We start from the raw sequence: 57,010 nt of genomic DNA on the forward strand, positions 1-57,010 counted from the left end.
CATATTTTCAAAATCAAGGACTTTGAATACTTGATTCCACTGCTTGCTACCCTTTATTTATTGATTGGTAATATGCCAAACAATCCAATTGAGGTGGCACAGGAACTAAAACCGTTGATTGGTACGATATCCGGTCCCGTGTTTTCTGCCATTGCCCTGCTATTATGGCTGTCTGCCTTGTTAAAAGGAGAATTTAAACATGCAAAAAACAAGAACAGTATGTAAATTTTTGTTGATAGTCGTGATTGCTTTTTCTTTAACAGGCTGCTGGGATCGTGAGGAAATGGAGGATAAATCCTATGTGATTGGACTTGGCATTGATCGTTCCTACCATAAAGGGAAAATCAAAGTGACCATGCTGCTTGCTAACCCGGAAGTAGGGAGTCAGCAAGGCGGCGGCGGTTCAACGGAAAAGCCTAGAGAGATTGTTTCCTTTGATGCCAACGATATCATTGCCGCAAAAGTGACGGCAAATTCGGTTGTCTCGCGAATTATTAGTTATGATTTATTAAAGATTATCGTGGTTTCCGAGGAATTTGCGAAGGATCCAAAATTTTATAATATCCTTAATGACGTAGTCTTTGATAAAGAAATTCGCATGAACGCCTATTTGGCAGTATCAAAAGAAAAGGCCGCTAAGTATTTTTTGAAAAATAAACCAAGAATGGAGACCCGGCCGCATAAGTACTTTCAATACATGATTGACCATGGTATAGAAAATGGTCTGATCCCCGATTCTACTCTTTTCCGCTTTTTTAAGACAACAGATGGAGGAGCCGACCTTTTTTTAGCGATGAACACATCAGCTGTTAGGGAAAAGCATCCTAAATTTAAAGGGGAAGATGAATATTTTGCCGGGCAGCTGAATGCATCCGGGGAGTTCGATGATACTCAATTTATCGGTTCGGCAGTGTTTAGAAACGGAGTAATGATTGGAAAGTTAACCGGTCAGGAAACAAGTATGGTCAATATTCTTGATGATACAACAAACATGAGTGATTTTTTTCTTGATATACCTAATCCCTTTCCAGGCAAACGAAAATCATTTGCCGTTAGAGTGATAAAAAAAGAAAACAATCAAGTCAAAATGGACCTAAAGGGGTCTCGTCCAAAGATTTTTATCAGCATACCCTTAAAATTTGAAATTATGTCAAATCCCTCGAGGATTGACTTTGCTAAAAGGAAAAATCAAGAAGTCTTAAAAAAGCAAATCGCCAGCCATTTTAAAACGGAACTTGAGAAGTTTTTGAAAAAAACACAAAAAGAATTAAAAGGTGCCCCATATCCGTTGTCTTTTTACGCTCGGAAATATTTTGGAACCAATCAGGAATTTGAAAAATTCAATTGGACGAAATCGTATTTAAAAGCAGAAATATCCGTATACCCCGAAGTTGAAATAATAGATTTCGGTAAAAGTCCAAAGAAAAACTTAAAGGTGGAGAAATAACGTGAGAATACTATCATTCGCTGTGTTGTTAGTCATTATCCTTTATTCCTTTGGTTTTGGCATAACATTGTGGAAGGAAAAACAAAAATTGGGGGCACTGGCCGTTTTTTTTCTTTGCCTGACCATTGTTGTCCTTCCGTTTTTTTCGATATTTTAATCATTTTCAGTCTCCAGCCCTAGTTTCTTTCCGTCTTCAGCCGTTTAATTCACTCCCAAAATTAAGTTAAGATCATTAGTGAATTAGTAGGAAAATTTTAGCTGTTAGGTTAAAATGTAAGGGCACTCGAAGAGAGGGGAGAAAATCTTTGGAATCAATCGTAGAATTAAAAAACGTAACCAAAGTGATTAAAGGGAGAACGATTATTGACGATATCAGCTTTCAGGTGAATAAAGGCGAAGTTTTTGGATTTTTAGGTCCAAACGGCGCAGGAAAGACAACGACCATCCGCATGATTGTTGGTTTAATGGCGATTACCTCTGGGGACATCGCCATTGGCGGTTCCAGCATTAAAACACAATTTGAAGACGCCGTCCGCCATGTTGGGGCCATCGTCGAAAATCCAGAAATGTACAAGTTTTTGTCTGGCTATCAAAATCTGATTCATTATGCAAGAATGTCAAAGGGAATTACGAAAGAGAAAATTGCTGAAGTAGTGGAATTGGTTGGACTGTCGGACCGAATCCATGACAAGGTGAAGACCTATTCTCTTGGGATGCGCCAAAGATTGGGCCTTGCACAATGTCTATTACATGACCCAGAGGTATTGATTCTTGATGAACCGACAAACGGCCTTGATCCGGCAGGAATAAGAGAAATCCGTGATTATGTCCGGCTGTTGGCCCGTGAGAAAAACATGGCGGTCATCGTTTCCAGCCACCTCTTGTCCGAGATGGAAATGATGTGTGACCGAATCGGCATTATTCAAAATGGGCAATTGATAGATGTCCAGCAGGTGAAGGAATTCATTCAAGGTAATGAAACGTTTCATGAATTGGAAGTAATTCCGAGCGAAACGGCGCTATCAATCGTACACGCTAACTTCCCAGATGCAGAGGCAAATCTGTCACGAAACGGAATATCTGTCAGTCTTTCAAAAGAAGATATCCCAAATCTGGTTAAAATCCTCGTCCAAGAAGAAATTAAAATTTTTGGCATAAAGGAAACAGCGAAAACTTTAGAGGACCGCTTCCTTGAAGTAACGAAAGAAAAGGAGGCGGAAGCCCATGTTTAATTTAATAAAAAATGAATGGATGAAAATTTTTCGGCGCCCCGGCACCTATGTCATGATTGCGCTGCTGATTGTCATAACCTGCATCGTCGGTGCCTTTTTTAAATATCAAGAAACTGGCTCTAATGCTGGTCCGGATAAGAATTGGCAGCAAACATTGCAGGAAGAAAACGATGCCTTAAAGAAGCAGATGGAACAGAGCAGGACCAAAATAGAGCAGGATTTTTTCAAAGAGGAAATCGCCATCAATGACTATCGAATTAAACATAATCTTCCGGAAAAGGAAAAATTTAATGTTTGGTCGTTTGTCAAACAAGCATCTGAACTCATCACGCTGGCTGGCTTGTTTACGATTATCATTTCCGCCGGAATTGTAGCAAGTGAATTTAATTGGGGTACCATTAAACTGCTGTTGATTCGGCCAATCAATCGCAGCAAAATATTAATATCAAAATATCTGACTGTTCTATTGTTTGCGCTGACCATGCTGGCAATTTTATTTGTGTTTTCGACGGCCCTTGGCGCACTGTTATTCGGAATGCCCGAGCATGCCGCTCCGTATTTAAACTACCATAACGGTACGGTTACCGAGCAAAATATCGTGGTCCATTTATTAATCTATTATGGTTTAAGCTCCATTGATATGATTATGCTTGCGACGATGGCGTTCATGATTTCTTCTGTTTTCCGAAACAGTTCACTTGCCATCGGTTTATCTATTTTCTTATTATTTACTGGAGCACAATTTACCGCGCTCCTGTCGCTTAAGTTTGCCTGGGCGAAATATATTCTATTTGCTAATACAAATTTAATGCAGTACTTTGAAGGAACCCCGATGGTTGAGGGGATGACGATGAATTTTTCAATCTCTATTCTGGTTATTTATTTTATTATTTTTCAATTCTTGGCATTCTTTGTGTTCAAAAAACGGGATGTTGCTGCATAATCAGGTGAAATAGGGCTGTCTCATCCTAGCTGTTGAGACAGCTTCTTTTTTCCAATTATAGTGAAATGCTCTGGGCAAACTATTTAATAAAAAATTATCTGGAGGACTTATTTATGGAAATTAAAATCAGCAATCAGGCATTAAAATGGTTTAAAGAAGATATTGGCCTTCAGGCAGGAGATAAACTGCGATTTTATACGCAAGTTTATGGAAATAGTCCTATTCAAAAGGGGTATTCTTTGGCGTTTACTCAAGAGGAGCCTTTAAAAATAGCAGCCAGTACTGATCTGGATGGGATCCTTTTCTTTGTCGAAGACGGTGATATCTGGTATTTCGATGGGCATGATTTACATGTTGATTATGATGCAAAAGAAGATGAATTGAAATATGGGTATGTTAAACCCTGACTTACTCCACGGGGCAAGCCGGCCTGGTTTTACGGGCTATTTCTATAACCTAAAAGGGTAATTCGGGCGGGAACAAGGATATCCATCGCTGGTAATTTTCTTGTTGTTAAGAGATAATTGTTTGGTACTCGTTCTAAAAGGAGAAATATAGAGTGGAAAAAATCGAGCATATCTCCAGCGAATTTAAAGATTGGATCATACAGACATTAAATAGTGGTGCAAGCCCGGAGAAAATCGTCGATGCGATGATTAAAAAGGGATTCGATGAAACATTTGCCTTAAGGACTTTATTGCGTATTAGTGGAAACCAATCGATTGTAACAGCTGATAAGCAAAGCCCTTATTATTATGAAATTCCTGAAATCGGCCAAAAGGGCATTAAACTATATGCAGGGGACCGGGAAATTAAGGTGCTTTCTAGAGTCGAGTATCCATTTATTCTGCATTTAGATAATGTATTAAGCGACGAAGAATGTGACAAACTGATCAGCCTTTCAAGGGAAAGACTACAGCCTTCTCATGTTATTGATAAAAACACTGGGGAGAACCGTGCAGCTTCTGGCAGAACGAGCAAAGGAATGTATTTTACAATCAATGAAAATGGACACGTCTCCACAATTGAGAAAAGAATTGCAGAATTAACCGGCTATCCGATTGAAAATGGTGAAGGGCTGCAGGTTTTGAACTATAAAATAGGCGAGGAATATAAACCCCACTTCGATTATTTCCCGGCCAACCAGGTTATAGAAGATAAAGGGGGACAGCGGATCGGCACCTTTTTAATCTATTTAAATGATGTCGCTTCAGGAGGAGAAACCGTATTCTCAAAGCTAGGGGTATCGATTGTTCCGAAGAAAGGAACAGCTGTTTACTTTCATTATGGGAATAGTAAGGGACAAGTCGATCGACTATCCTTACACACCAGTGTGCCGGTATCCGAAGGTGAAAAATGGGTTGCCACCAAGTGGATCAGGCAAGGGAGAATTTACTAACATAGATAGGGGCAGTACCAAATGACAGAAAATAAACCATATAGAGTATTACTATATTATATGTATGTACCAATCGAGAATCCGGAGGAATTTGCCGCTCTGCATTTGCAGTTCTGTAAGGAACTAGGACTTAAAGGACGAATTTTAGTGGCTGCCGAAGGGATTAATGGTACGGTATCGGGAACGGTCGAGCAGACTGAAAAGTATATGGAAATCATGCATCAAGACGAACGTTTCGCTGATATGGTTTTTAAAATTGATGAAGAGGATGAACATGCCTTCAAAAAGATGCATGTCCGCCATCGGCCGGAGCTTGTCACCCTTCGCTTAGAAGACGATATCAATCCTAATGAAACGACCGGTAAACATTTGAGTCCGAAAGAATTCTATGAGGCAATGCAGGATCCGGAGACAGTTGTCATTGATGCCAGAAATGACTATGAATTTGAATTAGGTCATTTTAGAGGAGCAGTTCGGCCCGACATAACAGCCTTTCGCGAGCTTCCGGACTGGATTCGGGAAAATAAACAGCAGTTTGAAGGGAAAAAAATCTTGACCTATTGTACAGGCGGAATTCGCTGCGAGAAGTTTTCAGGCTGGCTTGTAAAAGAAGGCTTTCAAGATGTTGGGCAACTACATGGCGGTATCGTGACCTACGGGAAGGACCCTGAAGTGCAAGGACAGCTGTGGGACGGACAATGCTATGTATTTGACGGAAGGATCAGTGTACCAGTTAACCGTGTTGAACATGTTATCGTCGGAAAAGATTATTTCACGGGTGAACCTTGTGAACGATATGTAAATTGTGCAAACCCGGAATGCAATAAACAAATTATTTGCTCAGAGGAAAGTGAGTACAAATACCTAAGGGGCTGCACACATGAATGCCGAGTGCACCCAAGGAACTTGTATGTGAAGGAACATGAGTTAACGGAAGAAGACGTTGAATTGAGATTAAAGCAGATTGGCGAAGAATTTTCGGTTAAAAACAGCTGATTATAATTTTATAAAAAAATGACGTGTGAATGGGTACACGTCATTTTTTTATACATATTTAACTTTTTCGTGTAAGCTTTTCATAGACAGATGCAAGTGCCTGTTCGAATTTTCCTGTCTTTTTCGGCTGATAGTATTGTTTGTTCTTGATCCGGTCCGGCAGATATTGCTGCGGTACCCACCCGTTCTCATAGTCATGCGGATACTTGTAGCCAATGCCTCTGCCAAGCTCTTTTGCTCCTCTGTAATGGGCGTCCTTTAAATGGTCCGGGACATCGCCGGATATTCCTTTTTGTATATCGGAAAGGGCCGCATCAATCGCCAGAATAGCAGAATTGGATTTGGGCGACAGGCATAATTCAATCACCGCATTAGCAAGTGGAATTCTGGCTTCAGGAAAGCCGAGTCTTTCGGCCGTTTCAATAGCCGCCAATGTCCGTGCTCCCGCCTGCGGGTTGGCGAGTCCAATATCCTCATACGCAATCACAATTAATCGGCGGCTGATGCTTACTAAGTCCCCGGCTTCAATTAATCGGCCAAGATAATGCAGGGCGGCGTTTACGTCACTGCCGCGGATTGATTTTTGGAAGCCTGACAATACATCGTAATGGGCGTCCCCGTCTTTATCCGCGGCAATGCTTTTCTTCTGCAGGCATTCTTCAGCTGTTTGCACATCGATATGGATAATGTCATTTTCATCTGGATCTGACGAAAGTATGGCTAATTCCAAGGCGTTTAAAGAGCTCCGGACATCTCCTCCTGAGCCTTGGGCAAAATGCTGAAGTGCCTCCTCGGTTATATCAACTTTTAATCTGCCGTAACCTCGTTCCTCATCCTCTAATGCCCGAACTAAGGTTTGCGTAACTTCATCGGGTGTTAATGGCTTTAGTTCAAAAATTTGACAGCGGCTGCGAATGGCCGGGTTAATGGCATGATAAGGGTTGCTGGTTGTTGCTCCAATCAATACAATCATTCCGTTTTCCAAATAGGGCAATAGAAAATCCTGCTTGGCCTTATCTAACCGGTGGACCTCGTCCAGCAGCAGGATTACTTTTCCGGACATTTTCGCCTCGGCAGCGACAATTTCCATATCTTTTTTATTATTTGTAACGGCGTTTAACGTTCGAAAGGCATATTTGGTACTGCCGGCAATGGCGCTCGCGATCGAGGTTTTGCCTATCCCGGGAGGACCATACAGAATCATTGAGGTCAGCTGCTTGGCTTTTACCATTCTAGCAATGATCTTGCCCTCACCGACAAGATGCTGCTGGCCGGCAACTTCTTCAATTGTTCGCGGCCGCATTCGAAATGCCAACGGTTTTTGCTGCATAGTAATCTCTCCAATAAATATTTTGCTATATCTTAACAATACCATTTCCTCGTGGAAAAGCATATTAAAGAAGAATATGTTATAATTCTAATGCCTACCAAAATACTACGGATTTTTTTGAATATAGATTCTAAAAAAAATAGAGGTGTTATTTTATGAAAATATCTACAAAGGGCCGCTACGGCCTTACAATTATGATTGAATTAGCAAAAAATTATGGAGAAGGGCCAACTTCTTTAAAAACAATAGCCCAAGCGAATGACCTATCTGAGCATTATTTGGAGCAATTGATTGCACCGTTACGTAATGCCGGGCTGGTGAAAAGTATCAGAGGTGCCTACGGCGGTTACATTTTAACAGATGTGCCTTCCAAAATTACTGCCGGGGATGTGATTCGTGTGCTTGAGGGCCCGATTACACCGGTTGAAGGAATAGAAGACGAAGAGCCGGCCAAACGAGAGTTGTGGATTCGGATCCGCGACGCGATTAAGGGTGTATTGGACAACACGACCCTTGAAGACCTAGCAAGCCACAGTGAAGATGGCGAAATGGAAGGTTATATGTTTTATATTTAATGACGAAGCTAATAATAGAGAAATATGTTGATTTGAGGTGTCAGAATGGAACGAATTTATCTCGACCATGCCGCGACCTCTCCTATGCATCCAAAAGTGATTGAAAAAATGCATGAGACGATGAAATCTGTTTTTGGAAATCCATCTAGCATCCATGCTTTTGGCAGGGAAGCGCGACACTATATTGATGTGGCGCGGGCAGCACTCGCGGGGAGCATTGGGGCAAAGGAAAACGAGATTATTTTTACTAGCGGCGGTACTGAAGCGGACAATATGGCATTATTTGGCGTTGCGGAAAGCTATCAGCATCTAGGAAAGCATATTATCACTACCCAGGTAGAACATCATGCGGTGCTTCATGCCTGTCAGAAGCTTGAAAAAATGGGCTTTGTGGTCACCTATTTGCCAGTTGATGAAACAGGCAGGATTTCCATTTCCGATCTTCAGGAGGCCTTAAGGGACGATACCATATTAGTTTCCGTCATGTATGGAAACAACGAGGTTGGCACGATCCAGCCGATTGCGGAAATTGGCCGGCTTTTGAAGGATCATCAGGCAAAATTTCATACAGATGCTGTCCAGGCCTATGGGATGGAAAAAATAAATGTCGACGAAAGCTATATTGATTTGCTATCGGTTTCTGCTCATAAAATAAATGGACCAAAAGGGATTGGTTTTCTTTATGTAAGGTCAAATGTGAAAATTTCACCACGTTTATTTGGCGGCGAGCAGGAGAGAAAACGGCGCGCTGGAACAGAAAATGTCGCATCAATTGCCGGGTTCCATGAAGCGGTTCTGATTGCAATGGAGGAACGGTCTGCGAAAAGAGAACAGTTTACAAAGTATAAGCAGCTTTTACTGAACAAGCTTCAAGAATCAGGGATTGAGTTCACTGTAAACGGATTGCTTGAAAATTCCTTGCCGCATGTATTAAACTTAAGCTTTCCGGGAACTAACGTGGAAGCCATGCTAGTCAATTTAGACTTGGCGGGAATTGCTGTTTCAAGTGGTTCTGCCTGCACGGCCGGATCAATTGAACCATCGCATGTCCTTGTGGCGATGTTCGGCAAAGGCTCAGAGCGGTTAACGAATGCAATCCGTTTTAGTTTTGGCTTTACCACGACGACCGAAGAAATCCTAAAAGCGGCGGAAGAAACAGCGAAGGTTGTATCGCGGCTTAGAAAATAAATGCAAGATTATTTTGTGTGTAAAGAGAGGTGAATTTTTAGATGGAAAGAAAAGACCCAAAAGATACCCGAGTTGTTGTCGGTATGTCCGGAGGTGTTGATTCGTCTGTTGCGGCACTGTTGTTAAAGCAGCAGGGCTATGATGTGATTGGCATTTTTATGAAAAACTGGGATGACACCGACGAAAACGGTGTTTGTACGGCAACGGAGGATTATAACGATGTGATTCGTGTCTGCAACCAAATCGGCATCCCGTATTATGCGGTTAATTTTGAAAAGCAGTATTGGGACAAGGTATTCACCTATTTCCTTGCTGAGTATCGAGCGGGCCGCACACCAAACCCCGATGTCATGTGCAATAAGGAAATTAAGTTTAAAGCCTTTTTAGAGCATGCGATGAATTTAGGTGCAGACTATCTCGCGACCGGTCACTATGCCCGCGTTGAATATCGCGACGGTGAATATAAAATGCTGCGAGGCCTTGATGAAAATAAGGATCAAACCTATTTCCTAAATCAATTGTCGCAAGAGCAAATCAGCAAAGTCATGTTCCCAATCGGCAATCTTGAAAAAGCGAAGGTGCGGGAAATTGCGATGGAAGCCGGTCTTGCTACGGCGGCGAAAAAGGACTCGACCGGAATTTGTTTTATCGGAGAACGGAATTTTAAGGAGTTTTTAGGTCAATACCTGCCTGCTCAGCCCGGCAGCATGGAAACGTTTGACGGCGAAGTCAAAGGCAAACACGAAGGCCTGATGTATCATACGATTGGTCAGCGTCATGGGCTCGGCATTGGTGGATCGGGCGAACCTTGGTTTGCCATTGGCAAGGACTTAAAACGAAATGTTTTATATGTTGGGCAAGGTTTCCATAATGAAAAGCTCTATTCGGATTCGATTATTGCAACGGATGTTAGCTGGGTTTCTGACCGGGAAAAGCCTGTAGAATTTGATTGTACTGCGAAATTCCGTTACCGCCAGGAAGACCATAAGGTTAAAGTTCGTCTATTAGATGGTGGTAAGGTTGAAGTTATTTTTGCAGAACCGATTCGTGCTGTCACACCTGGACAAGCCGCTGTTTTTTATGACGGTGACGAGTGTCTTGGCGGTGGAACGATAGATGAAGTTTATAAAAATGGTGAACGTTTGACATATGTTGGCTAAGTTTAAGGACCCTGATTCCAGTTTTGGAGTCGGGGTTTTTTGTGATGAAATTTGGTTTGGCGAATAACATTGTGAATTCGGCGAATAACAGCCCCGTTTCGGCGAATAACTCAAAGATTTCAGCGAATAATTGGAACAAACCGGCGAATATCTACCAACATTCGGCGAATAACCCTAAACCACGCAGCAGCACCCTATTCCACTCTCAACATTCAATCGAAATATGGTATACTTCCATGTAGAACGGAGTTGAAAAACATGGACAAAAACCAAATAGGTGTTCAATATATGCAGGAAGGCAACTGGGAAATGGCTGTGAAGGTTTTCAATGAGGCTATACAGGAAAATCCGTCTGACCCAGTTGGCTATATTAATTTTGGCAACGTCCTCAGCGTTGTAGGTGAAGCCGAAAAAGCGCTAAAATTTTTCCAAAAGGCAATTGAACTTGACGAAAATGCAGGTGCAGCCTATTACAGCGCAGGCAATCTATATTTCAGCAATGACCGTTTCCAAGAGGCCAAAAACATGTTTGAAATGGCGATGAGAAAAGGACTGGAAACAAGCGACAACTATTTTATGCTGGGGCTTTCATTAGTCAATCTTGACCAGAGCAAATTTGCATTGCCCTACTTCCAAAGAAGTGTCGAATTAAATGAAAATGATGCAGAGGCCCGTTTTCAATACGGGTTAGCTTTGGCGAACCTGGAACTGATTAACGAAGCCATCTGCCAATTTAAAAAATGCGTTGAACTCGATCCAAACCATTCGGATGCCTATTATAACCTGGGCGTTTCTTATGCATTCCAAGAGCAACGCCAGCAAGCGCTGGAGATGTTCGAAAAAGCCTTAGAAATCCAGCCGGACCATTTATTGTCCGGAAATGCCAAAAAGATATTAGAAATGAACCAGTAATCCATTAATTTTCACGAGGAAGGAGGGAGCAGCTATGGTGGAAAAGCAGGAATCGCTTGATTTGTTCAGCGGGCAGGGGAAGTTTATTAAAGGCCGGCCAATTGTGACGATTTTTCACAATGAACAAAACCTCTATACTGTAATTCGAATCCGGGTAGATGAGACCAATCAACAGTATGAAGACAAAGAAGCTGTCATTACTGGCTATTTTCCCAAAGTGCACGAACAGGAAACGTATATTTTTTACGGAGAATTTAAGGACCATCCCCGCTTTGGCACTCAATTTCATGCGAACCATTTTCGTAAGGAAATGCCTCAATCCAAGCAGGGTGTCATAGCTTATTTATCCGGCGAAATGTTCAAAGGAATCGGCAAGAAAACGGCGGAAAATATTGTGGAAACCTTGGGTGAGGATGCGATTTCGAAAATTCTCAATCAGCCCTCCCTCCTTGATACCATACCGAAACTCCCTCCTGATAAAGCAAAGCAGCTTTATGACACGTTAATGGAACATCAAGGTCTCGAACAGGTGATGGTCGCGTTAAACCAGTATGGTTTCGGCCCGCAGCTGTCGATGCGGATTTACCAAACTTATAAAGAAAAGACACTTGAGATTATCCAAGAGAACCCTTACCAACTGGTTGAGGATGTCGAGGGAATTGGTTTTGGCCGGGCTGATGAGCTGGGTTACCAGCTTGGCATATCAGGCAGCCATCCTGACCGAATTAAGGCAGGATGTCTCTATACATTGGAAAACGAATGCATGCAGACAGGGCATGTCTATATGCAAACTGAAGCACTACTTGAACAGGTGAAAGCTCTTCTAGAAGAGAACCAGCGCGACGTAATTGATTTTCTGGCTATCTCAAACGAAATTATCGGTCTTGAAAAGGAAGGTAAAATCATTGGCGAAGAGAAACGAGTTTACCTGCCTTCCTTATACTTTGCGGAAAAAGGACTTGTCACCAGTATTAAACGAATCCTGCAGCAAACAGAATATCAGGACCAATTCCCGGAATCGGAATTTTTGCTGGCATTAGGAGATTTGGAGGAACGGCTTGGGGTCCAGTATGCCCCAACGCAAAGGGAAGCCATCCAAACAGCGTTAATGTCACCGATGCTAATCTTAACAGGCGGGCCCGGAACAGGGAAAACGACCGTTATCAAGGGGATTGTCGAGCTTTACGGAGAACTCCATGGCTGCTCCTTGGATATAAAGGATTATCAAAAAAAGGACGAACCATTTCCGTTTCTGCTCGCGGCGCCTACCGGAAGGGCAGCGAAACGGATGAGTGAATCGACTGGACTGCCCGCGGTCACGATTCACCGTCTGCTTGGTTTCAACGGAACGGAAGGCTTTGACCGTGATGAGGGGAGCCCGCTAGAAGGAAAAATTCTCATTGTCGATGAAACTTCAATGCTCGATATTTGGCTCGCGAATCAGCTCTTCAAAGCGTTGCCGGAAAACATTCAAGTTATCATGGTAGGTGACGAAGACCAGTTGCCTTCTGTCGGCCCAGGCCAGGTTTTAAAGGATTTACTAAGATCGGAGCGAATCCCGACAGTCCGGTTAACGGATATCTACCGCCAGGCGGAGGGCTCCTCTATTATTGAACTGGCGCATGAAATCAAAAAGGGACATTTGCCGGCTGACATAACCCAAAAACAGGCCGACCGTTCCTTTATCAGATGTACTGCCGCACAAATCTCAGAAGTAGTCGAAAAGGTCGCATTAAATGCGAAAAATAAGGGTTATACGGCAAAGGATATTCAGGTATTAGCCCCAATGTACCGGGGGCCAGCCGGCATTGACCGATTAAATTTGCTCCTGCAGGAAATCTTTAACCCAAACCCGGATGGCAAAAGAAAAGAAATCCAATTTGGGGATGTTAAGTACCGGATTGGCGACAAAGTTCTTCAGCTAGTCAACCAGCCTGAGAATAATGTGTTTAATGGAGATATCGGGGAAATCATCTCCATCATCTATGCAAAGGAAAATACCGAAAAGCAGGATATGATTTATATTTCCTTTGAAGGCAATGAAGTGGAGTATACAAAGCAGGATTTAACGCAAATCACCCATGCTTATTGCTGTTCGGTCCATAAATCGCAGGGAAGTGAATTTCCGATAGTCATTCTTCCTGTAACTAGAAGTTATTACAGAATGCTGCAAAGGAATTTAATTTATACGGCGATAACAAGAAGCAAACAATCCTTGATATTATGCGGAGAGGTCGATGCACTGCAAATGGGGGTTGCGCGGGCGGATGAAATGTCAAGATTGACCACACTTTGTGAAAAACTTCAGGAAAACATTGCGGGGAAAACAGCCGAGATCCAAAAGGACCAAGAACAGAGCAAATTGTCTCTTGAGGAAGAATTAATGACCGTCAATCCGATGATTGGGATGGAAAATATTTCGCCGTATGACTTTATGGAGAAAACTGGCAGCTAAATGAAAAAGGACCCCTGATGGGGCCTTTTTCCATTCATTTACTTGATAGTTCCTGCATTTTCCGAGACACAAGCGGGTAAAAATTATTGACGGCGTCGGTAGTCGAATTACCCCCGAAAAAACCTGTTCCCGGGCAGGTTTTTACATTGTAATCCGGACCTCTGTCTAGCACTCGTTCACCCGTTTTTACATTCCACCAATGATGATAGGTAATACTGTCAATAGAGGGAGTCAGTCCGAATCTTAAGGAAAGTGCAGCCGTGATATAAACAATCGTTTCTTTTTGCTCCGCTGTCATCACATCATGGCCGATATCGAAATTTCCGACATTTTCAATCATGATTCCGGTTGTGTTAGCGATAGGGCCAATCGAGCCTTCCGGGGCAATGTCAAACGGCCTGGACACTGCAACCTTTCCATCGGGAAACGTTGTTAAGTTTTGCGCAATATTCTTCCAGCCTCTTTGCTTGACATGGAAATTTTCCATGCTCTCGAGCATTTTAAAATGATTATTCCCATAAAACTGCTTGTAGGACGGAAGCCATGTATGATGCTGCTGGATGATGTTTATATTTCTGGTAAATTTATTTTGAAATAACCAATCCTTAAATTCCTCTCTAGTCATCAAAAGATATTGTCCATGTGTTGCCGCCCCAAGTGCACGGGAAGGGAAAATATTAATAACCATAATAAAAATGAAACTGAAAAAGATTAGATTTTTTCTCATTTCTTCGACCTCTTCCTAACCTCTTTTCTACATTGTTTGTTAAACAACATTTCTTATTCCAAACAGCTCACAATGGAAAACGTTTCACCTTATGATTTGACGAAAATAACGGAAACTAAGAATGTTCGAAGGAGGTGGGATACTCTTTGCGAACATTTTCCTTATTGAAGGGGCAGCCGGTTTTTGAAACGAAAAGAGGAACGAAAATCGGCGAGGTTTGTGATCTTTGCATTTCAAAAAACGGAACCGTCAATGGCCTATTGATTAAAAAAGGCGTTTTCTTCAAACAATCCTGTTTTTTGGACATTCAGAAGGTTTCTTCCTTTGGCTGGGATGGGGTCATGATCGAAGATGCTACTAGCTTGGAAAAGCTGAAAGAAACTCCTGAGTTTACATTGAACCATCAGCATTCACTTGAAGGGATGATGATGCTTTCCAATAGCGGACAATCGCTCGGAATGTTAAAAGATGTATACTTTCAGGAAGAAGTGGGAACAATCGTAGGGTACGAAATCACGGATGGCTTCTTTTCAGATATCACTGATGGGAAACAGGTAATCCAGTCCGAGAAACCCTTAACGGTTGGAAAAGATGCCATTATCGTTGACGTTAATCAAACGTGAGGTGTCTTTTCATGCTTAAATGTCCCAATTGTGCGAGCAAGGATATCGGAAAAATCGGTATCAATCAATACTATTGCTGGAACTGTTTTATTGAATTGTCTGTTGGCAAAGGAATTATCAATACCCATCAAGTCGAGGAAGACGGAACCTTGAGTTCATTAGACGATTTGTTTGAAGAAGAATTGCGTCGTTACACACTCTAAATCCAAATAAGAGGTGAAACGTATGAACAAATTGATGACGACAATGGTTGCTTTTGGTGCCGGGATGGCTGCTTATAATTTGGCGCAAAGAAATAATTTGATGTCAGGCCGGCAAATGAAAAGAATGCAGAGAAAAGTGAAACGAGCGATATTTTAAATGGTTAGATCCCCCTCACAAAGAGGGGGATTTTTAATGAATATTTATTTACCGAGTCTCCAAAAATAACCACTAAAGGAGGGCGCGGGCGTTGGATATTCGTATGAAATGGTATTACCGAATCGGTTTTTCTCTCCTTTTATTAATTGTCATTTACGTATTTTTAAAAATACGTTTTGTCTGGTTGCCGGTTGTAAAAGTGGCCATCATTATTGCACTTCCGTTTGTCATTTCAGGATTTATCACCTATTTGCTGCATCCGATAGTTGAAAAACTGTATGAAAAGGGACTTCATCGTGGCATTGCTATCCTGCTCATTTATGTCATATTTTTTGGTGGACTTGGGTTTACCCTTTATAAGGGGATTCCTGCAGTCATAGATCAAATAAAAGACCTTTCGGAAAGTGCACCTGTTTTCGCTGAACAGTATCGAGATTGGATTCGTACTCTCCAATCCCATACAAGAGAATGGCCTGACGGACTGCAAACGAGAATTAATCACGGCATTGATGCCTTTGAGAAAAGACTTGATTCTCTTTTATCAATTATTGTTGGTTATTTAGGTCAATTGTTAAATTCAGCAGCACTTTTGCTGATTATCCCTTTTATCACCTTCTATATGCTGAAGGATTTTGCCCTAATTAAACGAAGTGTTTGGTATATGACGCCGAAAAAATGGCGGAAAAGAGGAACCCTTTTTCTAAAGGATGTCGACGATTCACTTGGCAGATACATTAGAGGCCAGCTGCTTGTTTGTGTCATTATCGGAACAGTCTCGTCTCTTCTTTTCTGGGTATTTGATTTAAAGTATCCCTTATTGTTAGGAATGATTGTAGGAGCGACAAATGTCATCCCCTATTTTGGCCCCATCATCGGTGCTGTTCCAGCGGTGATTGTGGCAGCAACGACCTCGGTGAAATTGGTCATTATCACGCTGATTATTGTATTTGGATTGCAGTTTCTCGAAGGTAATATCCTGTCGCCCTACATTGTGGGCAAAAGCCTTCATATGCATCCCTTAGTCATCATGGCAGCACTGACAGCAGGGGGTGAGATCGGCGGGATCTTAGGGTTGATTTTAGCGGTTCCGGTGGTAGCGATTCTGAAGGTTGGCATCATTCATGCAAAAAATCACATTATCGCTGCCCGAAATAATGAAACATCTCCATAGGTATTTGACAAACTAAGTCAGTACTAGCTATAATTCGTCATAGATAATATTGGTTAAAATGAAGAAGGAACAAGTATGTTATAGACCATCTGTAACGCATCATGCGCTGAAGAGAGGGGCCCCCATGGCTGAAAGGGGTTCTGGATGAAGGATAACAGAACGCTAATCCGGAGTGCTGCTAACCACTGCCGTAAGACCTGCGTTAAAGGCTTTTGAGAGATGGGTGCAGTTATTGTATCCATAATCAGGGTGGTACCGCGAGATATGCTCTCGTCCCTGTTTTGGGATGAGGGCTTTTTTGTGTGCTTTTTTTAAAATAAAGGAGGTATAAGATATGAAACAATTAACCGGCTCGCAAATTCGCTCGATGTTTTTACAGTTTTTTAATGAGGAAAAAGGTCACCATGTTGAGCCAAGCGCATCGTTAATTCCCCATGATGACCCGTCATTGTTGTGGATTAACAGCGGTGTCGCAACCTTGAAAAAATATTTTGATGGCCGTGTCGTGCCTGAAAATCCAAGAATCACAAATGCTCAAAAATCGATTCGGACTAATGATATTGAAAACGTCGGCAAAACTGCCCGCCACCATACTTTCTTTGAAATGCTCGGGAACTTCTCAATCGGCGAGTATTTCAAAAAGGAAGCTATCGAGTGGGCATGGGAGTTTTTAACGGACGAGAAATGGATTGGATTTGAAAAGGAACGCCTTTCTGTTACCATACATCCTGAAGATAATGAAGCCTATGAAATTTGGCATAACACGATCGGCATTCCGGAGGAGCGGATTATCCGTCTTGAAGGGAACTTCTGGGATATCGGCGAAGGTCCAAGTGGTCCAAATACGGAAATCTTCTATGACCGCGGACCTGAGTATGGCAATGATATTAACGATCCAGAATTGTATCCTGGCGGGGAAAACGAACGCTACTTAGAGGTTTGGAACCTTGTGTTCTCTCAATTTAACCATAATCCTGACGGTACATATACGCCGCTGCCAAAGAAAAACATTGATACCGGTATGGGCCTTGAGCGGATGGCTTCTGTCGTGCAAAATGTACCGACCAACTTTGACACAGACCTGTTTATGCCGATTATTCGGGCGACAGAAGAAATCTCCGGCGTAAAATACGGGGTCGAGAAGGGGCAAGATGAAGCTTTCAAAGTGATTGCTGACCATATCCGAACCGTAGCCTTTGCAATTGGTGACGGAGCGCTGCCATCAAATGAAGGCCGCGGCTATGTCCTAAGACGCTTGCTCCGCCGTGCTGTCCGGTACGCTAAGCAAATCAACATCAATCGCCCATTTATGTATGAGCTTGTTTCGGTTGTAGGCGAAATCATGCATGATTTCTATCCGGAAGTAAAGGATAAAGCTGAATTCATTCAGAAAGTCATCAAAACGGAAGAAGAACGTTTCCATGAAACCCTTCATGAAGGTTTAGCGATTTTAGCAAGCGTTATTAAGAAGGAAAAGGAAAAAGGCAGCGACATCATCTCTGGTGAAGATGTTTTCCGTCTTTATGATACGTATGGTTTCCCGGTTGAATTGACTGAAGAATATGCCGAAGAAGAAGGCATGAAGGTTGACCACGATGGCTTTGAGGCAGAAATGGAAGTCCAGCGGGAACGTGCCCGTGCGGCCCGTCACGATGAAAATTCGATGCAGGTTCAAGGTGGCGTATTAAGGGATATTACTTTAGAAAGTAAGTTTGTTGGGTATAATGAACTGACCACGAACTCTACAATTTTAGCGATTATTAAAAATGGCGAACTGATGGATGAGGCTTCAAGCGGTGAAGAAGTTCAGCTTATTCTTGATATTACTCCGTTTTATGCGGAAAGCGGCGGACAAATTGCCGACCGCGGTGTCATTCAAGGCGATGGGACAAGCGTTTCAGTTAAAGATGTCCAAAAAGCGCCAAACGGCCAGAACCTTCATAAAGTAGCAGTGCAAAGAGGAACATTAAAGACAAACCAGCAGGTAACTGCCCAGGTGGATCCGGAAAACCGTGTGAAAATCATTAAGAACCATACAGCTACCCACTTATTGCATCGTGCGTTAAAGGATGTATTAGGGGAGCATGTCAATCAGGCAGGGTCGCTTGTTGAACCGGACCGTCTTCGCTTTGACTTCTCGCATTTTGGTCAAATTAAACCAGAAGAACTGGAGCAAATCGAAAAGATTGTCAACGAAAAAATCTGGAGCAGTATCGAAGTGGATATCAGCCAGAAGCCAATTGCTGAAGCAAAAGCAATGGGAGCAATGGCCCTGTTCGGTGAAAAATACGGCGACATCGTTCGCGTCGTTAAGGTTGGCGACTACAGTCTGGAGCTGTGCGGTGGCTGCCACGTTCCAAACACCTCTGTTATCGGCGTGTTTAAAATCGTCTCTGAGGGTGGAATTGGTGCCGGGACAAGGCGCATTGAGGCTGTTACCGGCGAATCAGCATACAAAGCTTTAAATGAGCAGGTGGGCATGTTAAAGGATGCTGCGGAGAAATTGAAGGTTAATCCAAAAGAAGTGGGACATCGAATTGATGGTTTACTGGCTGAAATCAAACACCTTCAAAAAGAAAATGAATCGCTCTCTGCCAAACTTGGCAATATTGAGGCAGGAAACCTGGTCAACAAAGCAAAAGAAATCAATGGAGTTACTGTCTTAGCCGCAAAAGTTCAGGCTCAGGATATGAACAACTTGCGAAACATGGCTGACGATCTGAAACAAAAGCTCGGTTCTGCAGTGATTGTATTGGGAAGTGCTCAAGATGGCAAGGTGAATTTAATTGCAGCCGTTACAAAGGATTTAATTGAACAAGGTTACCATGCCGGCAAGTTAATTAAAGAAGTGTCTGCCAAGTGCGGCGGCGGCGGCGGCGGCCGTCCGGATATGGCTCAGGCAGGCGGCAAGGACCCAGAAAAACTGGATTCAGCGCTTTCCTTTGTCGAAGAATGGGTAAAATCTGTTTTGTAATAAGGACAAAGTAGTGTAAAATGTAGGTAACAATTCCAATTCGAGGTGCACGTTCATGAGCTCATTTGATAAAACAATGAGATTTAATTTTCCTGAAGAGCCTTTTGAACATGATGTCAATGATGTTCTTTTTCAAGTGTATGAGGCATTAAAGGAAAAAGGGTATAACCCTATTAATCAAATTGTCGGTTACCTATTATCTGGAGACCCAGCCTACATTCCGCGTCATCGCGATGCCCGCAATATCATCCGCAAGCTGGAACGGGATGAAATCATTGAAGAACTGGTAAAATCGTATTTAAAACAGCAGCGAGAGGGTTAATCAATGCGTTTAATGGGTTTAGATGTAGGTTCAAAGACTGTTGGAATCGCCCTAAGTGATGAACTTGGGTGGACAGCGCAAGGCCTGAAAACACTCAAAATTGATGAAGAAAAAAAGCAGTTCGGTTTTGAGGAAATAGGCCAATTAATCAACGAAAATCAAATTAATACTGTAGTAGTAGGCTTTCCAAAGAATATGAACGGTACAATCGGACCGCGCGGGGAGGCAAGTCAGTATTATGCGGAAGAACTGGAACGCCGGTTTGCCGTTCAAACCGTTTTATGGGACGAGCGGCTGACCACTATGGCAGCAGAACGCATCCTGCTTGAAGCAGATGTCAGCAGGAAAAAGCGGAAGAAAGTCATAGATAAAATGGCGGCCGCCTTGATTCTTCAAGGCTATTTGGATAGTAAAAAATAATGAGGTGAAAAAATGGCGCACGAACACCATTATGATGATGAACAATATATTACCCTGATCAATGAAAACGGTGACGAGGAGTTATTTGAAATTCTGTTTACCTTTGAATCTGATGAATTCGAAAAGTCATACGTTTTATGCTACCCGGTTGGAGAGGCAGAGGATGATGAGGAGGTCGTTGTCCACGCCTATTCCTACATCCCTACTGAAGAAGGTGAAATTGGAGAATTATCACCTGTCACAACCGATGAAGAATGGGACATCATCGAAGAAGTATACAATACCTTCATCCAAGATGAAGAAGAAGAAGAATAACACTCAGGAGGAATCAGCTGACAAAGCTGGTTCCTTTTATTTTTTTATCGTCAAATTTCCGTCGACAAATTAAATGTAAAATTGACATTTTTCCTACCTTATGCTGAAATTATTACGACATGGTTCAAGTTTATAAAAGAATAAATAAAGCACCCGAGCTAACAGGGAGGGGGAAATTAGATGACAGAAGACAAGAAACATGTAATTCGGCAAAAAATGCTCGAACATCAAAGTGAAGCGCGAATCGTCAGAAGAATTGTTTTAATTATTACGATTATATTGGCGGTCACCATCGTCCTCATTGGCGGCGGGGGATACCTCTATATACAATCAGCACTAAAACCTGTAGATTCTAATAGCAAGGTGCAGAAAAATGTGGAAATTCCGATTGGCTCCTCAGTAACTGGGATAGGTGAAAGGCTTGAGCAAAACGGGATCATTAAGGATGCCAAGGTGTTCAAATATTATGTAAAGCTCAAAAATGAAGGCGGCTTTATGGCGGGGGACTATCAATTAAGTCCTTCCATGGATGTTCCTGAAATTGTCAGCCGCTTGAAAACAGGCAAGGTCCTTGCCAAGGCATCGTTTAAAATTGCGATACCGGAAGGAAAGCAGCTGAAGGAAATTGCCGCCATTATGGCGAAGGCAACAAATCAGGATGAAGCACAGGTACTTGCCAAATTGAATGATAAAGAATTTATAAAAACATTAATGGCAAAATACCCGGATATTTTAACGAATGAAATCTTGAACCCTTCAATCATGTACCCGCTAGAGGGGTATTTATATCCAGCCACCTATCCATTCTTTAAACCGAATCCATCTGTTGAGGAAATGGTTACAGCCATGCTTGATAAAACGAGAGAAGTTCTAGCTGATTACACAGATGAGGCGAAAGATAAAAAGCTGTCCGTTCATCAGCTCCTTACAATGGCATCCTTGGTCGAGGAAGAGGCGACGGAGAAAGCTGACCGAAAAAAGATTTCCAGCGTCTTTTATAATCGGATGGAAAAGGGGATGCCGCTACAGACGGATCCAACCGTTCTATATGCCCAAGGCAAACATAAAGACAGAGTAGTCTATAAGGATTTGGAAGTGAATTCTCCTTACAATACCTATAAAAATCCCGGACTTCCACCAGGCCCGATTGCTAATGCTGGAAAATCTTCCATCGAAGCTTCGTTAGAACCGGAACAAACGGATTATTATTATTTCCTGGCAACAGCGGACGGCACGATTATTTTCACCAAAACGCTAGAAGAACATAATAAGGAAAAAGCCAAGCATATTTCCAGTAAAAAATAGTACGTCACCTGAGGGAATTGTTCGCATTCCCTCTTTTTTTATGGTAGAATACTAAAGTGTTTCATAAGGTATCTATAGCGTCACTCACAGGTTATTTTTGGCGGTTAACTGCCAGTGTCAATGAGCCGAATGAATATCGCGCGGTTCGTTGTTTTTCTGTGAACGCTATTTTTTATGTCTAAAGAGCCATATTTTGGCAACAATGCAGTTAAAGAAAACTCGCCGATTGGTGAGCCCCTAAGGCGGTTCATGAGGCGTAGTTCACCCAAAAGCACAGCTTTTGGGCTGCGATGCGAATGCTCACGAAGCACTCCTTAGTGCACTTATACATTCTTATTAGCGAAAAAGGATTGAGGTGAAGCAGCTTGTTAAATGAAAAGCTGCATTCTTATATAGAAGGTCTAATTCCGGAGCGTCATTCTTTGTTAATGGAAATGGAGAGTTATGCTAACGAGCATCATGTTCCAATTATGGAGCTGGCCGGAATCGAAACGATGCTTCAGATACTAAGAATCCGTGGTGCCAAAAATATTCTTGAAGTTGGCACCGCCATTGGGTACTCTGCATTGAGAATAGCTTTTGCATTACCAGATTCGAATATTATCACGATTGAGCGGGATGAAGAGCGCATTCAATTGGCAAAAGAATTTATTGCTAGGTCCGATTACCATGAAAATATTTTTCTCATCGAAGGGGATGCACTTGATGTTGAAGAGCGTGTTAGTGGCCATGCTCCTTACGATGTTATTTTTATTGATGCTGCTAAGGGGCAATATCAAAAATTTTTTGAAATTTATTCTAAATATTTAAAAGCTGACGGCTTGATTATTACAGACAATGTCCTGTTTAAAGGACTTGTTGCAGAATCGGAAATAGATTCTAAAAGAACGCGGAACCTCGTTAAAAAAATTGACCAATTTAACCGCTGGCTAATGAATCATAAGGATTTTGATACGGTTATTCTCCCAGTCGGTGATGGGGTCGCGATCAGTAAACGAAGAGGTGAATGAAAATGAAAAAGACAGAACTATTGGTAACTCCCATTTCTGTTGATGACATATTGCCATTGGCAGAGGCAGGGGCTGATGCCTTTGTTGTTGGGGAGCAGCGCTACGGCTTGAGACTTGCAGGGGAATTTACTCGAAGTGACGTGCAAAAGGCTATTGAACTGGCTCACTCAAAAGGAAAAAAAGTATATGTGGCTATGAATGCCATTTTTCATAATGATAAACTTCCTGAGCTGAACGATTATATTCGCTTTGTATCTGATGCAAAGGCTGATGCTATTATATTTGGCGATCCGGCTGTATTAATGGCTGCAAAAGAAACAGCTCCGGAAATGAAGCTGCATTGGAGCACCGAGACAACTGGTACCAACTGGTATACTTGTAACTATTGGGGCAGAAAAGGAGCGAAAAGAGCTGTCCTTGCCCGCGAAATTAACATGGATTCAATCGTGGAAATAAAGGAACAAGCAGAGGTTGAAATTGAAGTTCTCGTTCATGGAATGAGCTGCATGTTTCAATCGAAGCGTTCGCTTTTAGGCAACTATTTTGAGTACCAAGGCAAAGTCATGGAAATCGAAAACCGCAAACAGCAAAAGAATATGTTCCTCCATGACAAGGAGCGCGAGAACAAATACCCGATTTTTGAAGATGAAAATGGAACTCATATTATGAGTCCGAACGATATCTGCATTATCGATGAGCTGCAGGATATGCTTGAGGCCGGAGTGGATTCGTTTAAAATTGATGGAATCCTAAAGAGCCCGGAATATATTCTAGCTGTTACAAAATTATACCGCGAAGCGATTGACCTATATTTTGAAGACCCGGACAATTATGAGGACAAAAAGGACGAGCTATTAGAAGCGGTAGAGGAAATTCAGCCGGCCAATCGTCCGTTAGATACAGGATTCTATTTCAAAGAAACAGTTTATTAAACGAAATGCGGAAGCGCCTTGATCTGGGGCGACAGGCATAAGACGAGCCTTCTTGACGGATTGGCTGTAGACCTTCGAGCCCCTAGGCGCTGCAGCTGGACACTGTTCAAAGTAAATAGCTTAATAATTATAGAAAGGGAGGAGTTCGAATCATGAGTATTGTGAAAGATAAGATTTCAGAGATTATTGATGGGAAACGCGTCATTGTCAAAAAGCCGGAACTCCTAGCTCCTGCAGGCAATCTCGAAAAGTTAAAAATTGCTGTCCAGTACGGTGCTGATGCCGTGTTTATCGGAGGCCAGGAATATGGACTGCGCTCCAATGCCGATAATTTCTCGATGGAAGAAATCAAAGAAGGCGTAGAGTTTGCAAAAAAGTACGGGGCTAAAATTTATGTAACCACTAATATTTATGCCCATAATGAAAATATTCCCGGACTGGAAGAATATATACTTGGACTAAAAGAGGCGGGAATTGCCGGAATCATCGTGGCAGACCCGCTGATTATTGAAACCTGCCGCAGGCTGGCACCGGAAATTGAAGTACATTTAAGCACACAGCAATCTCTTTCAAACTGGAAGGCCATTCAATTTTGGAAGGAAGAGGGACTTGAGCGTGTCGTATTGGCGCGGGAAACAAGTGCGGAAGAAATCCGTGAAATGAAAGAGAAGGTGGATATTGAAATTGAAACCTTCATTCATGGAGCGATGTGTATCGCTTATTCCGGCCGATGTACGCTCTCCAATCACATGACAGCCCGCGATTCCAACCGCGGCGGCTGCTGCCAATCATGCCGCTGGGATTATGACCTGTATCAGTTAGAGGGCGTGGATGAAAATGCGCTTTTTGCCGAGGGGGATTCTCCGTTTGCAATGAGCCCAAAGGATTTAAACCTAATTCAGTCCATTCCGAAAATGATTGAGATTGGCATCGACAGCTTGAAAATTGAAGGACGGATGAAGTCCATTCACTACATTGCAACAGTGGTAAGTGTTTATCGTAAAGTAATTGATGCTTATTGTGCAGACCCTGATCATTTTGTAATTAAAAAGGAATGGCTTGACGAGTTGGATAAATGTGCCAACCGCGAAACAGCTACGGCCTTTTTCGAGGGTGTTCCTGGGTATAAAGAGCAAATGTTTGGTAATCATAGCAAAAAGACTAGTTTTGAATTTGTCGGTCTTGTCTTGGATTATGACAATGAAACGCAAATGGTTACCCTGCAGCAGCGTAATCACTTCAAACCTGGTGATGAAGTTGAATTCTTCGGACCGGAACTTGAGAACTTTACCCATGTAATCGATAAGATTTGGGATGAAAAAGGAAATGAACTGGATGCGGCAAGACATCCGCTTCAAATTGTACGATTTAAAATGGACAAACCGGTTTATCCTAACAACATGATGCGAAAGGAGAACTAGCATGATGCATAGGCCGGTTGTGATCGGTGTTGCCGGAGGGTCAGGCTCCGGTAAAACGAGTGTGTCAAAAGCGATATATGAAAGCTTTAAGGGTCACTCGATTTTAATGCTTGAACAGGATTATTATTATAAAGACCAAAGCCATCTGCCGTTTGAGGAGCGGTTAAAAACGAATTATGATCATCCACTTGCCTTCGATACGGATTTACTTATCGAGCATATCGAACAGCTCTTGAGGTATGAGCCGATTGAAAAGCCGGTATATGATTATTCCATTCATACACGCTCTGACCAGGTGATTGATGTAGCGCCGAAGGATGTTATCATTTTAGAGGGAATTTTGGTTCTTGAGGACGAGCGTCTCCGCGATTTAATGGATATTAAATTATTCGTCGATACCGATGCGGATCTTCGCATTATCCGCCGCCTCCAGCGCGATATTCAAGAACGCGGGCGTACACTTGATTCGGTTATAGACCAATATGTCAATGTTGTCCGCCCGATGCATAACCAATTTATTGAGCCGACCAAGCGCTATGCAGATATCATTATTCCTGAAGGCGGGCATAATCATGTGGCGATTGATTTAATGGTCACAAAAATTCAAACAATTCTTGAACAAAAGTCATTTTTATGAAACAATAGCAAGTGATAATCCTAAAAATGTCCACAAAATGGATGAATAATTGCTGCGCGCCCTGTAATAGGACGCGCTGCTATCAATTTTTTGCCAATCGGCATAATGTTTACATACCATACATACACAATCTATGGGGGTTGTGAGACTAGAAGGAGTGAGGGTTTTGGCTGCAGAAAAAGTTTTTCCAATGACACAGGCAGGAAAAGAAAAATTAGAACAGGAACTTGAATATTTAAAAACGGTTAAGCGTAAAGAGGTAGTAGAAAGAATTAAAATCGCCAGAAGTTTTGGTGATTTATCTGAAAACTCCGAGTACGATTCTGCCAAGGAAGAACAAGCATTCGTTGAAGGCAGAATCACTACATTAGAAAATATGGTCCGTAATGCTAAAATTATTAGCGAAGGCGAATTAGCTGGCGATACTGTGTCACTTGGCAGCTCAGTAACATTTGTCGAGCTTCCGGATGGAGAGGAAGAAACCTATACCATCGTCGGTAGTGCAGAGGCAGATCCGTTTGAAGGGAAAATTTCTAACGATTCTCCAATTGCCAAAAGCTTAATGGGCAAAAAGGTAGGGGACCAAGTATCTGTCCAAACCCCTGGCGGCGAGATGAGTGTCCGCATTGTTAGTATAAAATAAGGAAAAATCAGCCTGAATAGTTTGAAAACGCTAAACCTCGTCAAAACTTTTGACGAGGTGTTTTTTATGTGGAGAAGAAGAGCAAAAGGCTGGCTTATAATTTGTATCGTTTGCTTTATGCTTTTAATGGGGCGTCTTATGCAGATTCAATTGTTTGAGACGGAAACCTTTTCCAAGCATAATGTGAATTTGCTTGAAGACAGCGTCCAGCAGAGGACGCAGGAACTGGTGATTGATAATGGCAGGGGGAACTTTCTGGACCGAAACGGCACCATGCTGACACATAAAAAAGTTAGTGTACTTGTGTTATTTCCATTCTTAAAAAAGCTAGACTGGGATATCAAAAAGGTGTCCGACATCTCAGGTATATCGGAATTTGCTCTGAAAAATGCGGTGGACTCAGCGAAAAAACCATTTGCCTATGGTGACCCGGCCCCAATAGAATTGACACCTTCACAGATGGAAAGAATCAACGCGTTAAACATACCTGGTGTATTTGCGATAGAGAAGAAATTTGAACGGGCCAATGTGCCGGCAGAACAATTGCTTGGACTGACAGGAGAAAATGCAGCCGAATTGAAAAAGCGCTATCCTAATAAAGAACTGTCCGAGAAAACCTTAATAGGTGTTTCCGGGCTTGAGGAAAGCTTTGATGAATTCCTACTTCCTGAAGGGAAATCGAAGCTTGTCTACCACGTAGACGGGGGCGGGGCGCCTTTATTTGGCATAAACGTTAAGTATGTTGACCCGGCTAATCCTTTTTACCCTGTCAATGTTCGGACAACCATTGATAAAACAATGCAGCAAAAAGCCGAGGATTTGGTTGATAAGTATCAAATCAAAAAAGGTGGACTGGTCCTCCTGAATATCGAGGATAACAGTGTGCTCGCCATGGTTTCAAGGCCGGAAGTCAATAAGAAGGATCCTTACAATGGGACCGGCATTGCTAACAGGATGCTGAAGCAGCAAATCATGGGTTCTGTTTTTAAAACAGTTGTTGCAGCGGCCGCAATCGACCATAATCTTGATGATCCAAACAGACTGTTTGACTGCAGTAAAAAAATCAATGGCAAGCCAGAATTAAAATACGATTATGGCATGTTAAATTTTACGGACAGTTTTGCCAGAAGTTGTAATCGCACCTTTGGTGAACTGGCGAAGGAGCTGCAAAAGATCGACCCGAATCTTTTGGAACAATACGCAGAGAAATTGTCTTTAACGGGTTCTGTCGGCTGGCAGGGAGACGTTTATCATACAAGTGATTTCAAACAGTTTGATAATGAAGACAAGGGCAGGGTCTTTTTGTCCGATGAGGCAAGAAAGGATCCGAACTTTGCAGCGATGTCTGGAATTGGCCAGAATGAGGTCAGGGCAACTCCGCTGGCTGTTGCCAATATGATGGCGAGCATCGCCAGGGGCGGCAAAAAAGAATCAGTCCGCACCGTTTCAAAAATAGAGTACAAGAACGGAACTACGATGGTTAATTTCCCTGAACAGCCGCTTAAAGGGGATTCCATTTCCCCATATACGGCGATGAAACTACAAAAATTGCTGAGAGAGGTCGTATTGAACCCGAATGGGACAGGTCGCTGGTTTAAGGAACTTCCATATGAGGTGGCCGGAAAATCTGGTACAGCTGAAACGGGTAAATATGAGGATGGCAAGCAGCTTCATAATAAGTGGTTTGCAGGCTATTTTCCCTATCAGAATCCAAAATATGCACTAGTAACGGTTAATTTGGATGTGACAGAAAATGAAGGCGGGGTTAATTTATTATTTGCCGACATGGTGAAAATGCTATCCGAGCAGGATTAAAGGCTTAATTCACTGCTAAATTGAGGAAATTCCTTCAAGTTCTTTTGAAATCATGTTAAAATATTCAGAGCCTAATTTTTTTAGGAGGGATTATTTTTGAATAGTGATTTCAAGCAAAATTCACGTTCTACTTACCGTGCCAAAAGAAAAAAAACGAATATTGTCTTAAATAGTTTAATTATCATTGTCCTGGCCTTAATTATTTTGGTAGCTTATAATATATTTGCTTCCGGAAGCGATGAGAATGCTGTGACTAAACAGGAAACGCCGAAACAAGAACAAAAACAGGCGGCACCTAAAGAAAAAAAAGCTGAAGAGACCAAGAAAAAGGAAAAGTTTTCAGAAGATAAAGCAGCAAAAGAGGAAGATGAAAAACAAAGCGAGGAAGCCACAGCATCAGAAAAAGCTGATGATTCACAGGCGGTTGTTTCTGATGGAGGGACTTCTCCTAATGTGGTAAAAACTATTGAAAATCCAACATGGAAGCCAGTAGGAACAACACAGACAGGGGAACATACAGCTGTCTACGATCAATCTTCAGTTGATTGGCAAGAAATGTTGAAAGCCGTCTCCTATGCAACTGGGCTGGATTCTGGCAATATGACGGTTTACTGGCTCGGCCGGGATAAAACCACTACTAATGCATCCATTGCTACAGTTGCATCCAAGGATAAACTGCTGAAATACAATGTATATATCAAGTGGGTTGATGGCGAAGGCTGGATGCCGACAAGGGTTGAAGAATTAGCTGAGATCCAGCAATAGTGAGTAGGATGGGCCTAACCGGTTCCATCCTATTTCTTTTTAAAATGGACCACTGCCGAAAAGTAAGTTTGTCCTTTTTCATTCACATGTACTTGATGGGAAACGGAGTGGACCCCCAGCAGGATTCCTTTGTTGACCTCGATTTGGTTCGCGATTTTCTTTTCCAGCGTTTTTAAATCTCCGGCTTCAAAAAACTCCACTTTATCTTCAATAAAATCAAGTTGAAAATTCATCTATACAACCTCCTTCCATGCATAATTCTAATGAAATATTTATTCTAAATCAATAATATGATAGCAAGCTGTCAGCAAAAAAGGTACAATGATGTTTGATACGATGTACCAATTTGAAGAAAAATAATAAAACAATCGTTTAAGCGAAAAATAAAGCAAAAGCTTTTAGGAGAGAGGTTTGTACATATGAAGATTGCTATCATTGGTGCAATGGAAGAGGAAGTAACCTTACTAAGAGACCATATTGAAGGACAAACAACAGAAGAAGTAGCTGGCTGTGAATTTACCTTTGGGAAAATGCACGGCAAGGATGTCATCCTGTTACGTTCAGGAATTGGTAAGGTAAATGCCGCCATGTCTACAACCATTCTATTGGATAAATATAAGCCAGATTGCATAATCAACACTGGTTCTGCCGGCGGTTTAAATCCAGACCTGAATGTGGGAGATGCAGTCATTTCAACAGAGGTGCGCCACCACGACGTTGATGTAACGGCTTTTGATTATGAATATGGCCAGGTACCCCAGCTGCCGGCAGCTTTCTTGGCAGATGAAAAGTTAATGTCGATTGCCGAAGCAGCAGCAGAGGAGTTGGAAAATTTTCAGATTGTTAGAGGCTTAATTGCAACAGGTGATTCCTTTATGGAGGACCCTAAAAAAGTGGAATTTATCCGCGGGAAATTTAAAAATCTACAGGCAGTGGAAATGGAAGCAGCGGCGATCGCACAGGTGGCCTTTCGGTTTGGTGTTCCATTTGTGATTATTCGTTCCCTTTCGGATATTGCCGGGAAAGAGTCAGAAATTTCCTTTGATCAGTTTATTGATAAAGCAGCCACGAATTCGGCAACCTTAGTTATGAAAATGGTAAAGGCTTTATAAGTACAGTCCTTGATTAACAAAAAAGCGCCTCATTCACAGCAGAGGCGCTTATTTCTTCGAGTAATAATCCTGTCCTTCCTCTATCTCTTGCAATTTCATTTCGCATTGTTTGGAAAAAGTAAAGAAAAGTACCGATCCAGCTAGGAAGGACATAGAGGAAAGAATGAAAATATTTAGGTCCATATCCGATTTTGTATCGGACGGAATAATGACACCAATAAAGAAAAAGATTCCCACAGCCAATAAAACAGTTCCGAACCGCTTAAAATCAACCATCTTCTCATAAAGACTCCGCGTTTTCTGTTTCACAGCTGATTCACCCCTTCTTTAATAAAGCTACTAAACCACTTTACCATACAAATTTCCGATAAACAGTAAGTAAATTCTTGAAAAGATGCCTAACACTTAATATCTTGGGGTATTTGACTATTTTTGAAATAAATTTCTAAAAAGTGGTTTACAAAATACCTGTAAGTGGATATAATTACCGTAGCAAGTAAAAAATTCCAAAAAGGAGGTCGAAGGTAATGTTATTAACGATTAATGTAACGAGTTGTGTCCTGAAAGCAATGGCTAAAACTGAATATTTGAATATCATGCATTCGACCAGATTGGAATGGATTGCTTAGTGTGTTAATTTGCATCTACATATCCATGCCGCAGGGAGAATGACGCCTTGCGGTATTTTTGTGCCCTTTTTTTCAGGAATGGCCGCAAGGAACTATCTTCTTGCGGCCTTTTTGTGCCCTTTTTACGAGCCGATTGGAAATGTATTGCATAAATTAAAAATGTTGTTGGACTAACAGAAATAACTTTATAAGGAGGTGATCATGTATGACACTGAATATTTTATTCTTTACGATCACTATTCGAAAAAGAAAAGTAACATTGCAGGAAGCCGCTCAGCAGGAAATGGTTGAAAAACTATACGAGCAAAACAGAGACCGCCAAATTTCCATGCATCATTTCATGTAATGAAGAATTTAGGCTGCAGAAAGGAAGGTGAATGAAAATGACTTTAAATCTATTTTTTGTAACTGTTACATTCAAAAAAAGAGAATTTAGTCTAGAAGAGGCTGTCCAGCAGGAGATGGTTGAACGGTTATTTGAGCAGAACAAGGACCGTCAGATTTCTATGCACCAGCTAATGTAAGAGAAATTTAAAGGGTTTAAACTAAAGGAAGTGATAAATCATGACCCTGAATATATTGTTTTTAACGATTACGATTTCAAAAAGAAAAGAAAGCTTTGATGAAGCTCTTAACCAAGAAAGGATTAACAAGCTTTACGAAGAAAACAAAGACCGGCAAATATCTATGTACCGTATGTAAGTGGGAACAAAATTAAAATAATGAAAGGTGGTTTTTATAATGATTTATTTAATGCAAGGAAGAGGAGCTTATTTCTGGGATTTGAAAGATACCACTTAGCCAAAGAAATTCGGATAGGGAGGTAGTCGGTATGCCGCTGCATATTTTGCTTTTGTCGCTTATTTTTAAGTCTAATAAAAAGGAATCATAATTTCAGTTTAGGATTGAAGTTTTTAACATAATGTTCACATTTCCCGAAGTTAGATACTGTGAAAATATGATAAATTGAAGGTAAGAAAGCAGTATCCATTAAGGGGTGGGGAAGATGTTCATGGTGGCAATAGCCTTCGTTATTACGGGCGCAATTGGCTGTGTAATCTCTGCTGAGATCAGTGCTGTTGAATAACAAAGAAGCATCGGCCAATTGGCCGATGCTTTTATAGTGCTAATTATTTTCCTTCAGTCAGCTCTAAGAATTCATCGATGTCTTCCAAACAAATACCTACAGCTTTTTCCCAGAAATCCTTTTCTGTCAGGTTTACCTGAAGATGTTTCGCTGCAAGGTCTTCCACTGTCATGGATGCAGTATCACGCAGCAAGGCAATGTATTTTTCTTCGTAGTCTTTCCCTTCTGCAAGTGCCTGTGCATAGATCCCCAATGAGAAAAGATACCCAAATGTATAAGGGAAGTTATAGAACGGAACACCTGTAATAAAAAAGTGCAGTTTGGAAGCCCAGAATAACGGATGATACTCCTCAAGGGCATCACAGTACGCTTCCCTTTGTGCCTCTAACATTACCTCATTTAACCGTTCAACGGAAATAGGTCCCTGCTTTCTTTCTTCGTAAAAACGGGTTTCAAACAGGAAGCGGGCATGGATGTTCATCAACAGGGCAACGGTTCTTTGAATCTTATCATCAAGGAGAACCAGCTTTTCTTCCTCATTTTTCGCGCTCTTAACAGAAGCGTCGGCCACAATCATCTCAGCAAACGTGGAGGCAGTTTCCGCCACGTTCATCGCATATAAGCGGTTGATGTGCGGGACGCCTCTCATTGCGTACGTATGGAAGCCGTGTCCAAGCTCATGGGCTAATGTGGAGACATTTGACGGCGTGCCTGAGTATGTCATGAAAATGCGGGACTGTTCGCTCTCTGGCAGATAGGTACAGAATCCGCCCGGTGCTTTGCCAGGCCGGTCTGCTGCTTCAATCCACTGCTCCTCAAATGCCATTTTGGCAAATGCTGAAAGCTTTTCTCCGAACTTTGCAAAGTTTTCTTCAATAAATTGGGCGCCTTCCTGATAAGATAGTTTGGATTCTGTTGTGCCATATGGGGCATCAAGGTCAAACCAACTTAATTTTTCCAAGCCGAGAAGCTGTGCCTTCCTCTCTAAATATTTCACTAGTTTTTCCTTGTTTTCTGTGATGACCGCCCACATGGTATCAAGCGTCTCTTTTTTCATCCGGTTGATGCTGAGAGGTTCCTTTAACACCTCATCCCAGCCCCGTTTTTTGTATACATTTAATCGGAATCCGGAGAGATGATTTAAGGTTTTTGCCAATAAGTCTGCCTGATCGCCCCATGCCTTCTCCCAGTTTTCAAAAACCGCTTGTCGGATTTCTCTATCAGGGTTGGAGAATTTATTGAAAGCCTGGCCGACAGACAGCTGTTTTTCCTCACCATTTTCGGTAAATGGAACTTTGATTTTGCTAACAATTAAGTCATATAATTGCCCCCAGCTGTGATAGCCGTCGACACCAAGGGCGTTAATGAGTGCTTCCTCTTCTTTTGAAAGCTTCTCTTTAGCCCGTTCACGCCATTCCGATAAAATAAAGCCAAGCTCCTTTAAAGAAGCTAGTGATATAATGTTATCCCATACTTTATCGTCTATTGATGTCAGCTGGTTGTGAAAAGCTCCAAGCACTGTTTGGAAGGCTGCACTTAATCCGGTAACTTGTGAATCAAGTGCGTAGGCCTTTTTATCCTCAGTATTTTGTGCCAGCAGGCATCCGATAAATGCACCTGCCTGACGAAGTTTTTTTCCAGTTTTCTCAAAATCACGAAGCACCTCTTGCAAGAATTCACTGTCCTGGGCAGAGTTGCTTGGTGTCCAGTTATTTATTTTTGTTTGGAAAAGGTTAATCAATTCTTCCGTTTCCTTCAGGTGATTCTGCAATTCCGGGGAATCGCTTCCTCCTTTAAAAAACACATCAAGATTCCAAACATCTGAATATGTAACCGCTGCCATAATTGGACCTCCTTTTTAATATGTACGTTCTTAATTATATTGTTATTTTTCGAAAAATTCCATCAAAACGGCAATACAATAATAGAAAAAGCTTATGCCCAAAAAAGCATAAGCTACAAAAAGTTTAATAATAAAAACAGCTAAACCACCACCAGGCGAAGAAGATTAACAGCAATATAAAGAGGACAATCACAACTGCAAACCAAATCCAGCTGCCCCGTGCGCAAGGGGTTGAATATGCAGCATAGGGAGCACCAAAGCCGGCGGGGGCGTATGGGAAACCAAAAGCCATCTAACATCCCCCCTTTTCCTGTTTTTTATAGTCTATGTGGTTGTATGCCTTCATGAATAGGCACCTGCTGATAGAATGTCTATAAACTGATTATTTGACAATGATACTAAGGCTGAGTTATAAGTGATAAGAATTAATATTCTCGCTTGGAGGAATAGAAGTGAAGGGTCATAAGTTAATTTACTTTACGATTTTAATCGTGTTTATTTTGGCTGCTGCTGGCTGCACAAATAATACGAAGGAATCTAAAAAGACTGAACAGGATCAAAAAACCGCACTACCGAAGTTTGATGTTACAGCAGCAAAATCGATAAAGGTTAACCGGATCTATGGGATTGGTTATCCTGGTAATGACAACGCTCTCTACGTAGCAGCGGGTAATGGTCTAAAAATATATAAGGAAGCAAATTGGTTCGAAACGACAACGAACCGTCATCAATATATGGGGTTTCAGGCCGTGGAAGATGGCTTTATCTCAAGCGGACATCCGCAAAAAGGGACAGGTTTAAAAAATCCGCTTGGGCTTGTTAAAAGCGATAATAAAGGGGAGACCTTAAAAAAGCTGGCCTTTTATGGAAAAGGTAACTATGTTTTCATGGCCTCAAGCTTTTCGGGTAAAGGTCTTTATCTGATCAGTGATCAAGAGACGGACCAATTAAATACTGGTGTGAATTATTCTAAAGATAACGGACAAACCTGGCAGCCTAGTAAATTCAAATATTTTCAAGCAGATTCGCTTGGAATGATGGCTGTCCACCCGGTCAATGGCGACATTATGGCCATGTCTACTCGGTCAGGCATTTATTATTCCACCGATAATGGAAACACGATGAAGCTTGTGACAGAGCCATTTATGGCTACTGCTCTTACTTTTGCCGGAGATTCTCTTTTATTCTCGAGTGTTGAAAACGACAAAATACTTTTAAAAACTTTAAATCCTGCAACGGCCGAGCAAACGAATGTTGCCATTCCATTCTTGGACTACGATAATCCGATTACATATTTAGCAGTAAATCCAAAGAATCTAAATCAAATGGCCTTCACTACTTATAAAAATGACCTTTATGAAAGCTCAGATGGGGGAAAAACGTGGAATAATATATTTTTAAAAGGGGAAAAAGAGCAGGAGTAGCTGCTCTTTTTGCTATTAGTTTTTTTTCTTTTTTTCCTTCTCGGCTCGGTAAAATTCATGGAACATTTTCATCAGGGCCCGCTTTTCAATCCTAGATACATAGCTTCTTGAGATGCCAAGCTCTTTGGCAATTTCACGCTGGGTTTTTTCTTTTTGCAAATCAAGGCCAAAGCGGCCGATAATCACTTCTTTTTCCCGGCTGTCTAAAACCTCGATATATTTCTTGATTTTTTCAAGTTCCATATTAAGCTGAATTGTATCAATAACATCTTCCGATTCTGATTTTAAGACATCGATTAAGGAAATTTCATTCCCTTCTTTGTCCTGGCCAATCGGGTCGTGCAGGGAAACATCCTTTTTTGTCTTCTTTAAAGCGCGAAGGTGCATTAAAATTTCATTTTCTATACAACGTGCAGCATACGTGGCCAGCTTTGTTCCTTTACCCTCTGAATAACTCTCGATGGCTTTGATTAACCCAATTGTTCCAATCGAGATTAAATCCTCAGAATCCTCACCGGTATTTTCAAATTTTTTTACGATATGGGCAACCAGCCGCAAATTGTGTTCAATCAACATATTTCGCGCATGGGAATCCCCTTCTGCCATCAAGCGCAGGTACTTTCTTTCATCTGCAGCGGATAGGGGTTGAGGAAAGGCATTGTTCTTTACGTAAGATACAAGAAATAAAAATTCCTTAACCAAATAGCCAAGAGCCGTTAAGATTCCAGACATTCACTTCCACCCCGTATCTTTATTGGACTTTAGCCTATTATTAATTCCTATGAAGAAAACGGGAAATTGTGTCTGTCCAGTTAATTTTATTTGATGGACTGTTTAAAATATAAAAAAAAAAGACCTACCCGGCACGTAAACCAAGTAAGTCATATTTATCAAAATTTTTAAACTTTTCTAAGCTTAAAAGTGCTAACCATAAGGAATGAAAGAATGATAATAATAAATAAGAACGTTTGTGACGGCAAGTATGGTATCGCCAAAAAGCTTAAGGTTGCCAAACAGCCAGCAGCAGTAATCGGCAGACCAGTAAAGTAGCCGTTGCTTTCTGTAATATTAAACCTAGCTAAACGAAAGGCACCGCAGCCAATATAAAATACAGTGAAAAATGAACCGGGGCCGCCGAATTCATTTAAAATTCCTTGGTATAGTAATAGTGCAGGGGCAACTCCAAATGATATAATATCACTCATGGAATCTAATTGTTTACCTAATTCTGACTCAATATTAAATTTTCGGGCAATCATTCCATCAAATCGATCTGCCAGCGCCGCAATAAAAATGAGTAGTAAGCTTAATCGCAAATTCCCGTGTAGACCAAACACGATGGCAAATCCACCTAATGATAAATTGGCTAAAGTGATGACATTTGCAGTTTGCGATTTTAATTTCTTGATGGTTTGATCTATAACATCCAATAAAAACATTTTTTACCTACCACTCCTTTCTTCAAGCCGAAGGAATTTATTATTTCCGTAGTTTACTTTATAATATTTAATTTTAAGGGTTTTATGTCTATTCGTAAAGAGTATTTTTACACTATTTGGGGGTAATACAAGTGATACAGTCCTTTTACCGATTATTTATTGAATTAACGAATGGAAGGTGGACATCACACTTTTTAAAAAGATTTGCCAGGTCCCGTGCCAGTCGCGTCATTGTCCCTTCCTTTGCAAGAGTTTATCATCTCAATATAGGAGAGATGGAGAAAGAACTGCACGAGTTCCCTACCCTGCATGATCTATTTGTCAGGAGGCTGAAAAAGGATGCCCGGAAAATAGATGAAGCAACCGATTCAGTGGTGAGTCCAGTTGATGCAGTCATTGAAGATGTTGGGAAAATCAATCAGAATAGTGAGATTCTCGTAAAAGGAAAAACCTACTCCATACAAGAAATGCTGGGGGACGCAGGAGCTTTGCCAAAATATTTAAATGGTACATATATGATTCTATACTTAAGCCCAAGTCACTACCACCGGATTCACAGCCCAGTAAGCGGTACGGTTACAAAACAATGGAAGCTTGGTTCAAAATCCTATCCTGTTAATAAGCTCGGGCTAAAATACGGAGTTCGTACACTAGCCAAAAACTACCGTGTCATTACAGAAGTTCAAACAGAGTTTGGGCATGTGGCGATCGTAAAGGTTGGGGCTATGTTTGTCAATTCTATTGAAACCATTCATGAGGGTTCAGAGTTAACTAAAGGCGGTGAAATGGCTTATTTTTCCTTTGGTTCAACAGTGGTTTTGCTGTTTGAACATAACATCTTCGAGCCTGCTGCTGATCTAGAAACTCCTAAAGATATTAAAGTCGGCGAAAAAATTGGTACCTTATTAAAATAAAATGAGGAGCCAAAAATAGCGCCCGTTTTTGGGCAAAAAGAAAAGCCCAGTTGGGCAGTTAATTATGATGATTTTTTTATTTTAAAAGAAAGGGACCGACGGCGAATTTCGGACTCAATAAGGTTAATAAATTCGCTGCTTAGGTTTAATTCTCTTGCTTTAAAGTAAGATTCAATCAGTAATTCATCGGAAAGTTTACGCATGTCTGATTCCACCTCCGGTTTATAAATTGATGGTTCTATTTTTGTAAAAGGGAACATAATATAGTAAGTTCAGATGGTGTACCCTAAATCTACCAAATTTATTCCTGTAGAACAATCGTTCTAATTATCCACAGGATAAGGTGGATAACTTGTGATTAGCTTGTTTATAAAGCAATGAAAAGTGTTTGATTCAATGGGTATAATGTTAATAACGTTATCCACAGATGTTGGGAAAGTAGATGTTTGTCGAAAAATATTTTTATTTTTTTATGAAACAGCCTTTTTCTTCATAAATATGATATGATTCTGCCTATTTTGTATACGTACATATCATGTATTGTCGGGATTTGAAGAACAATAAGATTAAGGATAAAATGGTTTTGCTTTTTCTTTTGAAACCAAAGTTAAAATTAGTTATGATGGTACAAGAATAGGGAAATCCTTGGCTTCATCACCAAAGATTAGTAATTTAATGAGGTGTACGCTTAGTGCTAAAACAATTTTTACCTGATGAACACGTGAAGAGCATTCTTGAGATATCTCCGGAACAATTAAAATCCAGAGGCATAAAGGGAATTATTACTGATTTGGATAACACATTGGTGGAATGGGACCGTCCAAACGCAACTCCAGCATTAATTAAATGGTTTGAGGAATTAAAAAAACAAAATATTCTAGTTACAATTGTTTCAAACAATAACAAAGAACGGGTAGGAGCCTTTGCAGATCCTCTCGATATTCCGTTTATTTTTCAAGCCCGAAAGCCGCTTGCAAAGGCTTTTAAAAAAGCAATTTCACAAATGGGCATTAAAAAAGAAGAGGCTGTCGTGATTGGCGATCAGCTGTTAACCGATGTGCTCGGCGGAAATCGCAGCGGCTTTCATACCATTTTGGTGGTACCTGTTGCACAGACAGACGGCTTTTTCACAAAATTTAACCGTTTTGCAGAACGGCGGATTTTAAATTGGTTTCGAAAAAAAGGAATGGTTTCATGGGAGGATTAATTAGTGAGTGACCTACAACATATATGTATAGGCTGCGGAGTAAAGGTTCAGACAGAAGACCCTGAGAAAATAGGTTATGCTCCCGCTTCCGCATTGGAAAAAGAAACAATTATTTGTCAAAGATGCTTTCGTCTAAAGCATTATAATGAAGTGCAGGATGTCAGTTTAACAGATGATGACTTTCTAAAAATATTAAATGGGATCGGTAAAACCGATGCGTTGGTTGTCATGATAGTCGATATTTTCGACTTTAACGGCAGTTGGCTTCCTGGGCTGCACCGATTTGTCGGCGGTAATAAAGTGCTCCTCGTTGGCAACAAGGTCGATTTGCTTCCGAAATCAGTTAAACATAATAAATTGATTCACTGGATGAAGCAGGAAGCACGAGAGCTAGGTTTGCGTCCGGAGGAGGTATTTTTGGTCAGTGCGGCAAAGGGCTGGACAATGAAAGAAACAGCCGCTGCCATAGATGAATACCGCAATGGAAAGGACGTCTATGTAGTCGGCTGTACGAATGTTGGCAAATCTACCTTTATCAATCGGATTATAAAAGAGGTGACCGGCGAAGGGGATATCATTACGACCTCTCACTTTCCTGGCACCACGTTAGATATTATCCAAATCCCGCTTGATGACGGAAAATCATTAGTGGATACTCCAGGAATTATCAATCACCATCAAATGGCGCATTTTGTTGATAAAAGGGATTTAAAAGTGATTACGCCTAAAAAAGAAATCAAGCCGATGGTTTTTCAATTGAATGAGGGGCAGACATTATTTTTTGGCGGGCTGGCCCGGTTCGATTACGTAAGCGGAGGCAGAAGATCATTTGTTTGCTATCTTTCCAACGATTTAAACATCCATCGGACAAAAACCGAAAATGCCGTTGAACTTTATGAAAACCATGTAGGGGAAATGCTGACTCCTCCTCGGCAAGAGCAATTGGAAACATTTCCAGAGCTTGTCAAACAAGAGTTTTTCATTAAAGAAGACAAGACAGATATTGTTTTTTCCGGTCTTGGCTGGGTGACTGTCAATGAACCAGGAGCAAAGGTAATCGCCTATGTTCCAAAAGGAGTCCAAGCATTATTACGAAAATCATTAATATAAAAAGTGATACTGGGTGGGGAGAAATACGTGAAAAAGCTATATGCGGTAATTGGATATCCAATCGGGCACTCCATGTCCCCGGTGATGCATAATGATTTATTTTCTTTTTATCAAATCGATGGCCATTATCTCCCTTTTCAAGTGGCACCGGAGAACCTCAAGGATGCTGTGAAAGGCTTAAAAGCAATTGGGGCTGGTGGGTTTAATGTAACTGTTCCTCATAAAAGCAGGATCATCCCTTATCTTGATGGGGTAGACGAACTGGCGAATGCAACTGGTGCGGTAAATACCGTCGTTAATGAAGACGGCCGTTTGATTGGTTATAATACGGACGGACCTGGATTTTTAACGGGATTGAAAAAACAATTTGCCTCTATTGAGGGAAAAAAGATACTTGTGATTGGAGCGGGCGGTGCGGCAAGAGGTATTTATTTTACTTTGGCAAAGGAAAAATCCGCTAAGATTGACATTGCCAACCGGACCGTGGAGAAAGCCTGGAGTCTCATTAAAGATTGTCCCTATACCACTTCAGCCAATGCATTTACATTGGAGGAAGTGGAACAGGTACTGGAAGATTACGACTTAATTATCCAGACAACCATGATTGGGATGGCGCCGAAAATTTCTGAACAGCCGCTTAAACTCCACAACTTAAAGAAACAGGCGATTGTTTGTGATATTATTTACAATCCGCTGAAAACAAAATTTTTACAAGATGCGGAACAAAAAGGTGCACAAATTCAAAATGGGATTGATATGTTTGTTTTTCAAGGGGCCCTTGCTTTTGAAAAATGGACAGGGACTTTCCCGGATGTAGAACGAATGAGAGCAATTGTGCTCAAACAACTCGGAGGTTAATTCATGTTAACAGGAAAACAGAAAAGATTATTACGTTCAAAAGCCCATCATTTAGATCCGATTTTTCAGGTTGGAAAGGGTGGCGTAAATGAGAATATGGTAAAGCAAATTGCCGATGCTCTTGAGGCAAGGGAACTCTTAAAAGTAAGTGTCCTACAAAACTGCGACGAAGATAAAAATGTGGTTGCCCAGCAGCTTGCTGATGGGGCAGGGGCAGAATTAGTACAGATTATCGGAAATACAATCGTCCTTTATAAGGAATCGGTTGAAAATAAACAAATTACTCTTCCCTAAAGTAAAGGTGGGGTTGTACTGTGAAGGTTGGAATTTTGGGCGGAACGTTTGATCCACCACATTTCGGACATCTATTGATTGCTAATGAGGTTTTAGCCGCTCTTTCGCTTGATGAAATTTGGCTCATGCCGAATCGAGAGCCTCCGCATAAGAAAAAATCAGAATCGATATCGAACAATGAAAGGCTTCAGATGTTGGATTTGGCCATTGAAGGAAATCAAGCATTCAAAATTCAGCCAATCGAACTTGACAGGGAGGGGCCATCCTTTACCGTTGATACGATGAAGGTCCTTAATGAAACCTATCCTGGGCATCAATTTCATTTCATAATTGGTGCGGACATGATTGAATATCTGCCTAAATGGCATAAAATTGATGAACTGGTTAAACTTGTCCAATTTGTCGGCGTGCAAAGACCTTCCTACAGCCATCTTACAGAGTATCCTATTCTTTATGTTGATGTACCTGCGATAGAGGTATCTTCAAGTATGATTAGAGAAAGATTTAAAAACGGAAAAACTGCGCGTTATTTATTGCCTGATTCCATCATTCAATATATCGAGGAGAACCATTTATATGGAACGTGATGTAGCATTAAAGCTTGTAGAGGAACAATTAACGGAGCATCGCTACCAGCATACCTTAGGCGTAATGGAGACAGCCATTTCCTTGGCCAGAAGGTATGGGGCAGATGAAAAAAAAGCTGAAACTGCCGCTATTTTTCATGATTATGCCAAATTCCGCCCTAAAGAGGAAATGAAGGAAATTATTATGACCCAGGGCTTTCCTCAGGATCTGCTCAGCTTTAACGCTGAACTTTGGCATGCTCCTGCCGGCACCTATCTTGTTGAGAAGGAAGCAGGGATTAAAGACAGAGAAATTCTCGATGCCATCCGTTATCATACATCAGGAAGGCCGGGGATGGGCCTGCTTGAAAAAATTATTTATTTAGCCGATTATATTGAACCAGGCAGACACTTTCCGGGTGTTGAGGAAGTACGGGGAATGGCAAAAGAGAATTTAGATAAAGCATTGATCCAATCAGTCAAAAATACGATCTTATTTTTAATGAAAAAAAATCAGACCGTCTATCCAGAGACGTTTCATACGTATAATGATTTAATCCAAAATGGAAGGGTTGAGTAAATGGATAATCAAGAACTACTTCAATTGACAGTTAAAGCAGCGGATGATAAAAGGGCTGAAAACATTCTTGCACTAAACATGAAGGGAATTTCGCTAATTGCCGATTACTTTATGATTTGTCATGGGAATTCCGATAAGCAGGTTCAGGCAATCGCAAGAGAAATTAGGGAAAAAGCCAATGAAAAAGGCTGTGATGTGAAGAGGATGGAAGGGTTTGATGAAGCACGCTGGGTGTTAATCGATTTGGGGGACGTTGTTGCCCATGTCTTCCATCGTGACGAAAGAAGCTATTATAATTTGGAGCGCTTATGGGGAGATGCCCCGCGGGTTGACGTCTTGAGTGAATTAAATTCATGACAAGCTACCAGCATTTCGCCTATCTTTATGACGAACTCATGAAGGACGCACCATATGATGAATGGATTCGATTTGTGGAAGAGAAACTTGCCAAATACGATATAAAAGGCAGCAAGCTGCTTGACTTAGCCTGTGGAACAGGGCAGCTTTCTGTTCGTTTTGCCAAGCGGGGCTTCCAAGTGACTGGATCTGATTTATCGGCTGACATGCTGGCTGTTGCCCAAGCTAAAGCAGAAGCTGAGGGGCTTGTGATTCCATTCTTTGAACAGAATATGGCTGAATTCGAAAACTTGGAACAGTTTGATGTCATCGGCATCTTTTGTGACTCCTTGAATTATTTGGAAACGGAACAAGAGGTCAAAGAAACCTTTTTGCATGTTTTTCAACATTTACAGCAGGGCGGACTTTTTATTTTTGATGTTCATTCTATCTATAAAATTACCCAAGTTTTTATGAACCAAACCTTTGCTTTAAATGAGGATCATATCGCTTATATTTGGAATAGCTTCCCTGGGGAAGAGTCAAATAGCGTGGAGCATGAGCTTAGCTTTTTTGCCTTGGATGAAAAGTCGGGAAAATATGATCGTTATGATGAGCTTCACTATCAGAGAACCTTTAGTGTTCAGCAATATTCCGATTGGCTGGCTGAGGCAGGCTTTCAATTATTAGAGATAAATGCTGATTTTGAACACGCTAAACCACAAACCCATTCCGAACGAATTTTTTTTATTGCACACAAAAAATAAAGCCATCTTTCTTAAAAAAGATGGCTTTTTTTTATTTATACTTGCAGGAATTTGCGGGAATTTGGCGAATTAATATTTTGAGATATGCAATTCTACTTTATCAAGATCTTCCTTGAATTTTGCGTGGGTGGCTTGAAATACATGTTCAAACATTTCCCCAAGCTCATTGTCGAGCACCTTAATTCCTTCTCCGGTAATTCCGCCTTTCACACAAACTTTTTCCTGGAGCGATGGTAAGGTATAATGGCCTTGCTTAAGCAATTCGCCAAGACCTACAATCATCTCACTGGCCAAAACTGTGGCTACTTTTTCATCGATTTCCGTTTCCTTTACGGCAGCATTAATAAATGCCTGCAGCAAATAACTGAAAAATGCAGGTCCGCAGCTGACAATATCCGATGCTACTCTTGTTACCTTTTCATCAATATCGACTGGGACTGAAATCTTCGTCATTAAATTGTCCATTTCCAATCTCCAATTATCCCGACAGCTTTCCCCATAGGTCATTAAGGAAACTCCCGAAAGAGCCCGATTCGTGATGCTTGGGATGACTCTTACCACAGAACAAGAAACCTTACTCTCAATTTGTGCTGTACTGATAGGGCTTGTTATCGAAACAAGACATTTATTTTCCGTTAAATGGGGATTGATCTTATCTATCACCTTAAAAACATCTAATGGCTTTACACAAACAAATATTAAATCGGATTGAGCCGCAACTTCTACTTCATTTGCCCCAACCCTAATTCCCTTGTATTTATCCTTAAGCAGCATGGCTTTAGCGATCGTTCTGTTCGTAATCAGCATCGAAGAAGGAGATACGGCTTCTCCGTCAATTAACGCTTCCACCAAAATCCTCCCCATATTACCGGTGCCGATAATGCCAATATTCATTGTTTCGACCCTCCTTCACCTCAGAGTTTCTTTTATAACCTTATGAGGAATGTTTGTAAAATATACCTTTAGAAAGGATGGAGCCAAGTGAAAGACTGGTTGATGGAACATAAGAGTTATGCTGTTGCTGTTGCATTGCTTGTCGTGGTCTTGATTTTTTATTTTTACCAAAACGGTGCTAGTGAGGCTATCCAGCCGCAGCCCTTAGCGACTGATAAAGTATCAGAGGCTGGCAGGGTTCAAGAAAAATCCGAGGAAAATATGGGGAAGACACAGAGTCAAACAGCTGCAGTAATCATGGTAGATGTAAAGGGACAGGTGAAACAGCCGGGTGTTTATAAAGCCTCAGAGGGTGAGCGGGTTATTGATGTGGTTAGCCGTGCGGGAGGTGTAACCGAACAGGCCGAGCAAGGCCAAGTGAATTTTGCTGAACGGGTAAAGGATGAAATGGTCATTTATATTCCGGCAAAGGGTGAAGGGGCGGTGGTTCTCCCGAAGGCATCGGGAAATGGAGTAATGGTCTCAGGGGGGACAGGTCAGAATGAAGGGAAAATTAATCTCAATAAAGCGGACGTCAATGAACTGCAAAACCTGCCTGGTATCGGGCCGGCAAAGGCAGCGGCGATCATCGATTACCGGGAAACAAGCGGACCCTTTAAACAAGCAGAAGATTTAAAGAATGTCAGCGGAATCGGTGAAAAAACGTATGAAAAATTAAAGGATTTGGTTACGGCGCCATAATTCTATCATTGACGTTCATGGACAAGCACTATTAAACTTAAACAAAGAAAACATCATCAAGGGAGTGGCTAAGGTGAATCGTATTTCATGGGATCAATATTTTATGGCGCAAAGTCATTTGCTTGCACTGAGGAGCACTTGCACCCGGCTCACAGTTGGGGCGACCATTGTCAGGGATAAGCGGATTATCGCCGGAGGCTATAACGGTTCCATTGCCGGCGGGGACCATTGTATCGATAAAGGTTGTTATGTCGTCGATAATCATTGTATTCGTACTATTCATGCTGAAATGAATGCCCTTTTGCAATGTGCAAAATTTGGCGTTCCGACAGCAGAAGCGGAAATTTATGTGACTCATTTTCCTTGTTTGCAATGCTGTAAAGCGATTATCCAGGCTGGCATTAAAACTGTTTATTATGCTGAAGATTATAAGAATCATTCTTATGCAATTGAACTGTTTAAACAAGCGAATGTAAAAGTGGAAAAGGTAGAATTAACTGAACCGGTGATAGATTTTCGAAAGGTTAATTCATAACCTTTGTTTGGCGCCGGACTTGAACCGGCGTCAATATCATTCAAAGACTGGAGAAGGCACGATGACCGGAAAATATATATATTTTGCAGTTGCAGCTCTTTTAGGAGTATTGGCAGCACTGATCCATTTTCTGCCCTATTTTATGTTGTCCATCCTTTATCTGTTTGTTTTGCACCATTATAAGAAGTTTCAACCATACCTATTATCTATAATAACCGCAGTATGGCTTGTATTTTTCCTCTTTGGCTTTCAGGTAGCCAACCACAATCATACGAAAATTCCTGAGACTGTCGTTTCATTTTCCCTTGAATATATGCAAGACCCCAAAATAGACGGTGATTTATTACAAATCCAGGCAAAAGAGCGTGTTTATAAAGAAAAACTCCTTATCCGCTACAAAATGAATTCACAACAAGAAAAAGAAGACCTTAAAGATAAGTCTTTTTATGGTTATGTATGCGAGCTATCTGGTGATTTGAAGAAACCAAAGATAGCTAAAAATCCGAATGGCTTTGACTATCGTAAGTACTTTAAAACAAAAGAAATTTACTGGATTGTTGAAAGTAAGGAAAATCCTCTGAATAACTGTACTCCTGTTAAGAGAAATTCCCCGTTCACTCTCATTCAAGATCTCCGCTTTAAGGGAATTCATTACCTCGAAAAACAGTTTCCAACTGAAATTGCATCATTATCTTCCGCTTTAATTTTTGGCGAGAGGGGAATGCTTAGCCCGGATTTACAGGAGGACTACCAAAAGACAGGACTTGTTCATTTATTGGCGATTTCAGGACTCCACGTTTCCCTTCTAATCGGGATGGTTTTTTATATGGGGATAAGATTGGGTTTGACTAGACAGACGATGACGAATTTTCTTTTGATGGTATTGCCTGTGTATGTCATCTTAACCGGCGCGTCCTCGTCAGTGGTTCGTGCAGGGCTTATGATTTTTCTTGTTCTGGCAATAGTAAAGTGGAAGAACCAGCTTAAATTGCTGCCCCTAGATGCCATAAGCCTTGCCTGTATCATTTATCTGGCCTTTAATCCATTGGTACTGTTTGATGTCGGCTTTCAATTATCGTTCACGGTAAGTGCTGCCATCATTTTATCTGCAAAACATATAATGGGGAAATATTCCATTAATTTTATCCAAATGATTGTCATTTCCGTGGCCTCTCAATTAACCGCACTCCCTTTTCTGCTGTATCACTTTTTTGGATTGTCTTTCATAGGGATAGTAGCTAACTTAATCTATATCCCGTTATTTTCATATGTTTATCTTCCCGGATTGTATGGTTTATTTTTTATTCAACTTGTATTAGGGTGGACTCCGGGAATCCTCATAAAATTCTTCTTGGCTATAATTACCCTTTTCAACAATTTAATTGCTTCACTTGCTGATTTAAACTTTACTGCATTAGTGCCTGGAAGACCAAATCTTTTCTTTTTACTATTTGATATTGTGGTGATTATTTGTATTTTTTACATTTGGGAAAAGAGGGGTTATTCAAATAGAAAATGGCATCTTGTCGGTTTATCTGCCGCTCTTTTGACATTTCAATCAGGCTGGAACTGGGCCGACCCCTTTGGGGAGGTGACGATGATCGATGTGGGTCAAGGAGATAGTATCTTCATCCATTTTCCCCGAGGTGGCGGGAATTATCTGATTGACACGGGTGGAACGATGAATTTTGTGGGTGAAAATTGGCGGCAGCGGGCGAAACCATATGAGGTGGGAAGAGATGTTGTTGTTCCATTTTTAAAGGGAAAAGGGATCACAAAAATTGATAAATTAATCTTAACACACGGGGATATGGATCATATTGGGGGTGCCAATTCTATAATAAAAGAACTTAAGGTGGAAGAAATTCTTCTGCCCTCAGTCGCCGAACCATCTGCCATGGAGGAAGAAATCAAGGCGGAGGCTGAAAAAAAGGGAATAAATATCGTTCACGTTTCTTCTGGATATCGATGGGGAAACGCGGATCATCAATTTTATATACTTAGTCCGGATAAGAACTTTAAAGGAGAACGAAACAGCGGGTCGCTAGCCATTTTTGCCCGTTTCGGAGGGTTGGCTTGGTTTTTTGGCGGAGATTTGGATAAGCTGGGTGAGGAAAGAATTATCCAAAGATATCCGGAATTAACGGTGGATGTCCTTAAAGCGGGACATCATGGGAGTAAAACATCAAGTTCTGAAGCCTTTCTTCGGCAGATTAAGCCTAAAGCGGCCTTTATTTCTGTCGGGGAAGAAAATCGATTTGGACACCCCCATCAGGAGGTGATTAAGCTTTTGAATGAAGTAAATGCAGTTATTTATCGGACTGACCTGCAGGGAGCAATTACTTACAGTTTTTATCGAAATAGAGGAACCTTTTCAACGTTTTTGCCATAAGATACATCACTTAATGAAAAAGAGGCTGCGGGTAATACAGCCTCTTCGAAACTCTTATGTAGCATTAATTTAAGAACCGATCAGCTTAATGACTGTAGCAATGATAAACATTACAGCAAAAAAGCCAAAAGACACACCAAATCCAACCCCTGAATCAATTGCATCGTTACGCTTGCTTTGCGGATTTTTTTCAAATTGGTTCACAGTCTACCCCTCCTATTTCACATTATAGTATAAGCGATTTCCTTAAAAAAATCCAGCCTCCCCTAAATGCTTTTCCTGTACTGACAAGTGTTGTCAAAATAGTTTGACTAACAAAGGGCTACAATAAGCTTACCAAAGGAACTCCGCCTGACATATCGGTACCTAGGGCTGATAAAAGCAGGCGTTCATTATAGATCGGGAATTGGCACTATGGCGAATGCTGTCAATTCCCTTTTAATTATTCGGAAATAACTTCTTCATACCTGGCGTTTTGTACTTGTCAAATTGTCCAAGCTTCATTACGATAATAAAGAGTGAAATAAAGAGGAGCGCTGGGCAAAATGGTAACAGATGTATGGCGGAAAATTAAACAAAATCATATTGCTCCTATTTATTTATTATATGGAACAGAAAGCTTTTTAATCAATGAGACCAAGCAATTGCTGCTAAACCATATATTAAATGAAGAGGAAAAGGACTTTAATTTTGCAGCCTATGATTTGGAGGAGACTCCGCTTGAAATTGCAGTAGAGGATGCGGAAACCTTTCCGTTTTTAGGGGAAAGAAAGGTTATTTTTTTACATAATCCGATTTTTTTAACAGCTGAAAAGTCGAAAGAAAAAGTCGTGCATAATATAGCAAAGCTTGAAGCCTATATACAGGAGCCTGCACCGTATACTGTCTTGGTCATTTCGGCACCTTATGAGAAATTAGATGAGCGAAAGAAAATTACAAAAGAACTTAAACGAACTGCAGAGGTTGTCGAGGCCAAAAAGTTAAATGAACATGAACTAAAAAATTGGGTGAGGGACCGGGCGAAGACAGCAGGAATCGAAATCGAGACTGATGCTGTAGAGCAGCTCCTCGCGCTTTCGGGCACCAACTTGTTCATGCTTTCGAGCGAACTAGAAAAGCTTGCTTTATATGCTGCAAATGAGAAAAGAATTGATGCGGCGCTTGTGGAAAAATTGGTAGCCCGTTCATTGGAGCAAAATATTTTCACGCTAATCGAAAAAGTAGTGCAACGGAAATTGGAGGAAGCGTTAAGGATTTATTTTGATTTGTTAAAGCAAAATGAGGAACCGATCAAAATATTGGCGCTGCTTTCCAATCAATTTCGCTTGATTTATCAAGTGAAGGAGCTGTCACGACGCGGGTATGGCCAGCAGCAGATTGCCGGTTTCTTGAAAACCCATCCATTTCGAGTAAAGCTTGCCCTCGGACAGGCAGCTCAATTTACGGACGAGGAGCTAGCAAATCTCATGTGCCTCCTTGCCGAATCCGACTATCAAATGAAAACCGGCGGGATGAATAAGTCATTATTGATAGAGATGCTGCTTTTTAAATTAAAGAAATAACTATGTAACAGTTTCAGGCTACCGAAATACCTTCGATAGCCTTTTTCATTAATAATAAAGCTTGCAATGGGACTGTTGATTTGCGCTCCAGGCGCTTCGCTTTCCGCGGGCGTGCAGGGGAGCCTCCTCGTCGCTACGCTCCTGCGGGGTCTCCCCTGCCCCGTACTCCCGCAGGAGTCTTCGCGCCTTCCGCTCCAATCAACAGGTGTAATCCATAAATACTTCAACCCACAAGATGAAGCAACTACTTGCCAGGAAACCAGTCGATGATGAGGGACAAAATCGATGGAATCTGAGAAGGAAATGTCCCTCATCAAGCCGATGAAGGACAAAATCGATGGAATCTGAGAAGGAAATGTCCCTCATCAAGCCGATGAAGGACAAAATCGATGGAATCCGAGAGCGAAATGTCCCTCATCAAGCCGATGAAGGACAAAATCGATGGAATTTGAGAGTGAAATGTCCATCATCAAATCGATGAAGGACAAAATCAATGGAATCTGAGAGGACAATGTCCCTCACAAAGCCGATAATGGATAAAATCTATTGACACACTTAGCAAGGTTCGAAAAAGTGTGTTGCAATACTCTAGGTTGTTTGCCCCCCCCCTGTTGATTGGACCGGAGCGCACCGACTCCTGCGGGATATAGAGGTCGCTGGAGACCCCGCAGGTGCTTTTAGCGCCGAGGAGGCTCCAGGACCTCCCCGCGGAAAGCGAGTGCCCGGAGCGGAAATCAACAGGCCCATTAGCAAGAAATAGAAATATTTCAAATTAACAAATCCAAGAAAAAAAAAACGATTCCTGAAAAAAGGAATCGTTTTTTTAATGTCTAGCTTCAGCGCCTAGGGGCTCGGGGTCATAAGTCAATCCGTCAAGAAGGCTAAAAAGCAGCCTTCTCGCCGGCTCGTCTTATGCCTGTCGCCCCTGGTCAAGGCGCTTCCGCTTTTCTTATTATAGTGCGTTGATTTTCTTCATTAGGCGAGCTTTTTTACGAGCTGCAGCGTTTTTGTGGATAAGACCTTTTGCAGCTGCTTTATCTAATTGGCTAGCAGCATTTACTAAAGCTTCCTTCGCAGTAGCAGCGTCGTTAAGAGTAACAGCAGCTTCTACTTTCTTTACTGAAGTACGCATTGCAGATTTCGCCATTGTATTTTGAGCATTACGAGATTCGCTAGTTTTTACACGCTTAATAGCAGATTTAATGTTAGGCATCAATTTCACCTCCTGTAAAGAATCGAGACTATATGAACTCGACTAAACATTCATAAACAATTATTCGCAACAAGAGATATTTTATCAAATGGTCAACTAGATTGCAATATAGAATTCATTAGCTCGGCTAGAATAAATTGCATGTTTTCTTTGAAAAGGGGCAAAAATAGGAAATAGTTTCTATTTGCAGGAAATCTTTTTTTCTAATGGAGGATTGAACATGAAGGAATCTATCGACTTAAGTCAATATTCGGTCCGCACTGATTTAGCGATTGAAGCCAGGGAAATGGTACTGGCTCAATCTGTTGACCAAGAGGAAAACTTGTCTCAAATTGAAGGGGTCATTATTAAAGAAAAAGATGTTGACGATATAAAAATCTCCTTAGTAGAAGTGACGAAACAAGGAGAAGCGCAGCTTGGAAAAAAAGCCGGACGATATTTAACCTTGGAGGTTCAGGGAATCCGTCAGCAAAATACGGAAATGCAGCAAAAAGTGCAGGAAATCTTTGCTAGCGAGTTTGCCCATTTTCTAGAGGGGGCAGGGGTTAAGAAAACCGATTCCTGTCTTGTGGTTGGATTGGGGAACTGGAATGTAACGCCGGATGCGGTTGGTCCAATGGTTTGTGAAAACCTGCTTGTGACACGCCATCTTTTCCAGTTACAGCCGGAAAATGTGGAGGAAGGCTACCGATCTGTCAGTGCATTGTCACCTGGAGTAATGGGGCTAACGGGCATTGAGACCAGCGACATTATTTTCGGAGTTGTAGAAAAGACCAAGCCGGATTTTGTGATCGCTATTGATGCCTTGGCATCACGGTCTATTGAAAGGGTAAATTCTACCATCCAAATCTCTGATACTGGCATCCATCCTGGTTCTGGGGTGGGGAACAAACGAAAGGAATTAAGTAAAGAAACTTTGGGTGTTCCTGTTATTGCTGTAGGAGTTCCTACAGTGGTTGATGCCGTTTCGATTACAAGTGATACGATTGACTTCATTTTAAAGCATTTTGGCAAAGAAATGAAAGAAGGGAACAGACCTTCGAGAGCACTTGCTCCGGCCGGGATGACCTTTGGAGAAAGACGTAAACTGACCGAAGAAGATTTGCCGGAAGAAAAGCATCGTAAAACCTTCCTCGGCATTGTCGGTACACTTCCGGATGATGAGAAACGCAAACTGATTCAAGAAGTGCTTTCACCGCTTGGCCATAATTTAATGGTTACGCCAAAAGAGGTAGATGTGTTTATTGAAGATATGGCAAACCTCCTCGCCAATGGACTAAACGCCGCCCTTCATAGCACCGTTGACCAAGGTAACGCAGGGTTCTATACACGGTAGTAATGTTAGAGGCAGTCTGATTTGGACGTGCCTCTAAAAAATGGTTCTACCAACTCTATTAATGTCATAGGATTTACTAGAATCCTTTTTGTGAGAGGTGGAACCATGAAAACCAAAGCTTCTGGAACCTTTATAATGGTACAAGGGACAAGTGTCCTTAAGTTTATGGCAGCACTGTTTATATTTTTATTGTTTATTTTTTCTATCAGCGGGCTCTTAACATCCTTAAAGCCCCAATATAGACTATCTTCCTCCTCCGTCAACCAGGCGGCAACGAAAGTGAACGGTGAACTTCTTTTTCAACTAATGGGCTGGGAAAACCACCACTTCTTAAAAGTGAAGCCTGACTTTACGATGCCAACATTTACGAATTTGGTTTTTAAACTGTCAAGTAACATTAATTTGAATGACCCAAGAAGTATGCTTGGCCGAGAACTGCCAGGATTTTATCAGTTTGATGGGCAGATACTGGTTGCTGGGGAAGGGACAAATTATACAAATATGCCATTGGAATCCTCCCCGCCGGTTGAAATTATGAAAGCGGAACAAGAGGCATCGCTGCAGAATATCGAAGGCTTGGACAAACCTTCGGATGATAATCCGTCACCTGCACCGGGACAAACGACAGGAGATCGGAAGGTTGTTTACGTTTACTTTACTCATAATCGGGAATCCTATTTACCGTATCTAAAAGGTGTTACCAACCCTAATCTAGCCTTCCATTCGCAAATTAATGTCACAAAAATCGGCGACCAATTAAAAGCGAGTCTAGAAGAACGAGGCATCGGAACGTTTATTGATAAAACGGATGTTCAAGCGAATTTGAATAAAAAGGGATTGAAATATTGGAATTCTTATACGGAATCTCGTTCTCTGGTGCAAGAGGCCATGGCCTCTAACCGGGATTTGCGATATTTTATTGATGTTCATCGTGATTCCAAGCGCAAGCAGGATACGACGGTTACCATTAACGGGAAATCTTATGCAAAAATTGCGTTTATCATCGGCGGTAAAAATCCGAATTATGAAAAAAATGCAAAACTTGCTAACGAACTACATCAACTTCTAGAAAAAAAATATAAAGGTTTAAGCAGGGGAGCGTTTGTTAAAAATGAAGCTGGAAGCAATAATATTTACAATCAAAACCTTTCCGATAATGCAATGTTAATTGAATTTGGCGGTGTCGATAATACCTTTGATGAGCTAAATCGTTCAGCAGATGCTATCGCAGATGTGTTCAGCGAATATTTCTGGCAGGCAGAAAAGGTGAACAAGGATACTGAGCAATCTACCAATAAACAATAGATGATAGGAGCATTTCAGATGAAAATGTTCATGGTAAAAAGTTTCATTATTGCAGCGCTAATGTTTATTTCAGTTTTAACGGGAATGGAACTGGCGAATAATGGAATCCAAAAAATGAAAGGTTATCAGGATCCCAATTTTCAAAACGCGATCTCTATAAATGAAACAGGGACTGATCTAAGGGCGACATTTCTTGGCAAAAATATTTCCAATCATGATATTGAAGCAAAAAAGAAAAAACTCGAGGAGATCAATGCCTATAATTTTTTCTCCTCAATGGGTAGAAAAATGTCAGATGGCTTAACAAAAGCTTCTGAGAGTCTGATTGATTTGATAGCGAAATAAACGGCGGCACCAGTGAGGGTGCTGCTGTTTTAGTTTTCGTTGAATCTTGATAATCCTCTTGTTATAATGAAAAATAGTGTATCTGCGCCAATTTAGTAGGAGTGAACCACATGAATAGAGATGAACGACTGAAACGACAAGAAAAAATCAGAAACTTTTCAATTATTGCCCATATCGATCATGGTAAATCGACATTGGCCGATCGAATTTTAGAAAAAACCAATGCCCTCTCCTCCCGAGAAATGAAAGCCCAGCTTTTGGACTCGATGGATTTGGAGAGAGAGCGCGGGATAACGATAAAATTAAACGCGGTCCAGTTACAATACAAAGCCAAAGATGGCGAAGAATATATTTTTCATTTAATTGACACCCCGGGACATGTCGATTTCACCTATGAGGTGTCGCGCAGCCTGGCTGCTTGTGAGGGGGCTATTCTAGTTGTCGACGCAGCGCAGGGAATTGAAGCGCAAACATTGGCAAACGTTTATCTAGCATTGGATAACAATCTTGAAATCTTACCTGTAATTAATAAAATCGACCTCCCGAGTGCAGACCCAGAAAGGGTGCGCAATGAAATTGAAGACGTCATAGGGCTTGATGCTTCCGAGGCAGTTTTAGCCTCGGCAAAAGCAGGAATCGGAATTGAAGATATCCTTGAGCAGATTGTAGAGAAGGTCCCTGCCCCTGTGGGAGATCCTGGGGCACCATTAAAAGCACTGATTTTCGATTCGCTATATGATGCCTATCGCGGTGTAATCGCCTATATTCGTATCGTCGATGGGACTGTAAAGGTCGGCGATAAAATTAAAATGATGGCCACCGGTGCGGAATTTGAAGTGACTGAAGTCGGCGTTCATAATCCAAGAGAAGTGCAGCGTAATGAATTAACTGTCGGTGATGTGGGCTATCTGGCGGCATCTATTAAAAATGTCGGTGATACCCGTGTCGGGGATACGATTACCAATGCCAAAAACGGAGCTAAAGAACCGCTACCTGGCTATCGTAAATTAAACCCAATGGTTTATTGCGGAATGTACCCAATTGATACGGCTAAATTTAATGATCTCCGCGAAGCGTTGGAAAAGCTGCAGCTGAATGATTCCGCCCTGCAATTTGAACCGGAAACCTCACAGGCGCTGGGTTTTGGCTTCCGTTGCGGATTCCTGGGACTGCTTCATATGGAAATCATCCAAGAGCGGATTGAGCGGGAATTTAAAATCGATTTAATTGCGACTGCTCCAAGTGTTATCTATCATGTCCATATGACAGACGGAGAACAGATCAACGTGGACAACCCATCTAACATGCCTGACCCGCAAAAAATCGACCGGGTAGAGGAGCCATATGTGAAAGCAACCATGATGTCGCCAAACGATTATGTTGGCGCAATTATGGAGCTTTGCCAGCAAAAACGCGGCAATTTTATCGATATGCAATACTTGGATGAAAACCGGGTCAGCATAATTTACGAAATTCCGCTTGCAGAGATTGTTTATGATTTCTTTGATCAATTGAAGTCAAATACGAGAGGCTATGCTTCATTTGATTATGAACTAATCGGTTATAAACCGTCCAAGCTGGTTAAAATGGATATCATGTTAAACGCCGAAAAAGTTGACGCTCTTAGCTTTATTGTCCATAAAGATTTCGCATATGAACGGGGAAAAGTAATTGTCGAAAAGCTCAAGGAATTAATTCCAAGGCAGCAATTCGAAGTTCCTATTCAGGCTGCCGTCGGGCAAAAAATTGTGGCCCGTTCCACCATCAAGGCGATGCGGAAAAACGTTTTAGCCAAATGTTACGGCGGTGACATTTCCCGTAAACGTAAATTGCTCGAGAAGCAAAAAGAAGGTAAGAAGCGGATGAAGCAAGTTGGTTCCGTTGAAGTGCCACAGGAAGCGTTCATGGCCGTGCTAAAGATGGATGACAATAATACAAAAAAATAACTTCAACACGAGGTCAGGACAAGCCTATAAAGGTGAAGCCTGCCTCTTTTTGTTATTAATAAGGAGTTGAAACGTAAATGATTAAAGCTGCCTATCTGCACATTCCTTTTTGTGAACATATTTGTCATTATTGCGATTTTAACAAAGTGTTTCTTAAGGGGCAGCCTGTTGATGAATACTTACAAGCTTTGGATCGGGAAATGCAAATGACTCTGGCTCAGTATCCAGTGAAAGAACTTGATACTATTTTTATTGGGGGAGGAACTCCCACCTCTTTAAATGAAAAGCAGCTTGAACGATTCTGTGAAAGCATAAACCGACATTTATTGAAAAGTTCAGATGTAGAATTTACTTTCGAGGCAAATCCCGGTGATTTATCGAAGGAAAAATTACAAATATTAAAGGATGCAGGTGTCAACCGGATTAGTCTTGGCGTTCAGACCTTTAATGATGAATTGTTGAAAAAAATCGGCCGTGTTCATCGGGCCGAAGATGTCTATCGAACCATTGACAATGTGAAGAAGACAGGATTTCAAAATATTAGTATCGACCTGATTTACAGTTTGCCCGAGCAAACGCTTGAAGACTTTCACGCTTCTCTTCTTACAGCGTTTTCTTTGGACATTCCGCATTACTCAGCCTACTCGTTAATTATCGAGCCTAAGACCGTTTTTTATAATTTAATGAAAAAAGGCCGCCTTCCAGTCCCAGGTGAGGATATAGAGGCACAAATGTACGAAATGGTAATGGAGGCAATGGAAAAACACGGATTCAAACAGTATGAAATCAGCAACTTTGCCAAGCCCGGCTATGAAAGCAGGCATAATTTAACCTATTGGGACAACGAAAACTACTTTGGTTTTGGGGCTGGAGCGCATAGTTATGTAGACGGCTATCGCCGTTCTAATTATGGGCCTTTGAAAAAATATATGGACCAGATTAACAGCGGAAAACTTCCCTTCATTGAAGAACATCAAGTAACATTAGGGGAACAAATGGAGGAAGAAATGTTTTTAGGCCTGCGAAAAACGGAAGGTGTTTCAATCTTACGGTTTAAAATGAAATTTGACCGTGATCCCGAGCAATTATTTAAGCAGGAATTAGCTGATTTAATATCAAGACAATTGTTAAATGTACAGGATGGCAGAATATATTTAACTAAAAAGGGCCGCCTGTTAGGAAATGAAGTTTTTCAGTCGTTTTTAGGAGTATGTAATTGACACCATAATTCCTTTTTGATAATTTATTAGTATAATTAGCACTCGTTAATGTGGAGTGCTAACAGAGGTGATGAATGTTGTTAACAGATCGTCAATTGTTGATTCTTCAGGTTATTGTTGATGACTTTATTCGATCTGCACAACCAGTCGGCTCTAGAAGTTTGTCGAAAAAAGAGGAAATTTCCTTTAGTTCGGCAACGATTCGAAATGAAATGGCCGATCTTGAGGAAATGGGGTTTATCGAAAAAACACATACCTCATCGGGGCGTGTCCCTTCG

General features: G+C 41.4%; 65 protein-coding genes and 1 pseudogene (2 of these 66 running past the window's edge). 54 read left to right on the plus strand and 12 right to left on the minus strand.

Going from position 1 to position 57,010, the window contains the following annotated elements; translation table 11 throughout:
* The 8 genes from KHA99_RS24230 to trhO form a co-directional block, all read left to right on the plus strand.
* Positions 1–225 carry the 3' portion of a GerAB/ArcD/ProY family transporter gene (locus KHA99_RS24230; RefSeq protein ID WP_213120060.1) on the plus strand. 885 nt of this gene lie to the left of the window's left edge, so 225 of the gene's 1,110 nt are visible here — the last part of the coding sequence; its start codon lies beyond the left edge, outside the window; its stop codon occupies positions 223–225.
* Complete coding sequence (locus KHA99_RS24235; protein WP_213120061.1) at positions 200–1,447, plus strand: Ger(x)C family spore germination protein; 1,248 nt, start codon at positions 200–202, stop codon at positions 1,445–1,447. Before KHA99_RS24230 ends, KHA99_RS24235 begins: the two co-directional genes overlap by 26 nt.
* 1 nt (position 1,448) lies before the next feature.
* Positions 1,449–1,604: a hypothetical protein gene (locus KHA99_RS24240; protein WP_213120062.1), complete on the plus strand. Its 156-nt coding sequence runs from the start codon at positions 1,449–1,451 to the stop codon at positions 1,602–1,604.
* A 148-nt stretch (positions 1,605–1,752) separates the two neighbouring features.
* Entirely contained in the window at positions 1,753–2,679 is a 927-nt protein-coding gene (locus KHA99_RS24245) for an ABC transporter ATP-binding protein (protein WP_213120063.1), read from the plus strand.
* The gene (locus KHA99_RS24250; protein WP_213120064.1) at positions 2,672–3,622 is read left to right on the plus strand and encodes an ABC transporter permease; all 951 of its coding nucleotides are present in this window, start codon (positions 2,672–2,674) and stop codon (positions 3,620–3,622) included. Before KHA99_RS24245 ends, KHA99_RS24250 begins: the two co-directional genes overlap by 8 nt.
* A gap of 113 nt (positions 3,623–3,735) precedes the next feature.
* On the plus strand, positions 3,736–4,029 hold the full coding sequence (locus KHA99_RS24255; protein ID WP_213120065.1) for a HesB/YadR/YfhF family protein: 294 nt from the start codon (positions 3,736–3,738) through the stop codon (positions 4,027–4,029).
* A 152-nt stretch (positions 4,030–4,181) separates the two neighbouring features.
* Complete coding sequence (locus KHA99_RS31440) at positions 4,182–5,021, plus strand: 2OG-Fe(II) oxygenase (protein WP_213120066.1); 840 nt, start codon at positions 4,182–4,184, stop codon at positions 5,019–5,021.
* 21 nt (positions 5,022–5,042) lie between these two features.
* On the plus strand, positions 5,043–6,017 hold the full coding sequence (gene trhO / locus KHA99_RS24265) for an oxygen-dependent tRNA uridine(34) hydroxylase TrhO (RefSeq protein ID WP_213120067.1): 975 nt from the start codon (positions 5,043–5,045) through the stop codon (positions 6,015–6,017).
* A gap of 58 nt (positions 6,018–6,075) precedes the next feature.
* On the opposite strand, the gene KHA99_RS24270 is transcribed toward trhO, so the two are convergent.
* Positions 6,076–7,347 (minus strand): replication-associated recombination protein A, encoded by a 1,272-nt coding sequence (locus KHA99_RS24270; protein WP_213120068.1) that lies wholly within the window; start codon positions 7,345–7,347, stop codon positions 6,076–6,078.
* Positions 7,348–7,502: 155 nt separating this feature from the next.
* Between KHA99_RS24270 and cymR the strand changes: the two genes are divergently transcribed.
* The 5 genes from cymR (at position 7,503) to recD2 (ending at position 13,637) form a co-directional block, all read left to right on the plus strand.
* The gene (gene cymR / locus KHA99_RS24275; RefSeq protein ID WP_213120069.1) at positions 7,503–7,922 is read left to right on the plus strand and encodes a cysteine metabolism transcriptional regulator CymR; all 420 of its coding nucleotides are present in this window, start codon (positions 7,503–7,505) and stop codon (positions 7,920–7,922) included.
* A gap of 45 nt (positions 7,923–7,967) precedes the next feature.
* Positions 7,968–9,110: a cysteine desulfurase family protein gene (locus tag KHA99_RS24280; protein ID WP_213120070.1), complete on the plus strand. Its 1,143-nt coding sequence runs from the start codon at positions 7,968–7,970 to the stop codon at positions 9,108–9,110.
* Positions 9,111–9,151: 41 nt separating this feature from the next.
* Positions 9,152–10,270: a tRNA 2-thiouridine(34) synthase MnmA gene (mnmA, locus tag KHA99_RS24285; RefSeq protein ID WP_213120071.1), complete on the plus strand. Its 1,119-nt coding sequence runs from the start codon at positions 9,152–9,154 to the stop codon at positions 10,268–10,270.
* A 258-nt stretch (positions 10,271–10,528) separates the two neighbouring features.
* Positions 10,529–11,182: a tetratricopeptide repeat protein gene (locus KHA99_RS24290; RefSeq protein WP_213120072.1), complete on the plus strand. Its 654-nt coding sequence runs from the start codon at positions 10,529–10,531 to the stop codon at positions 11,180–11,182.
* Between the two features lie 34 nt (positions 11,183–11,216).
* Positions 11,217–13,637 carry an SF1B family DNA helicase RecD2 gene (gene recD2, locus KHA99_RS24295; protein ID WP_249366881.1) on the plus strand — a complete coding sequence of 807 codons (2,421 nt, stop codon included), beginning with the start codon at positions 11,217–11,219 and terminating at the stop codon, positions 13,635–13,637.
* 34 nt (positions 13,638–13,671) lie between these two features.
* On the opposite strand, the gene KHA99_RS24300 is transcribed toward recD2, so the two are convergent.
* On the minus strand, positions 13,672–14,364 hold the full coding sequence (locus KHA99_RS24300) for an N-acetylmuramoyl-L-alanine amidase (RefSeq protein ID WP_213120073.1): 693 nt from the start codon (positions 14,362–14,364) through the stop codon (positions 13,672–13,674).
* Positions 14,365–14,510: 146 nt separating this feature from the next.
* On the opposite strand from KHA99_RS24300, the gene KHA99_RS24305 reads away from it, so the two are divergent.
* From KHA99_RS24305 to KHA99_RS24380, 16 genes are all read left to right on the plus strand, one after another.
* Positions 14,511–14,987, plus strand: coding sequence for a PRC-barrel domain-containing protein (locus tag KHA99_RS24305; RefSeq protein WP_213120074.1), 477 nt, complete (start codon positions 14,511–14,513; stop codon positions 14,985–14,987).
* Between the two features lie 11 nt (positions 14,988–14,998).
* A complete protein-coding gene (locus KHA99_RS24310; protein ID WP_213120075.1) occupies positions 14,999–15,190 on the plus strand; it encodes a YrzR-like zinc ribbon domain in 192 nt (63 codons plus the stop codon).
* 22 nt (positions 15,191–15,212) lie between these two features.
* A complete protein-coding gene (locus KHA99_RS24315; protein WP_213120076.1) occupies positions 15,213–15,347 on the plus strand; it encodes a YrzQ family protein in 135 nt (44 codons plus the stop codon).
* Positions 15,348–15,438: 91 nt separating this feature from the next.
* The gene (locus tag KHA99_RS24320; protein WP_213120077.1) at positions 15,439–16,518 is read left to right on the plus strand and encodes an AI-2E family transporter; all 1,080 of its coding nucleotides are present in this window, start codon (positions 15,439–15,441) and stop codon (positions 16,516–16,518) included.
* A 334-nt stretch (positions 16,519–16,852) separates the two neighbouring features.
* Positions 16,853–19,492 (plus strand): alanine--tRNA ligase, encoded by a 2,640-nt coding sequence (alaS, locus tag KHA99_RS24325; protein ID WP_213120078.1) that lies wholly within the window; start codon positions 16,853–16,855, stop codon positions 19,490–19,492.
* Positions 19,493–19,547: 55 nt separating this feature from the next.
* Positions 19,548–19,814, plus strand: a complete 267-nt coding sequence (locus KHA99_RS24330; RefSeq protein ID WP_066311816.1) for an IreB family regulatory phosphoprotein — start codon at positions 19,548–19,550, stop codon at positions 19,812–19,814.
* Positions 19,815–19,817: 3 nt separating this feature from the next.
* A complete protein-coding gene (ruvX, locus tag KHA99_RS24335) occupies positions 19,818–20,234 on the plus strand; it encodes a Holliday junction resolvase RuvX (RefSeq protein WP_213120079.1) in 417 nt (138 codons plus the stop codon).
* 12 nt (positions 20,235–20,246) lie between these two features.
* Complete coding sequence (locus KHA99_RS24340; RefSeq protein ID WP_213120080.1) at positions 20,247–20,549, plus strand: DUF1292 domain-containing protein; 303 nt, start codon at positions 20,247–20,249, stop codon at positions 20,547–20,549.
* Positions 20,550–20,729: 180 nt separating this feature from the next.
* The gene (gene mltG / locus KHA99_RS24345) at positions 20,730–21,854 is read left to right on the plus strand and encodes an endolytic transglycosylase MltG (RefSeq protein ID WP_213120081.1); all 1,125 of its coding nucleotides are present in this window, start codon (positions 20,730–20,732) and stop codon (positions 21,852–21,854) included.
* 365 nt (positions 21,855–22,219) lie between these two features.
* Positions 22,220–22,864 (plus strand): O-methyltransferase, encoded by a 645-nt coding sequence (locus KHA99_RS24350; RefSeq protein WP_213120082.1) that lies wholly within the window; start codon positions 22,220–22,222, stop codon positions 22,862–22,864.
* A gap of 2 nt (positions 22,865–22,866) precedes the next feature.
* A complete protein-coding gene (locus KHA99_RS24355; RefSeq protein WP_213120083.1) occupies positions 22,867–23,796 on the plus strand; it encodes a peptidase U32 family protein in 930 nt (309 codons plus the stop codon).
* Positions 23,797–23,948: 152 nt separating this feature from the next.
* Positions 23,949–25,217, plus strand: coding sequence for a peptidase U32 family protein (locus KHA99_RS24360; RefSeq protein ID WP_213120084.1), 1,269 nt, complete (start codon positions 23,949–23,951; stop codon positions 25,215–25,217).
* Position 25,218: 1 nt separating this feature from the next.
* The gene (udk, locus tag KHA99_RS24365) at positions 25,219–25,854 is read left to right on the plus strand and encodes a uridine kinase (protein ID WP_213120085.1); all 636 of its coding nucleotides are present in this window, start codon (positions 25,219–25,221) and stop codon (positions 25,852–25,854) included.
* Between the two features lie 166 nt (positions 25,855–26,020).
* Complete coding sequence (gene greA / locus KHA99_RS24370; protein ID WP_213120086.1) at positions 26,021–26,497, plus strand: transcription elongation factor GreA; 477 nt, start codon at positions 26,021–26,023, stop codon at positions 26,495–26,497.
* A gap of 66 nt (positions 26,498–26,563) precedes the next feature.
* The gene (locus tag KHA99_RS24375; protein WP_213120087.1) at positions 26,564–28,312 is read left to right on the plus strand and encodes a peptidoglycan D,D-transpeptidase FtsI family protein; all 1,749 of its coding nucleotides are present in this window, start codon (positions 26,564–26,566) and stop codon (positions 28,310–28,312) included.
* Between the two features lie 96 nt (positions 28,313–28,408).
* On the plus strand, positions 28,409–29,077 hold the full coding sequence (locus KHA99_RS24380) for a YrrS family protein (protein WP_213120088.1): 669 nt from the start codon (positions 28,409–28,411) through the stop codon (positions 29,075–29,077).
* Between the two features lie 29 nt (positions 29,078–29,106).
* Here the strand turns inward: KHA99_RS24380 and KHA99_RS24385 are convergent, their stop codons facing one another.
* A complete protein-coding gene (locus KHA99_RS24385; protein ID WP_213120089.1) occupies positions 29,107–29,310 on the minus strand; it encodes a YrzA family protein in 204 nt (67 codons plus the stop codon).
* A gap of 186 nt (positions 29,311–29,496) precedes the next feature.
* On the opposite strand from KHA99_RS24385, the gene mtnN reads away from it, so the two are divergent.
* Positions 29,497–30,189 carry a 5'-methylthioadenosine/S-adenosylhomocysteine nucleosidase gene (mtnN, locus tag KHA99_RS24390; RefSeq protein ID WP_213120090.1) on the plus strand — a complete coding sequence of 231 codons (693 nt, stop codon included), beginning with the start codon at positions 29,497–29,499 and terminating at the stop codon, positions 30,187–30,189.
* Between the two features lie 48 nt (positions 30,190–30,237).
* Here the strand turns inward: mtnN and KHA99_RS24395 are convergent, their stop codons facing one another.
* A complete protein-coding gene (locus KHA99_RS24395; RefSeq protein WP_213120091.1) occupies positions 30,238–30,498 on the minus strand; it encodes a YrhC family protein in 261 nt (86 codons plus the stop codon).
* Positions 30,499–31,023: 525 nt separating this feature from the next.
* Between KHA99_RS24395 and KHA99_RS24400 the strand changes: the two genes are divergently transcribed.
* The 3 genes from KHA99_RS24400 to KHA99_RS24410 are packed head-to-tail and all read left to right on the plus strand — an operon-like array spanning position 31,024 to position 31,520.
* Entirely contained in the window at positions 31,024–31,164 is a 141-nt protein-coding gene (locus KHA99_RS24400) for a YrzI family small protein (protein WP_213120092.1), read from the plus strand.
* A 37-nt stretch (positions 31,165–31,201) separates the two neighbouring features.
* Positions 31,202–31,342 (plus strand): YrzI family small protein, encoded by a 141-nt coding sequence (locus KHA99_RS24405; RefSeq protein ID WP_213120093.1) that lies wholly within the window; start codon positions 31,202–31,204, stop codon positions 31,340–31,342.
* A gap of 40 nt (positions 31,343–31,382) precedes the next feature.
* Complete coding sequence (locus KHA99_RS24410; protein WP_213120094.1) at positions 31,383–31,520, plus strand: YrzI family small protein; 138 nt, start codon at positions 31,383–31,385, stop codon at positions 31,518–31,520.
* Positions 31,521–31,948: 428 nt separating this feature from the next.
* Here KHA99_RS24410 and KHA99_RS24415 read toward each other — a convergent pair whose 3' ends face one another.
* Both KHA99_RS24415 and KHA99_RS24420 read right to left on the minus strand, forming a co-directional pair.
* Positions 31,949–33,748: a M3 family oligoendopeptidase gene (locus KHA99_RS24415; protein ID WP_213120095.1), complete on the minus strand. Its 1,800-nt coding sequence runs from the start codon at positions 33,746–33,748 to the stop codon at positions 31,949–31,951.
* 124 nt (positions 33,749–33,872) lie between these two features.
* Positions 33,873–34,040 carry a hypothetical protein gene (locus tag KHA99_RS24420; protein ID WP_213120096.1) on the minus strand — a complete coding sequence of 56 codons (168 nt, stop codon included), beginning with the start codon at positions 34,038–34,040 and terminating at the stop codon, positions 33,873–33,875.
* Between the two features lie 160 nt (positions 34,041–34,200).
* Between KHA99_RS24420 and KHA99_RS24425 the strand changes: the two genes are divergently transcribed.
* Entirely contained in the window at positions 34,201–35,172 is a 972-nt protein-coding gene (locus KHA99_RS24425; RefSeq protein ID WP_213120097.1) for a F510_1955 family glycosylhydrolase, read from the plus strand.
* Between the two features lie 15 nt (positions 35,173–35,187).
* Here KHA99_RS24425 and sigK read toward each other — a convergent pair whose 3' ends face one another.
* Positions 35,188–35,904 carry an RNA polymerase sporulation sigma factor SigK gene (gene sigK / locus KHA99_RS24430; protein WP_213120098.1) on the minus strand — a complete coding sequence of 239 codons (717 nt, stop codon included), beginning with the start codon at positions 35,902–35,904 and terminating at the stop codon, positions 35,188–35,190.
* A gap of 167 nt (positions 35,905–36,071) precedes the next feature.
* Positions 36,072–36,611, minus strand: a complete 540-nt coding sequence (gene pssA / locus KHA99_RS24435; protein WP_213120099.1) for a CDP-diacylglycerol--serine O-phosphatidyltransferase — start codon at positions 36,609–36,611, stop codon at positions 36,072–36,074.
* Positions 36,612–36,742: 131 nt separating this feature from the next.
* Between pssA and KHA99_RS24440 the strand changes: the two genes are divergently transcribed.
* Positions 36,743–37,525, plus strand: coding sequence for a phosphatidylserine decarboxylase (locus KHA99_RS24440; RefSeq protein ID WP_213120100.1), 783 nt, complete (start codon positions 36,743–36,745; stop codon positions 37,523–37,525).
* A gap of 62 nt (positions 37,526–37,587) precedes the next feature.
* Here KHA99_RS24440 and KHA99_RS24445 read toward each other — a convergent pair whose 3' ends face one another.
* Complete coding sequence (locus KHA99_RS24445; protein WP_213120101.1) at positions 37,588–37,728, minus strand: sporulation histidine kinase inhibitor Sda; 141 nt, start codon at positions 37,726–37,728, stop codon at positions 37,588–37,590.
* Between the two features lie 488 nt (positions 37,729–38,216).
* Between KHA99_RS24445 and KHA99_RS24450 the strand changes: the two genes are divergently transcribed.
* The 8 genes from KHA99_RS24450 to KHA99_RS24485 are packed head-to-tail and all read left to right on the plus strand — an operon-like array spanning position 38,217 to position 43,243.
* Positions 38,217–38,732 carry a YqeG family HAD IIIA-type phosphatase gene (locus tag KHA99_RS24450; RefSeq protein ID WP_213120102.1) on the plus strand — a complete coding sequence of 172 codons (516 nt, stop codon included), beginning with the start codon at positions 38,217–38,219 and terminating at the stop codon, positions 38,730–38,732.
* A 3-nt stretch (positions 38,733–38,735) separates the two neighbouring features.
* Positions 38,736–39,842, plus strand: coding sequence for a ribosome biogenesis GTPase YqeH (gene yqeH / locus KHA99_RS24455; protein WP_213120103.1), 1,107 nt, complete (start codon positions 38,736–38,738; stop codon positions 39,840–39,842).
* A 27-nt stretch (positions 39,843–39,869) separates the two neighbouring features.
* Positions 39,870–40,700, plus strand: coding sequence for a shikimate dehydrogenase (aroE, locus tag KHA99_RS24460; protein ID WP_213120104.1), 831 nt, complete (start codon positions 39,870–39,872; stop codon positions 40,698–40,700).
* 3 nt (positions 40,701–40,703) lie between these two features.
* A complete protein-coding gene (yhbY, locus tag KHA99_RS24465) occupies positions 40,704–40,994 on the plus strand; it encodes a ribosome assembly RNA-binding protein YhbY (protein ID WP_213120105.1) in 291 nt (96 codons plus the stop codon).
* 20 nt (positions 40,995–41,014) lie between these two features.
* The gene (locus KHA99_RS24470; RefSeq protein WP_213120106.1) at positions 41,015–41,581 is read left to right on the plus strand and encodes a nicotinate-nucleotide adenylyltransferase; all 567 of its coding nucleotides are present in this window, start codon (positions 41,015–41,017) and stop codon (positions 41,579–41,581) included.
* Positions 41,571–42,140, plus strand: coding sequence for a bis(5'-nucleosyl)-tetraphosphatase (symmetrical) YqeK (yqeK, locus tag KHA99_RS24475; RefSeq protein ID WP_213120107.1), 570 nt, complete (start codon positions 41,571–41,573; stop codon positions 42,138–42,140). Before KHA99_RS24470 ends, yqeK begins: the two co-directional genes overlap by 11 nt.
* Complete coding sequence (gene rsfS / locus KHA99_RS24480) at positions 42,141–42,497, plus strand: ribosome silencing factor (RefSeq protein ID WP_213120108.1); 357 nt, start codon at positions 42,141–42,143, stop codon at positions 42,495–42,497.
* Positions 42,494–43,243 carry a class I SAM-dependent DNA methyltransferase gene (locus KHA99_RS24485; RefSeq protein ID WP_213120109.1) on the plus strand — a complete coding sequence of 250 codons (750 nt, stop codon included), beginning with the start codon at positions 42,494–42,496 and terminating at the stop codon, positions 43,241–43,243. Before rsfS ends, KHA99_RS24485 begins: the two co-directional genes overlap by 4 nt.
* Positions 43,244–43,312: 69 nt before the next feature.
* Here KHA99_RS24485 and comER read toward each other — a convergent pair whose 3' ends face one another.
* Positions 43,313–44,137: a late competence protein ComER gene (gene comER, locus KHA99_RS24490; protein ID WP_213120110.1), complete on the minus strand. Its 825-nt coding sequence runs from the start codon at positions 44,135–44,137 to the stop codon at positions 43,313–43,315.
* 87 nt (positions 44,138–44,224) lie between these two features.
* Between comER and KHA99_RS24495 the strand changes: the two genes are divergently transcribed.
* The 3 genes and pseudogenes from KHA99_RS24495 (at position 44,225) to KHA99_RS24505 (ending at position 47,805) form a co-directional block, all read left to right on the plus strand.
* Positions 44,225–44,878, plus strand: a complete 654-nt coding sequence (locus tag KHA99_RS24495) for a helix-hairpin-helix domain-containing protein (RefSeq protein ID WP_307852166.1) — start codon at positions 44,225–44,227, stop codon at positions 44,876–44,878.
* 73 nt (positions 44,879–44,951) lie between these two features.
* A pseudogene (locus tag KHA99_RS24500) lies at positions 44,952–45,398 on the plus strand (ComE operon protein 2); the annotation flags it as partial.
* Between the two features lie 76 nt (positions 45,399–45,474).
* Complete coding sequence (locus KHA99_RS24505) at positions 45,475–47,805, plus strand: DNA internalization-related competence protein ComEC/Rec2 (protein ID WP_213120112.1); 2,331 nt, start codon at positions 45,475–45,477, stop codon at positions 47,803–47,805.
* 69 nt (positions 47,806–47,874) lie between these two features.
* On the opposite strand, the gene KHA99_RS24510 is transcribed toward KHA99_RS24505, so the two are convergent.
* Entirely contained in the window at positions 47,875–48,009 is a 135-nt protein-coding gene (locus KHA99_RS24510) for a YqzM family protein (RefSeq protein WP_213120113.1), read from the minus strand.
* 341 nt (positions 48,010–48,350) lie between these two features.
* Here KHA99_RS24510 and holA point away from each other — a divergent pair, with 341 nt between their 5' ends.
* Both holA and KHA99_RS24520 read left to right on the plus strand, forming a co-directional pair.
* Positions 48,351–49,367 carry a DNA polymerase III subunit delta gene (gene holA, locus KHA99_RS24515; RefSeq protein ID WP_213120114.1) on the plus strand — a complete coding sequence of 339 codons (1,017 nt, stop codon included), beginning with the start codon at positions 48,351–48,353 and terminating at the stop codon, positions 49,365–49,367.
* Positions 49,368–49,704: 337 nt separating this feature from the next.
* Positions 49,705–49,848 (plus strand): hypothetical protein, encoded by a 144-nt coding sequence (locus KHA99_RS24520; protein WP_213120115.1) that lies wholly within the window; start codon positions 49,705–49,707, stop codon positions 49,846–49,848.
* A gap of 471 nt (positions 49,849–50,319) precedes the next feature.
* Here the strand turns inward: KHA99_RS24520 and rpsT are convergent, their stop codons facing one another.
* Complete coding sequence (rpsT, locus tag KHA99_RS24525; protein ID WP_213120116.1) at positions 50,320–50,580, minus strand: 30S ribosomal protein S20; 261 nt, start codon at positions 50,578–50,580, stop codon at positions 50,320–50,322.
* A 220-nt stretch (positions 50,581–50,800) separates the two neighbouring features.
* On the opposite strand from rpsT, the gene gpr reads away from it, so the two are divergent.
* From gpr to hrcA, 6 genes are all read left to right on the plus strand, one after another.
* On the plus strand, positions 50,801–51,916 hold the full coding sequence (gene gpr / locus KHA99_RS24530; protein ID WP_213120117.1) for a GPR endopeptidase: 1,116 nt from the start codon (positions 50,801–50,803) through the stop codon (positions 51,914–51,916).
* A gap of 105 nt (positions 51,917–52,021) precedes the next feature.
* Positions 52,022–53,221, plus strand: a complete 1,200-nt coding sequence (gene spoIIP / locus KHA99_RS24535; RefSeq protein WP_213120118.1) for a stage II sporulation protein P — start codon at positions 52,022–52,024, stop codon at positions 53,219–53,221.
* Positions 53,222–53,239: 18 nt separating this feature from the next.
* The gene (locus KHA99_RS24540; protein WP_213120119.1) at positions 53,240–53,566 is read left to right on the plus strand and encodes a DUF3679 domain-containing protein; all 327 of its coding nucleotides are present in this window, start codon (positions 53,240–53,242) and stop codon (positions 53,564–53,566) included.
* Positions 53,567–53,676: 110 nt separating this feature from the next.
* Positions 53,677–55,512 carry a translation elongation factor 4 gene (gene lepA, locus KHA99_RS24545; RefSeq protein ID WP_213120120.1) on the plus strand — a complete coding sequence of 612 codons (1,836 nt, stop codon included), beginning with the start codon at positions 53,677–53,679 and terminating at the stop codon, positions 55,510–55,512.
* Between the two features lie 77 nt (positions 55,513–55,589).
* Positions 55,590–56,732 carry a radical SAM family heme chaperone HemW gene (gene hemW / locus KHA99_RS24550; RefSeq protein WP_213120121.1) on the plus strand — a complete coding sequence of 381 codons (1,143 nt, stop codon included), beginning with the start codon at positions 55,590–55,592 and terminating at the stop codon, positions 56,730–56,732.
* 77 nt (positions 56,733–56,809) lie between these two features.
* Positions 56,810–57,010, plus strand: the start of a protein-coding gene (hrcA, locus tag KHA99_RS24555) for a heat-inducible transcriptional repressor HrcA (protein WP_213120122.1). The gene runs 831 nt beyond the window's last position; 201 of the gene's 1,032 nt are visible here — the first part of the coding sequence; the start codon lies at positions 56,810–56,812; the stop codon falls past the right edge of the window.

The sequence above is a fragment of the Neobacillus rhizophilus genome (genome assembly GCF_018343535.1).
Lineage (GTDB): Bacteria > Bacillota > Bacilli > Bacillales > Cytobacillaceae > Neobacillus > Neobacillus rhizophilus.

Bases quoted from the DNA above. Each gene is read 5' to 3' on its own strand.
- KHA99_RS24310 (WP_213120075.1), top strand. From the start codon at position 14,999: ATGCTTAAATGTCCCAATTGTGCGAGCAAGGATATCGGAAAAATCGGT.
- KHA99_RS24360 (WP_213120084.1), top strand. From the start codon at position 23,949: ATGAGTATTGTGAAAGATAAGATTTCAGAGATTATTGATGGGAAACGC.
- KHA99_RS24235 (WP_213120061.1), top strand. From the start codon at position 200: ATGCAAAAAACAAGAACAGTATGTAAATTTTTGTTGATAGTCGTGATT.
- gpr (WP_213120117.1), top strand. From the start codon at position 50,801: ATGAAGGAATCTATCGACTTAAGTCAATATTCGGTCCGCACTGATTTA.
- alaS (WP_213120078.1), top strand. From the start codon at position 16,853: ATGAAACAATTAACCGGCTCGCAAATTCGCTCGATGTTTTTACAGTTT.
- KHA99_RS24400 (WP_213120092.1), top strand. From the start codon at position 31,024: ATGACACTGAATATTTTATTCTTTACGATCACTATTCGAAAAAGAAAA.
- KHA99_RS24405 (WP_213120093.1), top strand. From the start codon at position 31,202: ATGACTTTAAATCTATTTTTTGTAACTGTTACATTCAAAAAAAGAGAA.
- mtnN (WP_213120090.1), top strand. From the start codon at position 29,497: ATGAAGATTGCTATCATTGGTGCAATGGAAGAGGAAGTAACCTTACTA.
- KHA99_RS24315 (WP_213120076.1), top strand. From the start codon at position 15,213: ATGAACAAATTGATGACGACAATGGTTGCTTTTGGTGCCGGGATGGCT.
- KHA99_RS24520 (WP_213120115.1), top strand. From the start codon at position 49,705: ATGGAATCTGAGAAGGAAATGTCCCTCATCAAGCCGATGAAGGACAAA.
- comER (WP_213120110.1), bottom strand. From the start codon at position 44,137: ATGAATATTGGCATTATCGGCACCGGTAATATGGGGAGGATTTTGGTG.
- rsfS (WP_213120108.1), top strand. From the start codon at position 42,141: ATGGATAATCAAGAACTACTTCAATTGACAGTTAAAGCAGCGGATGAT.
- KHA99_RS24410 (WP_213120094.1), top strand. From the start codon at position 31,383: ATGACCCTGAATATATTGTTTTTAACGATTACGATTTCAAAAAGAAAA.
- KHA99_RS24415 (WP_213120095.1), bottom strand. From the start codon at position 33,748: ATGGCAGCGGTTACATATTCAGATGTTTGGAATCTTGATGTGTTTTTT.
- KHA99_RS24385 (WP_213120089.1), bottom strand. From the start codon at position 29,310: ATGAATTTTCAACTTGATTTTATTGAAGATAAAGTGGAGTTTTTTGAA.
- yhbY (WP_213120105.1), top strand. From the start codon at position 40,704: ATGTTAACAGGAAAACAGAAAAGATTATTACGTTCAAAAGCCCATCAT.
- holA (WP_213120114.1), top strand. From the start codon at position 48,351: ATGGTAACAGATGTATGGCGGAAAATTAAACAAAATCATATTGCTCCT.
- KHA99_RS24250 (WP_213120064.1), top strand. From the start codon at position 2,672: ATGTTTAATTTAATAAAAAATGAATGGATGAAAATTTTTCGGCGCCCC.
- KHA99_RS24340 (WP_213120080.1), top strand. From the start codon at position 20,247: ATGGCGCACGAACACCATTATGATGATGAACAATATATTACCCTGATC.
- mltG (WP_213120081.1), top strand. From the start codon at position 20,730: ATGACAGAAGACAAGAAACATGTAATTCGGCAAAAAATGCTCGAACAT.
- rpsT (WP_213120116.1), bottom strand. From the start codon at position 50,580: ATGCCTAACATTAAATCTGCTATTAAGCGTGTAAAAACTAGCGAATCT.
- mnmA (WP_213120071.1), top strand. From the start codon at position 9,152: ATGGAAAGAAAAGACCCAAAAGATACCCGAGTTGTTGTCGGTATGTCC.
- KHA99_RS24280 (WP_213120070.1), top strand. From the start codon at position 7,968: ATGGAACGAATTTATCTCGACCATGCCGCGACCTCTCCTATGCATCCA.
- pssA (WP_213120099.1), bottom strand. From the start codon at position 36,611: ATGTTTTTATTGGATGTTATAGATCAAACCATCAAGAAATTAAAATCG.
- KHA99_RS24445 (WP_213120101.1), bottom strand. From the start codon at position 37,728: ATGCGTAAACTTTCCGATGAATTACTGATTGAATCTTACTTTAAAGCA.
- KHA99_RS24330 (WP_066311816.1), top strand. From the start codon at position 19,548: ATGAGCTCATTTGATAAAACAATGAGATTTAATTTTCCTGAAGAGCCT.
- ruvX (WP_213120079.1), top strand. From the start codon at position 19,818: ATGCGTTTAATGGGTTTAGATGTAGGTTCAAAGACTGTTGGAATCGCC.
- KHA99_RS24270 (WP_213120068.1), bottom strand. From the start codon at position 7,347: ATGCAGCAAAAACCGTTGGCATTTCGAATGCGGCCGCGAACAATTGAA.
- hemW (WP_213120121.1), top strand. From the start codon at position 55,590: ATGATTAAAGCTGCCTATCTGCACATTCCTTTTTGTGAACATATTTGT.
- KHA99_RS24300 (WP_213120073.1), bottom strand. From the start codon at position 14,364: ATGAGAAAAAATCTAATCTTTTTCAGTTTCATTTTTATTATGGTTATT.
- spoIIP (WP_213120118.1), top strand. From the start codon at position 52,022: ATGAAAACCAAAGCTTCTGGAACCTTTATAATGGTACAAGGGACAAGT.
- sigK (WP_213120098.1), bottom strand. From the start codon at position 35,904: ATGTCTGGAATCTTAACGGCTCTTGGCTATTTGGTTAAGGAATTTTTA.
- yqeK (WP_213120107.1), top strand. From the start codon at position 41,571: ATGGAACGTGATGTAGCATTAAAGCTTGTAGAGGAACAATTAACGGAG.
- KHA99_RS24485 (WP_213120109.1), top strand. From the start codon at position 42,494: ATGACAAGCTACCAGCATTTCGCCTATCTTTATGACGAACTCATGAAG.
- KHA99_RS24540 (WP_213120119.1), top strand. From the start codon at position 53,240: ATGAAAATGTTCATGGTAAAAAGTTTCATTATTGCAGCGCTAATGTTT.
- KHA99_RS24290 (WP_213120072.1), top strand. From the start codon at position 10,529: ATGGACAAAAACCAAATAGGTGTTCAATATATGCAGGAAGGCAACTGG.
- udk (WP_213120085.1), top strand. From the start codon at position 25,219: ATGATGCATAGGCCGGTTGTGATCGGTGTTGCCGGAGGGTCAGGCTCC.
- KHA99_RS24255 (WP_213120065.1), top strand. From the start codon at position 3,736: ATGGAAATTAAAATCAGCAATCAGGCATTAAAATGGTTTAAAGAAGAT.
- KHA99_RS24505 (WP_213120112.1), top strand. From the start codon at position 45,475: ATGACCGGAAAATATATATATTTTGCAGTTGCAGCTCTTTTAGGAGTA.
- KHA99_RS24375 (WP_213120087.1), top strand. From the start codon at position 26,564: ATGTGGAGAAGAAGAGCAAAAGGCTGGCTTATAATTTGTATCGTTTGC.
- trhO (WP_213120067.1), top strand. From the start codon at position 5,043: ATGACAGAAAATAAACCATATAGAGTATTACTATATTATATGTATGTA.
- recD2 (WP_249366881.1), top strand. From the start codon at position 11,217: ATGGTGGAAAAGCAGGAATCGCTTGATTTGTTCAGCGGGCAGGGGAAG.
- lepA (WP_213120120.1), top strand. From the start codon at position 53,677: ATGAATAGAGATGAACGACTGAAACGACAAGAAAAAATCAGAAACTTT.
- KHA99_RS24420 (WP_213120096.1), bottom strand. From the start codon at position 34,040: ATGGCTTTTGGTTTCCCATACGCCCCCGCCGGCTTTGGTGCTCCCTAT.
- cymR (WP_213120069.1), top strand. From the start codon at position 7,503: ATGAAAATATCTACAAAGGGCCGCTACGGCCTTACAATTATGATTGAA.
- KHA99_RS24355 (WP_213120083.1), top strand. From the start codon at position 22,867: ATGAAAAAGACAGAACTATTGGTAACTCCCATTTCTGTTGATGACATA.